Source organism: Streptomyces olivochromogenes (assembly GCF_001514115.1).
Lineage (GTDB): Bacteria > Actinomycetota > Actinomycetes > Streptomycetales > Streptomycetaceae > Streptomyces > Streptomyces olivochromogenes.
Genome location: NZ_KQ948453.1, coordinates 163,306 through 220,976 on the forward strand (window position 1 = coordinate 163,306; position 57,671 = coordinate 220,976).

The window sequence follows — 57,671 nt, forward strand, 5'->3', positions numbered from 1 at the left end:
GTGCCGTAGAGCTGTTCCTTCGTACCGCCGGTCTCCAGGCCCTCCAGGGGCCAGGGCAGCGCGCCCCGGTCGACCTTGCCCGAGGTGCGGGTCGGCAGGTCCGCGACCGGGGCGAGCAGCGGGACGAGGGCCGCGGGCAGTTCGGCGCGCAGCTTCTCGACGGCGGCGGCCTGGTCCCAGCCCTCCTGGGTGACGACATAGCCGACGAGCAGCTGGTTGCCGCTGCGGGCGGTCCGGACGGCGGCGGCGGCCCCCGCCACACCGGGGAGCGCCTGGAGCGCCGTGTCGACCTCGCCGAGCTCGATGCGGCGCCCGCCGAGCTTGATCTGCTCGTCGGCCCGCCCGAGGAAGATCAGCCCCTCCGGCTCGGCCTTGACGAGGTCACCACTGCGGTACGCCCGCGCCCAGCCGAGCGACTGAAGCGGCGCGTACTTCTCCGCGTCCTTCTCCGCGTCGAGATACCGGGCGAGACCGACCCCGCCGATCACCAGCTGGCCGGTGTCGCCCATGGCCACGGGCTCGCCGGCCTCGTCGACCACGGCCAGCTCCCAGCCGTTCAGCGGCAGCCCGATCCGGATCGGCTCCTCGCCGGTCATGAGGGAGGCACAGGCGACGACGGTCGCCTCGGTGGGCCCGTAGGTGTTCCACACCTCGCGGCCCTCGGTCACCAGCCGCTGGACCAGCTCGGGCGGGCAGGCCTCACCGCCGAAGATCAGCAGCCGTACGTCGGCCAGGGCCTCCGGCTCCCAGAGCGCGGCGAGCGTCGGCACGGTCGAGACGACGCTGATCTCCTGCTCGACCAGCCAGGGCCCCAGGTCGGCGCCGCTGCGCACCTGGGAGCGCGGCACGGGGACCAGGCAGGCGCCGTAGCGCCAGGCCAGCCACATCTCCTCGCAGGAGGCGTCGAAGGCGACGGACAGGCCCGCCATGACCCGGTCACCGGGCCCGATCGGGTCCTCGGTGAGGAACAGCTCCGCCTCGGCGTCGACGAACGCGGCGGCGCTGCGGTGACTGACGGCCACACCCTTGGGCTTGCCCGTGGACCCGGAGGTGAAGATGATCCAGGCGTCGTGCTCGACACGGGGGCGCGCGGCGGGCACCTCGGAGGTGCCGTTGACGGTCAGCCGGTGCCCGGCCCCGATGACGGCCCGCACCTCCGCCTCGCCGAAGACCAGCTCGGCCCGCTCGTCGGGGTCCTCGGCGTCCACCGGCACATAGGCAGCGCCCGCGGCCAGTACGGCGAGGATGGCGACGTACAGCTCGTTGGTGCCGGAGGGGACACGGACGCCGACCCGGTCGCCGAGGCCCACTCCGGCGTCGCTCAGCCGCCGCCGCTGGGCCTCGACCTCGACGGCCAGGGCGCGGTAGGTGAGGACCCGGTGGCCGTCGTCGAGGGCGGGCTCGTCGGGGTGGGCCCGGACGGTGGCGTCGAGGATGTCGACCAGCGTGCGCGGCGAGGCGGCGACGGAGGCGGAGAAGCGCGCCGGGTCGCCGAACTCCGCGCGCACCTCCTCGTCGAACAGCGCGAGTGCGGGGCCTTGCTCGAGGGCTGCCATCGGGTCCTCACGTGTTGTTCCCGGAGCGTCCGGGGAGCTGGTGGGCCCGCAGGTATGCCTGGGGATATTCCGGTCCAGCTCCAAACAAGCCTTGAATTTTAGTACGACGCTAGTCGCGTACCTGGTCATCAGCCATGCGGGGACTCCGTACGAGGGCTCCGGAACCACTGATTCCGGTGTGGTGACGGGGCTCTGACATGGGGGTATGTCATCCTGACGAGATCTGCCCCACATCTGTCCGTAACGCGGCGAACACGATGAGTTGAGGCCTGCGCTGCGCACAACGAGTGAGGGCCGCGACCTGATGGTCGCGGCCCTCACTCCTCTGTGTGTCCGAGGGGGGACTTGAACCCCCACGCCCGATAAAGGGCACTAGCACCTCAAGCTAGCGCGTCTGCCATTCCGCCACCCGGACAAGGTGTCTGTCGCGCGGGGTTTCCCTCGCGGCGACAGAGGAAACATTACCAGGCTTTCGAGGGCCCCCGGTCACACCCCGTCGCCGCGTGAACGGCGTGTGACGGGCCGGGTCCGGCCTTGGGGCGAGGAGGGGGTGGGGGAGAGGATGAGGGGGGACCACCAGCAGTGACAGTGGGAGGAAGCAGCGTGAGCGAGTCGAACACGGCCAGGAGCGTCTCTGGCGAGGACGAGGTCGTGGACCTCTGTCGCGAGCTGATCCAGATCGACACCAGCAACTACGGGGACCACTCCGGACCGGGTGAGCGCAAGGCCGCGGAGTACGTGGCCGAGAAGCTCGCCGAGGTCGGGCTCGAGCCGCAGATCTTCGAGTCGCACAAGGGGCGCGCGTCGACCGTGGCCCGTATCGAGGGCGAGGACCGCTCGCGCCCCGCGCTGCTCATCCACGGCCACACCGACGTCGTACCGGCCAACGCGGCGGACTGGACCCATCACCCCTTCTCCGGCGAGATCGCGGACGGGATGGTGTGGGGCCGCGGCGCGGTCGACATGAAGGACATGGACGCCATGACGCTGGCGGTCGTCCGGGACCGGCTGCGCAGCGGGCGCAAGCCGCCGCGTGACATCGTCCTCGCGTTCCTCGCCGACGAGGAGGCCGGCGGCACGTGGGGCGCGCGGCACCTCGTCGACAAGCACCCCGACCTCTTCGAGGGCGTGACCGAGGCGATCGGCGAGGTCGGCGGGTTCTCCTTCACGGTCAACGAGAAGCTGCGGCTGTACCTCGTCGAGACCGCCCAGAAGGGCATGCACTGGATGAAGCTCACCGTGGACGGCACCGCCGGGCACGGTTCGATGATCCACAAGGACAACGCGATCACCGAGCTGTCCGAGGCCGTCGGACGGCTCGGGCGGCACAAGTTCCCGGTCCGGGTGACGAAGACGCTGCGGCACTTCCTCGACGAGCTCGGCGACGCGCTGGGCACCGAGCTCGACCCGGAGAACATGGACGAGACGCTCGCCAAGCTCGGCGGCATCGCCAAGCTCATCGGCGCCTCCCTGCAGAACACCGCCAACCCGACCCAGCTCGGTGCCGGATACAAGGTCAACGTGATTCCGGGGCAGGCGACCGCGCACGTCGACGGGCGTTACCTGCCGGGGTACGAGGAGGAGTTCCTCACCGACCTGGACCGGATTCTGGGACCGAGGGTCAAGCGTGAGGACGTGCACGCGGACAAGGCGCTGGAGACCACCTTCGACGGGGCGCTGGTCGACGCCATGCAGACCGCGCTGTCCGCCGAGGACCCGATCGCGCGAGCCGTGCCCTACATGCTCTCGGCCGGCACCGACGCCAAGTCCTTCGCCGACCTCGGCATCCGCTGCTTCGGCTTCGCCCCGCTCAAGCTGCCGCCGGAGCTGGACTTCGCGGGCATGTTCCACGGGGTCGACGAGCGGGTGCCGGTGGATGCCCTGAAGTTCGGCGTCCGTGTGCTCGACCGCTTCATCGAGGCGTCATGACACGTTGACGCCCGCATTCGCCCGTACGTACGGAGATCACCCGGGACGGGTGAATGCGACCATAAGCTCGTAGCTCTAGTAGTCCCTCCTCGTTACAGGTGATGCGATCCGCTGCTTGGGATCGCATTGCCAACAAGGAGGAATAATGATCAAGAAGGTCGTCGCTGCTGCGGCTGCCACTGGTGGTCTGGTTCTCGCGGGTGCGGGCCTGGCCGTCGCCGACTCGGGTGCCCAGGGTGCCGCTGTGCACTCCCCGGGTGTCATCTCCGGCAACGTCATCCAGGTGCCCGTTCACGTCCCGGTGAACGTTTGCGGCAACACGGTCTCCGTGATCGGGCTGCTGAACCCCACCTTCGGCAACACCTGCATCAACAACTGACGTTGTGCCTCACCCCACGAGGGTCTGAGCCCGTCGGCCCCGGAGCGCGCGCCATGCGCTCCGGGGCCGACCGGCTTTCGGCGCACGCACAGGACGGATGCGTGCGCGTTCCGGAGGGTCCAAGCCAAGGACTAAGGCAGGGAATTCAGCTATGCGACAGGTCACCCGCAAGGGCCTGATGACCGTGGCGGCCGCGACCGGCGTACTCGCCGCGACCGGAGGCTACGCACACGCCGACTCGGGTGCGAGCGGCGCCAGTTCGGACTCGCCCGGCGTGCTGTCGGGCAACACGGTGCAGGCGCCGGTGCACGTGCCGGTCAACGTCTGCGGAAACACCGTGAACGTCGTCGGGTTGCTCAACCCGGCGATGGGCAACAAGTGCGTCAACCACGGCGGCGGTGGGTCGTCCGCCGGGGGGCACGGGGGAGGTTATGGAGGCGGCTACGGGGGTGGCGGCCATGATGGTGGCGGCTACGGGGGTGGCGGCTACGGCAGTGGCGGCCATGACGGTGGTGGCTACGGCGGTGGCGGCCATGACGGTGGCGGCTACGGCGGTGGTGGCTACGGCGGTGGCGGTTCGCACTGGGGCGGCTCCCACGCCGGTGGGCACGCGAGTGGCTCGCCGGGCGTCGGCTCCGGCAACCACGTCCAGGTGCCGATCGACGTGCCGGTCAACGTCTGCGGCAACAGCGTGAACGTCGTCGGGTTGCTCAACCCGGCGATGGGCAACGACTGCGCGAACGGACACGGCGGCCACACCCACTATCCGCCCGGCGGCGGTCACCCCGGTCACCCCGGTCAGCCCGGTCACCCGGGTCAGCCCGGTCACCCGGGTCAGCCCGGTCACCCCGGTCACCCGGGTCACCCCGGTCACCCCGGTCACCCGGGACACCCCGGTTACCCGGGGCAGCCTGGGAACCCCGGTCAGCCCGGGAACCCGGGTACGCCCGGGAACCCGGGTACGCCCGGGAACCCGGGTACGCCCGGGAACCCGGGTACGCCCGGGAACCCGGGTACGCCCGGGAACCCGGGTACGCCCGGGCACCCCGGAACCCCGGGCACGCCGCCCACCTCGTACCCCCACCACCCGGGGACGCAGAACGTCTCCCAGCCGCAGAGCGGCGCGGCGCAGCTCGCCCACACCGGCAGTGACCTGCCGATCGGCGCGGTGATCCCGGCGGCCGCGGGCGCGCTGCTGGCGGGCGCCGTGCTCTACCGCCGGGCGCGCTCAGGCGCGTAGTCGGCGGGACAGAGAAGTGTCCGGGCCTGGAACGGGGGCCGGGGCAGGTGTGATCGCTTCGCCACAGGCATCCCCTGTGGCGAAGCGACCGGAGCGGGCCCGCACGGGCGGGGCCCGCTCCGTTTCAGCCGCTTTCGCTCACCACGTGGCACGCACCTGGCGGATGATCCGCCGGCGCAGCCGCACCTTGCGGCTGCCGTCGGGGTGCAGGCTGAGGCGGTCCAACTCCCAGTGTCCGTACTCCGCATGGTCCGTCAGCAGGCGTGTCGTCTCCTTGCGGGACACCCCGCGCGGCACGTACACGTCGACAAATTCGTATTCCGGCATCGCATCTATTGTGCGGGCAGAGGCCCTGTACGGATAGCGTCTGCACTATGTCTGATGCTGTGCAGCCCACCACTGCCGAGGTACGCGCCGCCGCCGAGGCTGTCAAGACCGCACTCGACCGCCACCTGGCCGCGGTCGAGCGCAGGTCGGGCGATGACGACCCGGCCGTATACGAGGCGTTCAACGAGCTGGCCGCCGCGGCCGAGGAGTACGACGAGCTGCTCTACGACCGCTATGACGAGGTCACTCCCTTCGAGATCCCCGGCAGCGACGACACGCTGCCGCCGTACACGGGCCCCGAGGAGCCGAACGCGCTGAGCGTGCTGATCCGCCGGGACTACGCGGTGGTGGAGCCGCAGCGACTGCTGGCACAGGCCCAGCGGGTGGAGGCCGTGGAGGAGAACGGGGCCACCGCGGCCGCGGGCTTCGACGCGGCGTCCGGCACGGTGCACGGGGCGCTGGGCGTCCTGTTCGGCGAGTTCGAGCCGGACGAGATCGCCTCCCGGCACAAGGAGTTCGGCCTGGAGGAGGGCGACTCCACACTCTGGGTCACGGCCGCCGACGAACCGGCCGACCCCGGCGAGTGGCTGGAGACCCCCTTCGAGGCGATCGACCCGCAGCGCGTGGTCTGCCGCTTCGACGTCAGCGCGGTCTTCGACGACGAGTCGGACGACGACGAGCTGGAGGACGACCTCGCCCCGGACTCCGAACTGGACGAGGACGGGGATCTGGAGCCGCTGGACGCCGATCGCTGAGCACCGCGGCAAAGGGCTCCTGAGCATGCCGTCGCGGGAGCGCTGAGCACCGCGTCACAGGAAGGTGGCGGTCACCGGAAGCCCGGTGGCCGCCACCTTCCCGCGTACGGGAGCCCTGTCCCTGGGCGGCGGCTCAGCCCGCCGCCGGGACCTGTGCCTTGAGCAGGGCGGGCAGGCGCGTGGTGCGCGGCTTCTGCGGGACCTCGGCCACCGCCCGCTGCAGGGCCTGCTCCACCCCGTGGACCACGGACAGATGGCGCTCGGCCCGGCCGAAGGCCGTGTACACCCAGGGCCTGGTCAGGGCCGCCGCTGCGTCACCGGGGAGCACCACGACCGCGGCGGGCCAGCGCAGACCGACCGCCTGGTGCGCCGTGAGCGCCCAGCCGTGCCGTACGGACTGCTCCACCCGCTCCTTCGGTACGACGACGGGCAGACCCGAGCACTCCAGGTGCAGCCCGTCGGCATCGGCCTTCACCACGTGCCCCACCGTCGTACGACCCGGAGCGGGGGAGTGGGCGACACGGTCCCCGGGGTCGAAGCCCCCGAAGCGGCCGGGGCCCGGGTTCAGCCGCTCCTTGAGCGCGCTGTTGAGTGCGCGGGTGCCGACGGCGCCGCCGTGCCCCGGGGTGATCACCTGCGTCTGCTCGGCCGGGATGCCGATGGCGCGCGGCACCGAGTCCGCGACCAGCTGCACGGTCCGGTGCACCGCCTCGCCGGCGTCCCGCACGGGGACGATCACGACTTCCTTGCCGGGCGCCTCGACCTGGTTCAGCTCGCCGATGCCGACCCCGGAGACCAGCTCCCCGACGGGGCCGGGGTCCGGCGTCCGCGAGGCCACCTGCGGGCACACCCGAGCGGCGAGCAGATCGGCGAAGACCCGCCCCGGACCCGCCGACCACAGCACTCCAGGGTCCCCGCTCAGCACCAGCCGTGCGCCGTCCGGCAGCGACTCGGCGAGCATGGCCGCCGTCTCGACGTCCAGCTGCGGTGCGTCCAGGACGACCAGGAGGTCCAGGTCGAAGGCGCCGTCCGTGTCCCGGCCAGGGCCCTCGGCGCCGGAGAGGAGTCCCGCGACGGTGGCGACCCCGGTGACCGGCCCGTCCCCGGCGTCGCCCGAGGGGCCGTCCGGCAGGTCGTACCGCGCCATGCGGGCCGTGCAGTCGTCGCGGCCGCTCGGCGTGTGGGTGGCCGCCCAGCCGCGCAGGCCGAGACCGCGCGCGGCGTGCAGCAGTGCCGCCGTCTCGGCCTGGGACGCGTGCCCGCCGGTGTGCAGGACCAGGCCGTGGCCCGCGACCGCCCGGATCAGCTCCGCGGCGGAGCGGGTGGCCGACGCGGCGGCCTGCTCCCATCCGTCGGCGGAGCCGTCCGTCTTCGGCACGGAGTTCATGACCCGGGCGAGTCCGTCGGCGAGGCTCTCCTCGGCCAGCGCGTACCGCTCCAGGCCGATGAGGACGCGGACCGGACGCTCCTCGGACTCCTCGGCGCCCTCCTCCTGAGCCGGGGGCGCGGTGTCGAGGGCGTCCTGGAAGACCAGTGCGTCGCCCTCCGCGAGGGCGCTCTGCACGGCCGCGTCCGGATCCGGCACCGCGCGCTGGGCGAGCGCGGCGGTGAGCGCCGGGGCGTCGAGAGCGGTGTGCCCGGCGAGGGCCGCCTGCTCGAGGAGCCATACGGTGACCGCCCGGCCGCGCCGCTCGTCGTCCGGGCGGCACTCCGCGCCGAGCAGCGCGCGGGCGAACCCGTCGGCCTGCTCGGGCCGCACCCCGGCGACCCGCAGCAACTGCCAGGGGTCCTCGCGCAGCTGGTCGTCCGCGCCCTCGCCGAGTGCCGCGAGGGCCCCCGGTGCGAGGGCGTCGGGTGCGCCGCCCTCGCCCAGCACGGCGCGTACGGCGGCGGCGGCTTCCGGCGCGAGGGCCGCCGAGGTCTCGGCCGGGGCGGCCACCGGCTGCGGGCGCGGCACGGGCTCCGGGGCGACCGCCCTGCGCGGCGTCGGCTCGGGCTCACGGAAGGCGGTGGCCACAGGCTTCTCGCCGCTTTCCACGGCCCGCACCGCCGCGAGCAGATCGGCGGCCGTCCCGCTGAGCTTGGTCCCGGCCGCGATCGGCCCCTGCTTCTCGGCCTTCCGCCGCTCGATCCGCTCCCGCTCCAGCCGCTGCGCCGCCAGCTCGGCCGCTGCCTCGGACAGCTTGGCGGCGTCCGCCGCGCCTTCGGTCTCCGTGCCGCCCTCGACGGCGTCCGTGACCGCGGCCGCGTCTGTATCCGTGTCTGTGTCCGCGTCTGTATCCGTGTCCACGTCCTGCGGGTCGGCGGTCGCTCCCGCGCCCGGCGTCCCCGGCTCCACTTCCTCCGTGGTCTCGGGCTCCGTGCTCACAGCGTGCTCCAGTCGTGATCGGGATAGTGGTGCACCGGTGCCGACACGTCGTCGAGCGCCCGGCAGATCTCGTCAGGAAGACTAAGGGTCTCCACTGACAACGCGGCCGTGAGCTGCTGCGCGTTGCGCGCGCCGACGATCGGGGCGGCGACACCGGGCCGGTCGCGGATCCAGGCGAGGGCGACCTGCAACGGCGTGACCGCGAGGCCGTCCGCCGCCGTCGTCACCGCGTCCACGATGCCGCTCGCCGTGTCGTCCAGGTACGGCGCGACGAACGGCGCGAGGTGCTCCGAGCCGCCGCGGGAGTCCGACGGTGTGCCACCCCGGTACTTCCCGGTGAGCACACCCCGCCCGAGCGGTGAGGACGGCAGCAGACCCACGCCCAGGTCGAGCGCCGCGGGCAGCACCTCCCTCTCCACGCCGCGCTGGAGCAGGGAGTACTCCATCTGCGTACTCGCGATCCGTGTCCGTGTGCCGGGCGCCGCGAGCTGCCAGGTCGCCGCCTTGGCGAGCTGCCAGCCGCAGAAGTTGGACACCCCCGCGTACCGCGCGCGACCGCTGCTGACCGCGAGGTCGAGCGCCTGGAGGGTCTCCTCCAGCGGGGTGTCCGGGTCGAAGGCGTGGACGTGCCACAGATCCACGTAGTCCGTGCCGAGGCGCTGGAGCGAGGCGTCGAGCGCCGACAGGAGGTGCCCGCGCGAGCCGTCGAACCGCCGGTCCGGGTCGGGCACACTGCCCGCCTTCGTGGAAATGACCAGGTCGCGACGCGGCACGAGGCCTTCTATGAGTTGTCCGAGCAGGTACTCCGACTCCCCGTCCCCGTACACATCCGCGGTGTCGACGAGGTTCCCGCCCGCTTCCCAGAACACCTTCAACAGCTCCGCGGCGTCGTGCTCGTCGGTATCCCGCCCCCACGTGAGGGTGCCGAGTCCGATCCGGGACACACGAAGGCCGGTACGGCCGAGATGCCTCTGCTCCATGGACGCCGAGATTACTGGCCAGAACTCGCGTCGTGGGGGCCCTGTGGACAACATGGATGATCAGACCTGAACCCGTTCCTGTCACCGCGCCCACCAGCGCGCTAGGGTCGGCGGCACAAGGGACGTTACTGATCGGTAAGGGGATCGGCCATGCAGCTCGGGATCAACCTCGGCTACTGGGGCGGCGGAATGGACGCGGACAATCTCGCCGTCGCCCAGGAGGCCGACCGACTGGGATACGCGGTGTGCTGGGCCGCCGAGGCCTACGGCTCGGACGCGGCCACCGTGCTCACCTGGGTCGCCGCCAAGACCGAGCGCATCGACGTCGGCTCGGCGATCTTCCAGATCCCGGCCCGTCAGCCCGCGATGACCGCGATGACCGCCGCGACGCTCGACTCGCTCTCCGGCGGGCGCTTCCGCCTCGGCCTCGGCGTCTCCGGGCCGCAGGTCTCCGAGGGCTGGTACGGCGTCAAGTTCGACAAGCCGCTGGCCCGCACCCGCGAGTACGTCGAGATCGTACGCAAGGCGATGACCCGCGAGCGGCTGTCGTACGAGGGTGAGCACTGGACGCTGCCGCTGCCGGACGGTCCGGGCAAGCCGATCAAGCTGACGGTGCACCCGCAGCGCGAGCACATCCCGCTGTACATCGCCGCGATCGGCCCCAAGAACCTGGAGCAGACCGGCGAGATCGCCGACGGCGCCCTGCTGATCTTCCCCTCGGCCGAGCACCTCGAGGACACCGCGCTGCGCCATCTGCGCGCGGGTCGCGAGAAGGCCGGCAAGACCATGGAGGGCTTCGACGTCTGTCCGACGCTGCCGCTCGCCGTCGGCGCCGACAAGGACGTGACGGCGCTCGCCGACATGTTCCGCCCCTACACCGCGCTGTACGTCGGCGGCATGGGCAGCCGTAAGCAGAACTTCTACAACCAGCTGGCCCAGCGCATGGGGTACGAGAAGGAGGCCGCCGAGATCCAGGACAAGTACCTGTCCGGCGACAAGGAGGGCGCGGCCGCCGCCGTTCCGCACGCGCTGATCGACCAGACCACCCTGCTCGGCTCCGTGGACCGCATCGCCGACCGGATGAAGGCCTACGCGGCGGCGGGGGTCACCACGCTCACGCTGTCGCCGGCCGGCTTCACGCTGGAGGACCGGATCGCCTCGCTCCGCGCCGGTTCGGACGCGCTGGAGCGGGCCGGTCTGGCGTAGCGCGTCGCAACCCTTCCCCTGGAGGGACGGAAGAAGTTCTGCGGCCGTGGTGGGGGCTCGGGGGGTCTTCCCCGCCACGGCCGTCACGGGGAACAACGCGCGGGCGTGCCTTGGGTTACGCGCTGGGGCCCGCCCCGTCATCCTTCGTTCGGCGCATTTGTCCGACACATCGGTTGCCGGGCCCTCGGCGTCCCCTTTGACTCGTTTTCTGCGGACCCTGCAGAAAGGGTGTCATCGATGCTTTCGGCCAAGAGTCTGTTCCAGGAGATCCTCGACAACGACGAGTCGTTCCGGCTCTTCTGCTCCATCGCCGCCAGCGGGGAGTCGCAGGGTGGCTGGGAGAACGCGCGCATCGCCGCCCTCGTTCCGCCGAGCGCACGCGAACTCGCCCCGAAGATCACCCGGCACGGCGCCGACGAGGACAAGCACGGGCGGATCTTCAACGCCCTGATGAACAAGCGCGGCCTCACGCCGGTCGAGGTCCCGGCCGACACCGACTACACGATGCTCCTGGAACGGCACGGGATCGGCCTCGCCCACGACAAGCTGAGGAGCCGGCAGCCACTCACCGTGCGGGACATCGTCACCTACCTCGCCCACAGCAGGGTCACCGAGCAGCGTGCCTCCGAGCAGATGGAGCTGCTGGTCAGGCACTTCGCCGACCATCCCGACATCGGTCGTGCGATCCGGATGATCTCCGAGGACGAGGACCGGCACCTCGCCTACTGCCACGAGGAGCTGCTCCGCTTCGCGTCCGCCGGACACGACCACGCCATCCGGCGGACGCTGCGCGCGTGCGCGCTCGCCGAGATCCGCGTCTACCGGGACGTCAGTCTCGCCGTGATGGCCCGCATGGGAGGCATTCTCGGCTGGTCGAGGGCCAGGGCCGCGACGCTCGCCGCGGCCATCCACACCGTCTACGCCTACGAGCGCGTCGCGGGCTGGCGCCGCATGGTCTCCCTGAAGATGCCGGAACACCGCGACGCCCTGGGCGGCCCCGCGCCCCCCGCGCCGGAGGTGGTGTGAGCCGGGGTCGCGAACCCTGCGCACGTCGCCCACCCGGTCGCGCGCCGGTCACAGCCAGCCTCGCCGCTTGAAGAGGTGGTACAGCAGGAATTCCAGCGCCACCATCGCCAGGATCACCACCAGGTACGACCAGAGCCAGTGCAACTCGGGCATGTGGTCGAAGTTCATGCCGTAGATGCCGGCGATCATCGTGGGGACCGCGGCCATGGCCGCCCACGCCGAGATCTTCCGCATGTCGTCGTTCTGGCGCACGCTCATCTGCGCGAGATGCGCCGCGAGGACGTCCGAGACCAGCCGGTCCAGGCCCTCCACCGACTCGTTCACACGGGCCAGATGGTCGTTGACGTCGCGGAAGAAGGGCTGCGCCTTCTCGTTCACGAACGGCACCGCGGCGCCGGCGGCGCCCGAGCCCGAGAGCCGGGTCAGCGGAACGGTCAGTGGGACCGTGGCCCGCCGGAACTCCAGGATCTGCCGCTTGAACGTGTAGATCCTGGACGCGGTGTTCCGTGAACCGCCGCCGTTCGGCGAGAAGACCTCCGCCTCCAGCTCCTCCAGGTCCGTCTGGAGCTCGGTCGCCACCTCCAGGTAGTGGTCGACCGTGGCGTCGGCGATCGAGTAGAGCACCGCCGTCGGCCCGTGCCGCAGCATCTCGGGGTCCTGCTCCAGCCGGCGGCGCACCTGCGCGAGAGGCGAGCACTCGCCGTGCCGGACGGTCACCACGAAGGAGTCCCCGATGAACACCATCACCTCACCGGTGGTGACGACATCGCTCTCCGCCTCGTACGCGACCGGCTTCAGGACCACGAACAGCGAATCGTCGTACATCTCCAGCTTGGGCCGCTGATGCGCCTTGAGGGCGTCCTCGACCGCCAGCGGGTGCAGTCCGAACTCCTCGGTGACGAGGTCGAACTCCTGCTCCGTCGGCTCGTACAGCCCGATCCAGATGAACGCGTCGCCCTCGGCGCGTGCCAGGTCCAGGGCGTCGGAGAGGTCCTCGGGGCCCTCCGTCCGGCGCCCGAGACGGTAAATGGCGCAGTCGACGATCACGGAGCGTATTCTCCCGTCGCCCGGTCGCCACCGCACTCCGGCCGCCGTTGTCCACAGGCCCCTCCGGGTCCCCGAGCCACCCGTTTACGCTGGGCCGCATGCCCACCCTGATTCTCGTACGGCACGGACGTTCGACCGCCAACACCGCTGGGCTGCTCGCCGGCTGGACGCCCGGCGTCGCCCTCGACGAGCGCGGCGCCCAGCAGGCCGCGGCGCTGCCCGGGCGGCTCGCCGCGCTGCCGATCTCCGAAGTCGTCACCAGCCCCCTGCAGCGCTGCCAGGAGACCGTGCAGCCGCTGCTCGACGCCCGCCCCGAGCTGCGTGTGCACACCGACGAGCGGATCGGGGAGGCGCACTACGGCGACTGGTCCGGCCGCAAGCTCGCCGAGCTGAAGGACGAGCCGCTGATGGAGGTCGTACAGGCCCACCCGTCCGCGGCCGCGTTCCCCGGCGGAGAATCGATGCGGGCCATGCAGACGCGGGCGGCCGAAGCGGTGCGCGAGTGGAACGCGCGCGTGGAGCGCGACCACGGCGGCGACGCCGTCTACGTCATGTGCTCGCACGGCGACATCATCAAATCCCTTGTCGCGGACGCACTCGGACTTCATCTCGACCTCTTCCAGCGGATCTCTGTAGAACCGTGTTCCATCACCGCGATCCGTTACACACGACTGCGTCCCTTCCTCGTGCGTCTCGGGGACACCGGCGACCTCGCCTCCCTGGCGCCGCGCGAGGAGCCCCCCAGCGGGGACGCCCCGGTCGGGGGCGGTGCGGGCGCACCGTGATCGTCGGCCGCAGTAGGGTGAAGCGGTCGAAGCAGCGCAGTAGTTGTCAGCAAGTTGTCAGCAGCCGATGAGGGCCGAGGCAGTCAGCCGGTCCACATGCCGATTCCAATGGAGACAGGACGTGTCCCGTCAGGTGTTCCTCTACGACCCCCCGGACCGTTTCGTGGCCGGTACGGTCGGGTTGCCCGGGCGCCGTACCTTCTTCCTGCAGGCCTCCTCAGGCCCCAGGGTGACCAGCGTCGCCTTGGAGAAGACCCAGGTCGCCGCACTCGCCGAACGTATGGACGAGCTCCTTGACGAAGTCGTACGGCGCACCGGCGGCAGCGCGCCCGTCCCGGCCATGGTCCCCGCCGAGGTGTCCGACACCGCCCCTCTCGACACCCCGGTGGAGGAGGAGTTCCGGGTCGGCACGATGGCGCTGGCCTGGGACGGTGACGAACAGCGCATGATCGTCGAGGCACAGGCCCTCGTGGAGCTCGACGCCGACACCGACGAGGACCTCGCCGAGGCCGAGGAAAGGTTGCTCCAGGACGAGGAGAACGGCCCGCCGATGCTCCGCGTCCGGCTCACCGGCGCGCAGGCCAGGGCCTTCGCCAAGCGCGCTCTCGACGTCGTCAACGCGGGCCGGCCGCCCTGCCCGCTGTGCAGCCTCCCGCTCGACCCGGAAGGACACGTATGTCCGCGCCAGAACGGATACCGCCGCGGAGCGTGACCACGGCCGAGCTGCTCGCCCTGGGCGAGCTGAAGGTGCGCGGACGGATCCGTGAGGCCTCGAACGCGGTGCTGTACTGCTCCGTTTCGTTCGAGGGCAGGGACGCGTTCTGCGTCTACAAACCGATCGCCGGGGAGCGGCCCCTGTGGGACTTTCCCGACGGGACCCTCGCCCAGCGTGAGGTGGCCGCGTACGAGGTCTCCGAGGCCACGGGCTGGGGGCTGGTCCCCACCACCGTGCTGCGCGACGGGCCCTACGGCGAGGGCATGTGCCAGCTGTGGATCGAGGCCCTGCCGGAGGCCGACGGGGACGGGCTGCTGGCCCTGGTGGAGGCCGAGGAGCCCGCGGCGGGCTGGAAGGCGATCGGCTTCGCGGAGGTCGGCGAGGGAGAGACGGCGCTGCTCGTGCACGCCGACGACGTGCGGCTGCGGCGGCTCGCCGTGCTCGACGCCGTGATCAACAACGCCGACCGCAAGGGAGGGCATCTGCTGCCCGCCGGTGAGGGGCGGTTGTACGGCATCGACCACGGGGTCACCTTCAACGCCGAGAACAAGCTGCGCACGCTGCTGTGGGGGTGGGCGGGGGAGTCGCTGACGCCGGAGGCGGTCGAGGTCCTCACCTCCCTGCGGGACGGGCTGGCGCCGGGCGCGCCGCTCGCCACCCGGTTGGCCGAACTCATCACCATCGCCGAAATCGACGCCACACGCGTGCGTGTCGAGGCGATGCTCGCCTCGGGCAAACACCCGGAGCCGAGCGGAGAGTGGCCGGCGATCCCCTGGCCACCCGTGTAAACCCCCTCGACCGTCCAGGGCCCGGGCGCGCTCACCTCGCACCGACTACGCCAACCGGGTCCCACGGAACACGACTCCCCCGGGGACGAGTCCCGCCGCCCCAGCAGCAGACGGGCCCATCCCGGGTCGGTCCCGCCCCCGGGCGGGCCCACGTCCGGGCGGGGCCGCTTCCGGGCAGGCCCACTGCCGGACGGGGACGCTTCCGGGCAGGCCCACTCCCGGACGGGCCCACTCCCGGACGGGCCCACTCCCGAGCGGGCCCGTATCCGACGGGGCCACTCCCGGGCGGCCGGGCACATCCGTGCGGAGCCATATCCGGGCAGGCTCACTCCCGGGCGGTCCCATATCCGGCGGGGCCGCTCCCGGGCGGCCGGGCACATCCATGCGGAGCCATATCCGGGCAAGATCACTCCCGGGTCGGTCCCGCTCCCGGGCGGGCCCCTATCAGGCGGGGCCGCTCCCGGGCGGCGGGGCCATATCCGGGCAGGCCCGCTCCCGGACGGGCCTACATCCGGCGGGGCCGCTCCCGGGCGGGCGCGCACATCCGTGTGGGGCTACATCCGGACGGGTCCACGCCCGGGCGCGCAGCCGCCCGTGGCGGTGCCTTGCGCGGCGGTGCTGCCATCCCCCCGGTGCGTAGGTCTGTGAGGCCAAGCCTCGTGGTGGGCGCCCGGGGCCGGGGCCGGGTGCGGGCGGCGATGGCAGACGGGTGGCGTTCGGTCTGCCGTCCGTGACTTGCGACACTCACCGCCTCGTGCGTAGCCGGTCCTGGCGGCGTGCGGGCCCGGGGGCGGGGGGCGCGGACCCGGCGGCTCGCGCTCGCGCTCACGGCGCATGTGAGGGGGACGGACCGCCGTCCTCGGCGGTGCGCGCGTTGGGTTGTGCGGTCGTACGGGCGGCCGCACCCCCGTAGGACCGGATGACGCACACCATCGGGCGTCGCGCAAGAGGGCCTTCCGAGTCATCAGGGCTGGTCCGGTTCGTATACGGAAGTTCCGTCCGGTTAGGCTCATGACATGCATGCCTGGCCCGCTTCTGAGGTCCCCGCCCTGCCTGGTGAGGGCCGCGACCTCCGGATCCACGACACCGCGACCGGCGGCCTCGTCACACTCGACCCCGGTCCCGTCGCCCGTATCTACGTCTGCGGCATCACGCCGTACGACGCGACCCACATGGGTCACGCGGCGACCTACAACGCGTTCGACCTCGTTCAGCGCGTGTGGCTCGACACCAAGCGGCAGGTTCACTACGTCCAGAACGTGACCGACGTCGACGACCCGCTCCTGGAGCGGGCGGAGCGCGACGGCGTCGACTGGGTAGGACTCGCCGAGAAGGAGACCGCCCTCTTCCGTGAGGACATGACCGCCCTGCGGATGCTGCCGCCGCGGCACTACATAGGCGCCGTCGAGGCGATACCCGGCATCGTGCCGCTCGTCGAGCGGCTGCGGGACGCGGGCGCGGCGTACGAACTCGAAGGGGACGTCTACTTCTCCGTCGAGTCCGACCCCAACTTCGGCAAGGTGTCCAACCTGGACGCCGCCGCCATGCGCCTGCTCTCCGCCGAGCGGGGCGGCGACCCGGACCGTCCGGGCAAGAAGAACCCGCTCGATCCGATGCTCTGGATGACAGCGCGGGAGGGGGAGCCCAGCTGGGACGGGGGCTCGCTCGGCCCCGGCCGGCCCGGCTGGCACATCGAGTGCGTCGCCATCGCCCTCGACCACCTGGGGATGGGTTTCGACGTCCAGGGCGGCGGCTCCGACCTCGCCTTCCCGCACCACGAGATGGGCGCCTCGCACGCCCAGGTGCTCACCGGCGAGTTCCCGATGGCCAAGGCGTACGTGCACGCCGGCATGGTCGCCCTCGACGGCGAGAAGATGTCGAAGTCCAAGGGCAACCTCGTCTTCGTGTCGAAGCTCCGGCGCGACGGCGTCGACCCGGCCGCCATCCGCCTCGCCCTCCTCGCGCACCACTACCGCGCCGACTGGGAGTGGACGGACACCGTCCTCGCGGACGCGGTCGCCCGTCTGGAGAACTGGCGGGCGGCGGTGTCGCGTCCCGACGGGCCGTCCGCCGAGGCGCTGGTCGAGGAGATCCGCGAGGCCCTCGCGAGCGACCTGGACGCACCGGCCGCGCTCGCCGCGGTCGACCGCTGGGCGGCGCTCCAGCGCGAGACGGGCGGTACGGACGAGGGCGCCCCCGGCGTCGTCTCGCGTGCCGTGGACGCCCTCCTGGGCGTGGCCCTGTAGTTCCCTCTCGTACGTGCGGGGCGCCGGGCGGTCGTACCGCCCGGCGCCCCTTCTCTCTCAGTCTCTCTCAGACCCTCTCTCAGAGCGTCACTTGTTCACGATGACGGCTTGTACGGTGCTGCTGTTGGCGTCGTAGACGCCGATGACCTGCTGCCCGTAGGCGAAGGCCTGCTGGACCTCGTCGTGGGTGACCTGGTTGGGGTTCACCAGGGGGCGCCAGGCGTTGTCGATGAACAGGTAGAGGATCGACGGCTGGCCCGGGAGCGGGGTGACCACGTCCCAGAAGTGCTGGGCGATCCCGCTCGTCAGGACCTGCGCCTGTTGCTGCTGCTGCCCGCCGAGCTGCTGGAGCAGCTGCTGGAACGGCTGCTGCTGCCCCATCTGCTGGAGCTGCTGCTGCAGGTGCTGCGGAATCTGCTGCTGCGGGATCTGCGCTTGCGGGTTCTGGTGCTGCGGGTTCTGGTGCTGAGGGTTCTGGAGTTGCGGGTTCTGGAGTTGCGGGTTCTGCAGCAGGCCGAACGGCTGCTGCAACTGCTGTCCGAACGCCATGGGCTGCTGCTGTCCGAACTGCTGGGGCGGCGCCGTGCTCGGTCCCTGCTGCCCCTGCTGGATGCCTTGCTGGATGCCCTGCTGGTGTCCTTGCTGCTGACTCATCTGCGGGGTGGTGCTCATACGGGTGCCACCTTCCGTGAATCATCGAATCGTTGACTTGCGGCTACGCCCTCGGACACGTCAGCCCGTGACCACCAGGCCGACGATCTCGTCGTCCGAGAACCAGACACGTACGTCGGGCCGTCCGCCCGCGAAGGCGGAGTGCACCGCCTGACGGATCTCGGGTGAGGGGTTTTCGAGGTTGCGCCAGTCACCGGCCACGAACAGCCGGAGCCTGGGCGGGAGTTCGCGCGGGTACGGCAGCAGCTCGTCCCAGTACCGTTCGGCCTGGCCCGAGCCGACCGCCTCCGGCAGCAGACGGGTGACCGCCGCCTTGATGTCCGGCCGGTTGCCGATCCGCTGGGAGCCGGGCCGGCCCGGCGCGTCCTGCTGCGGGGAGCCGGTGGCCCGCAGCACCGCGCGGGCACGCTCCGGGGACATCGGTTCCTGGGCCGCCGCCTTGAGCATGCCCTGCAGCGCGGCCAGGGCGCCGACCACCACCGGGGAGGCGGAGGAGGTCCCGGAGAACGTGTCCGTGTACCAGCCGATCTCCTCGGCACCGCCCTGCAGGTCGCCGGGCCGGTCCCAGAAGCCGCCGGTGGTCGTGACCTCGCGCCCCCAGCCCTGCGCGTCCACCCGCGCCCCGTAGTTGGAGAAGGCGAGGCGGGAGCGGTCCGGGCCGTGGTCGCGGCCGTGTGTGCCGGGCGGCGGTGCGCCCGCGCCGACCAGCACCGCGCCCGAGGACGGGTTGGCGGGGTTGAAGGGGTTGCGCCACCACGCGGGGAACTCGGCGGGGCGCCGCTCGTACACCGCGTCGTCGAGCGACTCGGCGCCGTTGCCCGCGGCCGCCACGACGAGCACTCCCTTGGCGGTCGCGTACCGGATGGCCGCGAAGTTGTCCGGCCACCACTCGATCGCGATGTAACCCTGCTGGTCGTCGCGCTCCTCGAAGTCGAACCGCGGCCCCGGGGCGTGCAGTTCGACCAGGATGATGTCACCGGGGCCCAGCCGGTCGGCCGCGGCGTGGATCGCGGCCGCCGTGCCCATGCCCTGGAAGGACGCGGCCGCCGTCACCGCGTCCGGCGCGATGCCGGTGATCCCGCGTTCGTCGCGGTCGCCGCCGATCACCCCGATGACGGCGGTGCCGTGGTTGCGCCAGGCGAGGTCCGTCAGCGGGGTGCCGACGACCACGCCCGCGAGCTTCGCGGTCAGGTCCTCGTGGCCCAGCTGCCACGCCCCCTCCACATCGATCACCGTCACGCCCTGGCCCGTACCGCCCGGCCGTTGCCAGGCCCAGTGGGCGTCGATGCCCTCGGGCGCCGGCCGCAGATAGCCCTGGCGGCTGGTGAAGTCCGGGGTGATGGGCGCCCCTTCCTTCGTCCGCCGGCCGTCGTCCGCGCTCGCCGAGCCGTTCGTGCTCCGCCCGACCGACCCCACCGAGGCGGGGACGGCGCCGGGCTTCACGTACGCCGTGTCGATCCCCGGCAGCGCGGCGATCCGTGAACGCAGCTCCTGGGCGCGGCTCTCGACGCCGCGCACCCGGTAGAAGAGCGCGAGGTCGCTTCCGCCCCCGCCGTCCGCCACCTGGGACTGCCGCAGTCGTTCCTCGCTGCCGAACAGCGGCTCCAGGGCGAGCTGTTCGTCACTGAGGAACATGTTGAGGGCCGACACGTCCGAGCCCGCCGCCGAGCGGACGCCCTCGGCCCCGGCACGCAGCCGGGCCTCGGGGCGTGCGACGACGATCAGCTCCTGCTCGGCTCCCCGGTAGGTGAACCCCGCTCCGTCGGGTCCCGGCCCGGCCGTTCCCGGGCCCTGCGTCGGCTGTACCTGGTCGGTCATCGCGTACCGCTCCTCTCGGTTCGGTTCTGCGGGTGCTGCCGTGTCCCTCCCCCGGGCCGCGCCTTCGGGGCACAACCTGGCACGCCCACGGCGACTCGTCCACCCCGGCGTAGCCAACTCGGTTTGAAAACAAGTTGAATTGGGAAACCTGTGCAATCCGTCCTGAAACAGATGTCACGCAGCAAACCGGCCAAAGGCTGCGGAGTCGGGGGTCATGTGGTGGGGTGGCAGGGACAGTTGATCGCTGGACCGGTCAACTCCCGGTCCTGCCCGGAAGGACGCACCGTGACATCCACGCACCGTTCGTTCCCAGACCGTCTCAGCCGCCGACGACTGCTCACCGTCGGCGCCGCGGCCGCCGGCGCCGCGCTCGCCGGGTCCTCGGCCGACCAGGCCTGGGCAGCGGGGAAGTCGTTACCCACCGTCATCCATCTGCCGAACGGCATCCGTCCGGAGGGCATCACCATCGGGGGCGGCCCGTACGCCTACCTCGGATCCATCGCCGACGGTTCGGTCTACCGCGCCGATCTGCGCACCGGACAGGGCCGGACCATCGCGCCGGGGCCGGGCACGGCGGCGGCCGGGCTCAAACTCGACGGCAGGGGACGGCTGTTCATCGCCACGGTCGGCACGGGCGCCCGTGTGGTGGACGCCCGTACCGGCGCCGAACTCGCGTCGTACGTCCTCACCACGGAGTCCGAGACCTTCGTCAACGACGTGGTCCTGACCCCCCGCGCGGTCTGGTTCACGGACTCCTACCAACCCACGCTGTACGCGCTGCCGCTCGGCCCGGGCGGCGCGCTGCCGGACGCGGCCGACGTCCTGCGGCTCCCCCTGAGCGGCGACTGGAGCCAGGTGCCCGGCGCCACGATCAACGCCAACGGGATCACGCGGACCCCGGACGGTGGGGCCCTGCTCGTCGTGCAGACCGGGGCCGGCGGACTGCACCGGGTCGACCCGAGGACCGGAGTCACCCGGCTCGTCGACCTCGGCGACGCGGCACCGCTCGTCAACGGTGACGGGCTGCTGCTCACCGGCCGGACGCTGTACGCGGTGCAGAACATGCAGAACGCGATCGACGTCTTCCGGCTCTCGCCCGACGGGCGCAGCGGAGTCTTCCAGCGCCGCCTCACCGACCCGGACCTCGACGTGCCGACCACCGTGGCCGCGTACGGGGACCGCCTGTACCTGCCCAACGCCCGGTTCACGACCACGCCGACGCCGGACACCCCGTACGACGTGATCGCCGTCGAACGCTGACGCGAGGAGACCGCGGGGTGCTGAACGCGGAGGGGCGGTGCGCCAGGTGCGCACCGCCCCTTCCGTCATCCCGGCTTCCGCCCGCCCGGCCCGATGCGTCCGCGCGGTCCGCCCGGCCCGCTCAGTCTTCCGAGGAGTCCTCGTCCTCGGTGCCGGTCTCCGGCCGCGGGGACTTCGGAGGCTTCGGACGACCGCCGGGGTTGTCCCGCAGATACGAGGAGCTGTCGCTGCCGTCGGCCGTGGCGTGTCCGCCGGGGGCCGGGCCCGCCGGACCGCCGCCGTCCCGCCGCCTCAGATAGCGCTCGAACTCACGTGCGATCGCCTCGCCCGACGCCTCCGGCAGCTCCGCGGTGTCCCGGGCCTCCTCCAGCGTCTGCACGTACTCGGCGACCTCGCTGTCCTCGGCGGCCAGCTGGTCCACCCCCAGCTGCCAGGCACGCGCGTCCTCGGGCAGCTCGCCCAGCGGGATCCGCAGGTCGATCAGGTCCTCCAGGCGGTTGAGGAGGGCCAGCGTCGCCTTCGGGTTCGGCGGCTGCGACACATAGTGCGGTACTGCCGCCCACAGCGACACCGCCGGTACGCCCGCGTGCGTGCACGCCTCCTGAAGGATGCCGACGATGCCCGTGGGGCCCTCGTACTTGGTCTCCTCCAGATCCATCGTGCGGGCCAGGTCCGGATCAGAGGTGACCCCGCTCACCGGCACCGGACGTGTGTGCGGGGTGTCACCGAGCAGTGCGCCCAGGATCACCACCAGCTCCACACCCAGCTCGTGCGCGAAGCCGAGCAGCTCGTTGCAGAACGAGCGCCACCGCATCGACGGCTCGATCCCCCGGACCAGCACGAGGTCGCGTGGCTTCTCGCCGCCGACCCGGACCACCGACAGGCGCGTGGTCGGCCAGGTGATCTTGCGGACCCCGCCGTCCAGCCACACCGTGGGGCGGTTCACCTGGAAGTCGTAGTAGTCCTCGGCGTCCAGTGCCGCGAAGACCTCGCCCTTCCACTCCTTGTCGAGATGCGCGACCGCGGTGGAGGCGGCGTCGCCGGCATCGTTCCAGCCCTCGAACGCGGCCACCATGACCGGGTCGATCAGCTCGGGAACCCCCTCGAGCTCGATCACCCAGCGCCTCCTTCCGACGTGCCCCTTACGTACGCCCCAACCTTACGGCGTGCCAAGGGGGCCTCCGCAGCCCCCTTGCACGGGGGAGTGAACGGATCACTGCCCCACCGAGGGGCCGGAAACACGCGTGATCGCCACCATGAACCACCCCCCGAGTCATCCGAGCTGTCCCTACAGGGTGCTGCGCAGCCACTGCTCCACGCTCGCGATGTGCACCGTCGCCCACGAGCGGGCCGCCTCCGCGTCGCGGTCCCGCAGGGCGGACAGGATCGCCCGGTGCTCGTGCAGGGTGCGGCTGACCGCGTCCTCCTGGGTGAGGCCGCGCCAGATCCGGGCCCGGGTGGTGGGCCCCGAGAGGCCGTCCAGCAGCGAACACAGGACCGAGTTACCGGAGCTCTGCACGATGCCCCGGTGGAACTCCAGGTCGCAGGCGACGAGTTCCTCCACCGAGGGGGCGGCGCCCAGCGCGTCCAGCTGGGAGGTCAGGGCGTGCAGTTGCTGCTCGCTGATCCGCGATGCGGCCATCGCCGTCGCGGCGGGCTCCAGGATGCGGCGTACGGCGAGGAACTCGAGCACCGTGTCGTCCCGGTGGAAGTCGACGACGAAGCTGAGCGCCTCCAGGAGGAGCTGGGGGTCCAGGCTGGTGACGTACGTGCCGTCGCCCTGCCGTACGTCCAGGATGCGGATCAGCGAGAGCGCGCGCACCGCCTCCCGCAGGGAGTTCCGGGACAGACCGAGGTCGGCGGCGAGCTCGCTCTCCTTGGGAAGCCGGTCGCCGGGGCGCAGCGTGCCGGAGACGATCATGCCCTTGATCTTCTCGATCGCCTCATCGGTGACTGCCATGGCCGACCTCCCTGTCACTCCGGATGTCGCTGAGTCATCCGATGTCTTCGGCCATTATGTGGGGTCACCAGGTCGAACGGACACACAATCCACGGGCGGATCAGGCGAGAGCCTCCAGATCGGCGAGGGCGGCGGCCTCGTCGAGCGTCGTGAGCACGCGGTCCCGCATCAGGATCCTGCCGTCGACGACGGTGTCCCTCACGTCCGCCGAGTGCGCGGCGTAGGCGAGCGTGGACCACGGGTTGTGCACCGGCCGCACATGGGGCGCGTTCAGGTCGAGCACGATCAGGTCGGCGCGCTTGCCCGGCTCCAGGGAGCCGAGGTGGTCGCCGAGGCCCAGCGCACGGGCCCCCTCGAGGGTCGCCATCCGGACCGCCTGTTCGGCGCCCACCGCCGTGGGATCGCCGGCCGCCTTGTGGACCAGGGCCGCCTGCCGCACCGCCCCCAGTACGTCCAGCGTGTTCGAGCTGACCGCTCCGTCCGTGCCGAGCCCGACCGTCACACCCGCGCTCAGCAGGCGCGGCACCGGAGCGATGCCGCAGCCGAGTTTCAGGTTGGAGACCGGACAGTGCGCGACGGAGGTGCCGGTGCGGGCCAGGGCCGCGATCTCGGGACCCGTCAGATCCACGGCGTGCGCGATCAGCAGATCGGGTCCGAGCAGCCCGAGCGAGTCGAGCAGTTCCACGGGCCGCCTGCCGTGACGGACCTCGACGGTGGCGACCTCGGTCGTGTTCTCCGCCGCGTGGATGTGCAGCAGCGCGCCGAACTCCCGTGCCAGCGCGGCGATGTCGGTGAGCTGATCGGGCGAGAGTGTGTAGGTCGAGTGCGCGAAGAGGACGGGACGGGTGCCGGGCCGGGCCGTCGCGCGATCGGCCAGGTCGCGGCGGGCCCACGCCATCCGGTCCTCGTACGCGATGCCGTCCGCCGGGTCCGGTTCGTCCATGAAGGTCGGCCCGGTGTGCAGCCGCCAGCCCGCCTCCCGGGCGACCCGCTCGGCCGCCTCGTGGAACCAGTACATGTCGAGTGCCGAAGTGACCCCCGCCCGTACGCTCTCGGCGATCGCGGCCCGCACCCCCGCGGCGATGTTCTTCGGCGACAACAACTCGGCTTCCCAGCGCAGCACCCGCTCCAGGAAGCCCTGGAGCGTGACGTCGTCGGCGCGGCCGCGCAGCAGCGTCATCGCCAGGTGCGTGTGGGTGTTGACGAGGCCGGGCAGGACGAGACAGCCCGTCGCGTCCAGGGTCTCGGCGGCCTCGTACCGCGAGCGCAGCTCCTCGGCGGGGCCGACTTCACGGATCTCGCCGTCGCGGACCACGACCGCGCCGGAGCGTACGAAGGTGCCCGCCTCGTCGACGGTGAGGACGTCCCCGCCGTGGACCAGCAGGTCGGCGTACTCGCTCATGCGGCGCCCGCCCTCTCTTGCGCCAGCAGACGCAGTGCTTCCAGCGCGACCACCGCACCACGCTCCACGCCCACCGCGACGACGTCGCGGTGCGGGTTGTAGCCGCCGGTGTTCTCCTCGTCGACCAGTTCGTCCGCGTTCGCGCCGTCGATCACGAGCACGCCGCCCGCGACGAGACCGCGCAGCGACGCGGTGACCAGCAGCGCGGACAGCTCCATCTCGATCGCCGCGAGGCCCGCGTTGTCGTAGGCGGTCAGCGGAATCAGGCCGGGCTGGAAGGCCGCCCGGGTCCACACCAGACCCCGGTGGTGAGGTGCGTCCGCGGCGCGGGCCGCGCGCTGGAGCGCGAACACCGCTTCGGGGGACGAGACCGCCGGGTACTCCGGCGGCAGCAACTGCTGGGTCACCCCGTCGTCCCGTACGGCCCCCTCCGCGATGACGAGATCGCCGTCCCCGATGCCCGGGCGCATCGCCCCCGCCGTACCGAACCGCAGGAAGGTCGTGACGCCCGCGTCGGCCAGCTCCTGGAAGAGCAGGATCGCGCCGGGCGCGCCGACTCCGTGCGAGGCGACGGTGACCGGCAGCCCCTTCCAACTTCCGCTGAACACACGGTACTCACGGTGGTAGGAGATCTCTTCGGCGCCGTCGAGCAGGGCGGCGACGGCCGCGGCGCGCGCCGGGTCGCCGACGACCACGGCGGACGGCGGCAGACCGGTGCGGGGTATCCGGGTGATGGGCAGCAGGTCCTGAGTCATGAGACGGCTCCAGCGGGGGTGGTGCGGCGACGGCGGCGGGCCGTCGTGAGGAAGAGGGCGCCGAGCGTGACGACGTACGGCGCGGCGTCGGTGGCCTGCTGAGGCAGGCCGAGGCCCTGCAGACGGAAGCCGGCGGCCTCGGCGAGGCCGAAGAGCAGCGCGGCGAGCAGGACGCCGAGGGGCAGGGCACGGCCGAGCATGACCGCCACGACGGCGATCCAGCCGCGCCCCGCCGTCATGTTCTCGGAGAACAACGTGACGTTGCCGAGGGCGAGTTGGGCCCCTGCGAGCCCGCACAGAACACCCGAGACGAGGACGGCCGCGTACTGGTACTTGGCTGGACTGACACCGAGGGTCGCCGCGGCCTGCGGTGCCTCGCCGACCCCGCGCAGGCGCAGTCCCCACACGTGCCGCGAGAGCACCAGCGTGGCCACCGCGACCGCGGCCCACGCCAGATAGGCGAGCGGCGAGAAGCCACCGACCAACGGCAGCCCGGCCAGTGACGGATCGTCGAAGGTGCCCTGCACACCGAAGACCGTACGCAGCAGGAAGCTGGTCAGGCCGACAGCGAGGAGGTTCATGGCGATGCCCAGCACCACCGCGTCCCCGCGCAGGGTCACCGCGCCGACGGCGAGGATCAGTGAGTACGCGGCGGCGGCGAGCGCGGCCGCGAGGACGCCGAGCCAGGGGCTGCCGGTGAACCAGCTCGTGGTCACGGCCGTGAAGCAGCCCATCAGCATCATGCCTTCGAGGCCGATGTTGAAGACGCCCGCCCGTTCGCAGAGCGCGCCGCCGAGCGCGGCCAGCAGGATGGGGGTGAGCGCGCGCAATGCCGACATGAGGAGATCGGAGTCGAAGAACATCAGACAGCAGCCTTCTTCCGGAGCCGGCCGCGCGGGAAGCGCAGCCGGGCCGCCAGGAACACGATGACGATGGCCTGCAGCACCTGCGTCAGTTCGCGCGGCACCTCGGTCGTGCGCTCCATCGAGAGCCCGCCGACCTGGAGCACGGCGAAGAAGAACGACGCCAGCACCGTGCCCAGCGGGGCCGCGCCCGCCAGCAGCGCGGCGGTCAGGCCCGTCCAGGTGTAGCCGGGGGCGGTGAGAGCGCCGTCGAGGAAGCGGTACGGGAAGCTCAGTACGCCGATCGCGCCGACCAGCCCGGCCAGCGCGCCCGAGGTGGCCATCAGCCGCAGCGTCAGCCCCCCGCGCTCGACGCCCGCGTACGCGGCGAAACGGGAGTTGAGCCCGGTCATCCGGATCTCGTAGCCGATCGCCGTGCGCCGGTCGGTGAACCAGTACGTGGCCGCCGCCAGCGCGACCAGCAGCAGCCCGACCGTCACGGTCGACGAGCCGAAGGCCGGCAGTGCGACCCCGTCCGGCAGTTGCCGTGTCTGCGGGAGGCTGGAGCCGGGTTCCTTGAGCGGATAGCGGGCCAGGTAGGAGGCGAGCGACGACGCCGGATAGCTGAGCAGCAGGCTGCTCACCAGGAGCGGAACCCCGAAGTGGTTCTCGCACAGGGCGGCCAGGGCGGCATACCCGGCGCCCGCCGCCATGCCCGCGAGGAGCGCGAGGAGGACGGTGAGTGGTGCGGGCAGCGGCGTGTACAGCCCGGTGACGGCCGCGGCCATCCCGCCCAGCACCAGTTGGCCGTCCCCGCCGAGGTTGATGAGCCCGGCGCGCAGCGGGATCGCCAGTGCCAGGGCCAGGCCGAGGACGCTGGTGACGGTGGTCAAGGTCGATCCGATGCCGTCGGCGCCGAGCGAGCCGCTCAGGACGGCGCCGTACGCGGTGAAGGGATCGGCGCCGGTGCCCACGAGGAAGAGCGCGCCGATGAGCACGCCGGCGAGGACGGAGAAGGTGACGGGGGAGCGGAGGGCTCCCGCTATTCGGTTCATGTCAGTCTCCGACCTCCACCGGAGCCGCGCCGCCGGCCATGGCCAGCCCCAGCGTCCGTTCGTCCGCCCCGTCCTTCGGGTACGTCGCCGTCACGCGGCCCTCGTACATCACCAGCACCCGGTCCGCGAGCCCGCGGATCTCGCTGAGCTCGGCCGAGACCAGCAGGACGGCGTGGCCCGCGTCGCGGTAGGCGATCAGCTCGTCGTGGATGTTCTGGATGGCGCCGATGTCGACCCCGCGCGTCGGCTGCTCCACCAGCAACAGCGGTGCCTCGTGGGCCAGTTCGCGGCCGATCAGCAGCTTCTGGAGGTTGCCGCCGGACAGCGCGGAAGCGGGCACCTCGGGCGTGGCCGCCTTGACGCCGAAGCGTTCGACGAGCCGCCGCGCGTGGGCGCGTACGGCCGCGGGCGGCAAGAGCCCGTGGGACGAGAGGGACCTACGGTGGTGGCCCATCGCGAGGTTGTCCGCGACGGAGGCGGCGGGCGCCGTGCCCACCGCGTGCCGGTCCTCGGGTACGTAGGCGAGGCCTCGCGCCCGCCGTTCGGTCGCGGAGGCGTGCGTGATGTCCCGGCCCCGCAGGGTGACCCGCCCGGCCGTGACCCGCCGCAGCCCGGCCAGCGCCTCGATCAGCTCGCTCTGGCCGTTGCCCGCGACGCCGGCGATGCCGACGATCTCGCCCGCGCGGACGGTGAGCCCGACCTCGCGCACCGCGTCCGTGGTGAGATCCTCCACGTCCAGCACCACGTCGCCCGGGGTGCCCGGGGCGTGTACGCGGTCCAGCTCGACCGCGCGGCCCGTCATCGCGGCGGCGATCTCGTCGGCGGTGGTCTCGGCGGTGCGCAGCCGGGCGACGACGCGTCCGTCGCGCAGCACCGTGACGTTGTCGCTGCCTTCGAGGACCTCACGCAGCTTGTGCGTGACAAGGATCACCGTGCGGCCCTGTGCGGTCAGCGACTTGAGCACCGTGAACAGGGCGTCGGCCTCCGCGGGGGTGAGCACGGCGGTCGGCTCGTCGAGGATGAGCGTACGGGCGCCGCGGTGCAACAGCTTCAGGATCTCCACGCGCTGGCGCAGCCCGACCGGCAGGTCGCCGACCCGGGCGTCCGGATCGACGGCGAGGCCGTGCTCCGCGGCGAGTTCGCGCACCCGGCGCCTGGCCGCCGCCCGGTCGACCAGACCGAAGCGGCGCGGCTCGGCCGCGAAGACGACGTTCTCGGCGACCGTCAGCGAGTCGAACAGCTTGAAGCTCTGGTGGACCATGCCGAGCCCGGCGGCCATGGCGGCACCGGGGTCCGCGAAGGTCACCGTACGACCGTCGATCCGTATCTCACCGGCATCCGGCCGCTCCATGCCGTAGAGGACCGACATGAGCGTGGACTTGCCCGCGCCGTTCTCGCCCATCAGCGCGTGGATCTCGCCGCGCCGGACGGTCAGGTCGACGGCGTCGTTGGCGAGCGTGCCGGGGAACCGCTTGGTGATTCCCCGGAGTTCGACGGCGACCTCGGCGTCAGCTCGCTGCGGGGTCATCGACCTTCAGCTCCCCGGCGACGATCTGGTCGCGCAGCGCCTTGACCTTCGTCAGGACGTCCTTGTGCTGGGCGATGACGCACTTGGAGGAGTCGACGCCGGCCTCGAGACCGGTCAGGCTGATGCCACCCTCCTTCAGGCCGTACGACACGGTCGTGCCCGCCTTGCCGCCGAGGACCTGGTCGATGCCCTTCTCCACGGCGACGTCCGTGCGCTTGATCACATTGTCGACGACCGTGCCGGGCGAGGAGACGCACTGGTTGACGTCGACGCCGTAGGCGAACGCGCCCTTGGCCTTCGCGGCCTCGAAGACGCCGTAGTTGCCGGCCGCGGCCGCCGCCATGATCTGGTCGGTGCCCTTGGACAGGAGGGAGTTCGCCTGCTCCTTCGCGCGCGCCGAGTCGTCGAACGGGGACTGGCCGCCGACGAAGCGCGTCGAGGTGGACGTCTTGGCGGCCACCTTCCTGGCACCGGCCGCGAACGGGTCGCTGTAGCGCCGGAACTGGGGTGTGTCGAGGACGTCCACCGCGCCGACCTTGCCGCTCTTGCTGAGCAGCCCGGCCTCGGCGCCCGCGAGGTACACACCCTCGTGCTCGCGGAAGACCGCGCAACCGACGTTCTTGAACGTCTTCGTCGTGCACGCGTCGATCATCAGGAACTGCTGGTCGGCGTGGGCCTTGGCCTGCTGCGCGACCAGGTCGGCGAACTCGAAGCCGACCAGCACGATGACGTCGGGCTTGGCCTCCACCGCGGCCTGCACGTTCTGCTGCTGCGAGGCGGTGTCGGAGGACTCGTAGACCTTCTGCGTCCCGTCGTGCGCCTTGGCCGCGGCCTTCACCCCGTCGACCGCGAGCTTCAGGAACTCGTTCTGCCCGACGGCGTCGGGCGTGACCAGGGTGAAGGACTTGCCGCTGCTCTTGGCGCCTTCGGAGGAACTGTCCTTGGCGGCCGCGTTGCAGGCGGTGGCGAGGAGCGCGGTGCCCGCCGCGAGGGCGGCGAACTGGAGGGGGCGGCGACTTCTGCGGGACACGGGGGACATGGGGACGACCTTCCAGTGGGTGCGGCGGGGCACGCTGGGGCGGCAGCGCGAAGAGGGTGGAGCGGTGAGGGGGGACCTCGGGGTGAACGGCGGGAGCTGAACTGCGGTCAGCTACGACAGCCGTCGGCGGCGCACCGGCCGAAGTCGAGGAAGCGGCGCATCGTGAGCAGCACACGTCCTCCTTCACGTCGGCCTGGGGGCTGCGGGTGCTGGAGAGTAACACCGGTTTCAGGACACGCGTCCGGTTGTCTCGAACTGTGGTTCGCCGAGGTCATGTACGGTGTCGCGCATCTTCGGAACATCAGGAGTGCCCGTTATGCCCCAGGAACTGCGCGCCGTCGACTGGACCGGAAACAGCCTCGCGCTCATCGACCAGACGGCCCTGCCGCACCGCACCGAGACCCGCGAGATCCGTGACGTGGACGGGCTGGTGGACGCCATCCAGCGGCTCGTCGTGCGCGGCGCGCCGGCGATCGGGGCGGCGGGGGCGTACGGGGTGGCGCTCGCGCTGTTGCAGGGCGGCCGCGAGGGCTGGTCGGCCGAGGAGACGCGGGCGGCTGTGGCCCGCGTCCGTGCGGCGCGCCCGACCGCGGTGAACCTCATGGTGTGCGTCGACCGGGTGATGGCCCGCTTCGACGAGGGACTGGACGCGGTGCTCGCGGAGGCCGCGGCCGTCCAGCGCGAGGACGTCGAGGCGAACCGGGCGATGGGGGCGTACGGCGCGGACTGGCTGCTCAAGAAGGTCGGGGTGGACCGGCCGCTGCGGGTGCTCACGCACTGCAACACCGGTGCGCTCGCCACCGCCGGCTGGGGCACGGCGCTCGGCGTCATCCGTGAACTGCACGCGCGTGGCCTGGTCGAGGTCGTGTACGCCGACGAGACGCGTCCCCTCCTCCAGGGCTCCCGCCTCACCGCCTGGGAACTCGTCCAGGAGGGCATACCGCACTACGTCCAGGCCGACGGTGCCGCCGCGGGAACGATTCTGAGGGGCGAGGTCGACGCGGCGATCGTCGGCGCGGACCGCATCGCCGCCAACGGCGACACGGCCAACAAGGTGGGCACGGTCGGGGTCGCCCTCGCCTGCGCGGACGCCGGAATCCCGTTCCTGGTGGCCGCCCCCACCACGACGGTCGACCTGGCCACGGCCACGGGTGCCGACATCCACATCGAACTCCGCGGCGAGGACGAGGTGCTGGAGTGGTCGGGCGTACGAACGGCGCCGGCGGAGTCCCGAGGCCACAACCCGGCCTTCGACGTCACCCCGGGCCGCCTGGTGACGGGCCTGGTGACCGAACGCGGGGTGCTGGAGATATCGGCGGGCGAACTCCCGGCCCACCACCTGCGCTAGCCGCCGGGCGGGGGCGGACTCACACGGTGCTTCATCCCGGGTGAGTCCACCCGCCGCGGTGACTCAGCGGCCCGTCAGTTCCAACTCCAGCAGCCACTCCACCACTTCGGTGTGATGGCGGGCCCGGCGCGGGTCCGCACCCCAGACGTACAGCCCGTGGCCTGCCACGACGACCGCCGGCATGCGGGGGTCGCGGGCCGCTTCCAGGTGGTCGCCCAGGACCTTCATGTCCTGGCTGTTGGCGATGACGGGGAGGGTGACCTCGACGTCGTGGGCGGGCAGGCCGACGCCCTTGAGCATCTCCAGGTCCCGGAACACGATGCCCCCGGGCTCCCGGCGCCCCATGGCCACGGACGCGACCGTGTGGACGTGGACGACGGCCCCCGCACCCGTGAGCGCGGCCACGCGCGCGTGCAGCTCGGCCTCCGCCGACGGCTTCCCGCCCGCGACCGCCGCACCCGAACCGTCCACCAGCACCACGTCGTCGGGCGTGAGTTCGCCCTTGTCGTGCCCGCTCGCGGTGACGGCGAGCCGCAGCGGATCCCGGCTCAGGACGACGGACAGGTTGCCGGACGTGCCGCGCATCCAGCCGAAGGAGGCGAAGCGGGCCGACTCGGCGGCCAGGACCGCGCCCGCCTCCTTGAGGTCGAGGGCCGGCGTCTCGGCGGTCATGTGGTGCTCCTCGCGATGGTGATCTCGTCGAACGTCCCCGCCTGCGGGTGATCGCCGACGCCCTGCTCGTAGTACGGCTCCCCGGGGCGGCGTACCCCCACGGTCCGCCATCCGGCCGCCCGCGCCGCGTCCAGCTCGCCCGGCCGGTCGGAGAGGAACAGCAGCCGGTCGGGCGCGGTGCCCAGCGCCGCCGCGATGGTCCCGTACGACGTCGGCTCCTGCTTGGGCCCCGCGTTCTCCGTGTCGTACAACCCCTCGACGAGCGGCAGCAGATCGCCCTCGGGGCTGGACCGGAACCACGCCCGCTGCGCCGCCACGGACCCCGAGGAGTACACGTGCAGCCGTACGCCCGTCGCGTGCCAGGCGCGCAGCGCCGGGACGACGTCCTCGTAGAAGTGCGAGACGAGGTCGCCGCGCGCGAATCCCTCGGACCAGATGATGCCCTGGAGCGTCTTGAGCGGGGTGGCCTTGCGGTCCTCGTCGAGCCAGTCGTTCAGGGCCTTCTCGACGCGGGCGGCGTCCGCGTCGGGCTCCGCGATCAGCTCCCGCACCTGCGCGGTCGCCCGCGCCACCGCCGGATCACCGCTCCGCTCCGAGAGCAGTGCTCCGAATCGAGAGCGGGAGTACGGGTACAGCACGTCCACGACGAACCCCGTGGCGCTCGTGGTGCCCTCGATGTCGAGCACCACGGCGTCCACGTCGAACCGGAGCGTCACGCCGTGGCCCGGTCCCGCTGGTACCCCGCGTCGATCGTGTCGAAGTCCGGGAAGCGGTCCGCGATCCGGTCACCGGTGAAGTTCCCGACCCAGCCGTCCTCCTCGTGGAAGAACCGGATCGCGGTGAACGACGGCGACGTACCCATGTCGAACCAGTGCGTCGTACCGCGCGGCACGCCCAGCAGGTCGCCCTTCTCGCACAGCACGGCGTGCACCTCGCCGCCGACGTGGAGATAGAAGATCCCGGATCCCGAGACGAAGAAGCGCACCTCGTCATCGTCGTCGTGCGTGTGCTCCTGGAGGAACTTCGCGCGCGCGGCCTTCGCCTTGGCGGGGTACTCGGGGTCGTCGCTCGGGTGCAGCCCGAGGACGTCGACCGTCGTGAAGCCCTCCTGCGCGTTCAGCTTCTCGATCTCGGCACCGTACGCGGCGAACACCGTGTCGCTGTCCGCGTCCGCGGGCACGTCCTCGCGGACCGGCCACTGCTCGTAGCGCACACCGATCGGCGCGAGCGCGGCGGCGATCTCGGCCGGGTCGGAGGTACGGCGCACCAGCGTCTCGGGTCCGGACTCGGGCCACGTCGTCAGCAGGGTCATGGGAGAAACTCCAAGGGGTGGATGGGGTGTCCGGATACCGAGACTGACATCGGTGCCCGGCCAGGAGATGAGGATGAGGAGGGCGGCGTGCAGGAGGCGGGAGAGCCGGTGGTCAGCCGCGACATGCCGCGCCGCTGCAGCGATGTGTCGCTGTCGCGCATGGTGTCGTCATCGGAAGCCTCACTGTCCAACGTCGTCCGGCGATGGTAACTCCCGCCCGGTGATCGGCCGAGTGTGACGAAGTGGTTGTTCCACATACTGAGAATCGGCGTCCAAAACTTTGACGGCTGGCTGGAAACGTTCACATGATCTGCCTATGAAGACGCTGCTGCTCGTGCGGCGGCTGTACGTGGACTTGCTCCGGTCGACCACAGCCCGCTGTCGCTGACCTCCCCCGGAGCGCTCAACCACGCCCCGCCCTCGGTGCGTTCCCCGTGAACCCGAGGCGCCCCGCCCGTGTACGAGACGTATGCCGCCCTGGCTTGTTTCCTCTCCGGCGCTCCGGACCGGCACTCCCTCTTCGCCCCGCTCACTTCTGCTTGTCCAGCCCTGGAGCCGTCATGTCCCGTACCGCCCGCACCCGCGTCCCCCTCGCCGCGCTGTCGCTCGCCTCCGTCTCCGCGCTCTTCCTCGCGGGCTGCTCCCAGTCCTCCAACGCCTCGCAGAGCACCGGTGACCAGGCCGCCTCGGCCGCCGCCGCGACCGGCAAGAAGCCCGCGCCGTTCAGCAAGGGCGACGTGAAGGTGGCCCTGGTCCGGCAGAGCGGCGCCGGCGACTACTTCGAGCAGTGGGGCAACGGCGCCAAGGCGCAGGCCAAGGCCCTCGGCATCGACCTGACCGTGTACGACGCCCAGGCCGACAACGCCAAGCAGGCCACCGACCTGTCCTCGGCCATCAACTCCGGCGCACAGGCCATCATCGTCGACCACGGCTTCCCGGCCACGATCCAGCCCGAGATCGACCAGGCGGTGAAGAAGGGCATCAAGGTCGTCGTCTACGACGTCGAGACCACCAACAAGAGCGTCGTCAGCACCAAGCAGGACGACGCGAGCATGGCGCAGGCCGTGCTCGACGTCATGGCGAAGGACCTCGGCAAGAACGCCAAGGTCGGTTACGTCAACGTCGCCGGGTACGCCGCCCTGGACAAGCGCGACAGTGTCTGGAAGAAGACCGCCGACGCCAACGGCTGGAAGCAGGCGTTCAAGGTCGGCAAGGTCACCGACTCCACCGCCACCGACAACGTTCCCCTGGTGTCCGCCGCGCTCACCCAGAACTCCGACGTGACCGGCGTCTTCGCCCCCTACGACGAGCTCGCCAAGGGGACCGTCCTCGCTGTCCAGAACAAGAAGCTCCAGGGCAAGGTGAAGGTCTTCGGCGCGGACGTCTCCAACGCCGACATCCAGAACATGACCGCCAAGGACAGCCCGTGGGTCGCCACGGCGGGCACCGACCCGTCCGCGGTCGGCGCCGCGGTCGTCCGTACGGCCGCCCTGGAACTGGCCGGTCAGCTGAACACCACCTCGGTCGAGTTCCCGGCCGTCGCCATCACCCAGGACTTCCTGAAGCAGAACAAGATCGAGAACATGGACCAGCTGCGCACGGCGCTGCCCGCGCTGAACCTCTCCAAGGTCAGCACCGCGGACTGGATTGCCAATGTCGCCCACTGACGCTCCGGTGGAGAGCGCGGCGGTCGCCCTGCGCGACGTCAGCATGGCCTTCGGGGGCAAGACGGTGCTCGCCTCCGTCTCCCTGGACATCGCGCCGGGCAGCGTCGTCGCGCTGCTCGGCGCGAACGGCGCGGGCAAGTCCACGCTCATCAAGATCCTGTCCGGCGTGCACACGGAGCACGGCGGTCAGGTGAGCGTGAACGGCGTGCCCGCCGCGCTCCACTCCCCGCTCGCCGCTCGCCAGTTGGGCATCCAGACGGTGCACCAGCGCATCGGCGAGGGCATCGTTCCCGGCCTCTCGGTCGCCGAGAACCTGGTCTTCGAGGAGCTGGCGCAGGCGCGCGGCAACCCGTTCCGGGGCGGGCGCCGGCTGCTGGCCCGGGCCCGTGAGATCCAGTCGGCCCTCGACCTCGGCTGGAGCGACGCCGTGCTCAGGCGCGACGTCACCGAACTCGGCATCTCCGACCGCCAGTTGCTGATCCTGGCCCGGGCCCTGGCGACCCGGCCCCGCCTCCTCGTCCTCGACGAACCGACCTCGGCGCTCTCCGCCGCCGAGGCGGAGCGCCTGTTCGCGCTCGTCGAGCGGATGCGGTCGGAGGGCATCGCGGTGCTCTACGTCTCCCACCGCCTCGGCGAGATCGACGCACTCGCCGACCGCCTGGTCGTCCTGCGGGACGGCCGTCTCACCGAGGACCAGGTCAAGCCCTTCGACTGGGACAGCGCCCTGCGCGCCATGCTCGCCCAGGCCCAGGAGACGACCACCGCCCGGCCGCGGCGCACAGGCGAGCAAGGCGAGGTCGTCCTCTCCCTGCGCGGCGTTCCGCTCCTGGCGGGTCACCCGCCCCAGGACCTCGACCTGCGCACCGGCGAAGTCACCGGCGTCGTCGGGCTGCTGGGCGCGGGCAAGACAGAACTGGCCCGCGGCCTCTTCGGCGCCGAACCCTTCACCGGGGGAGCGGTCGAACTGGACGGGAAGCCCTACGAGCCGCGCCGCCCGGCCGACGCCATCCGCGGCGGCATCCACCTGGTCCCGGAGGACCGGCACACGGACGCGCTGGTCCCCGGCTGGTCGGTGGCCCAGAACATCTCCCTGCCCTTCCTCAGGTCGCTCTCCACGGTGGGACTCGTGAGCCGCTCCAAGGAGGACGCGCTCGGCCGCGCCACCATCGAACAGCTCGGCGTCGTCGCCCGGGACGAACACAGCCCCGTCGAGGAGCTGTCGGGCGGCAATCAGCAGAAGGTCGTCGTCGGCCGCTGGCTCGCCGAGAACCCCCGCGTCCTCATCCTGGACGAGCCGTTCCGAGGAGTGGACATCGGCGCCCGCCGCGACATCGGCCGCCGCGCCCGCGCCCTGGCCGCCGAAGGGGCAGCCGTCCTCGTCCTGTCGGCCGACGTCGACGAGGTCCTCGAGATCGCCGACCGGGTCGTCGTCCTGGCCGCGGGCGAGATCCGCCTCGACGCGTACGGGGAAGACGCGGAGCGCGACCGCGTGATCCAGACCATCTCGGCGTCCGTCTGATGCCCGGCACACCAGGAAGCACGCCATGACCACCACCCAGAGCACCTCCGTGCCGACGGCGGCCCCGTCCGCAGCCGCCGTCGGCCACCGGATCCAGAACGCCGTCATCAAGTACGGCTTCATCTTCGTCACCGTCACGCTCTTCGCGTACTTCGCGATCAGCGAGCCGTCCTTCCGCGACTCGGCGACGCTCCTCGACACCCTCCGGTACGTCTCCGTCGCCGCCATCCTCGGCCTCGGCGTCACGCTCACCATGGCCGTCGGCGGAATGGACATGTCGGTCGGCGCCGTCGCCGGCCTCGGCGTCACGGTCGCCGCGAAGACGATGGTCACCTACAACCAGGTCGGCACGGTCGCGATCCTCGCGGTCGTCGCGGCCGGCGCACTGGCCGGGCTGCTGAACGCCCTGCTGATCGTCGTCCTCAAGATCCCCGACATGCTCGCCACGCTCGGCACCATGTTCGTGATCCAGGGCACCAAACTCATCCTGGTCGACGGCCAGTCCATCACCCCCGGCATGACCCAGTCCGACGGCACCACCGCGCCCGGCAGGTTCACCGAGGGTTTCCTGCGCATCGACCGCGGCACCTTCCTCGGCATACCCGGCTCGGTGCTGATCTTCGGCGCGCTGACCGTCGTCGCCTGGGTGTTCCTGGCCCGCACCCGCTGGGGGCGCGTGCTGTACGCGATCGGCGCCAACCCCGAGGCCTCGCGGCTGGCCGGCATCCGCGTCGGCGCGTACCGGGCGCTCGCCTACGTCCTCTCCGGCGTCCTCGCCTCCATCGGCGGCCTGATCCTGGCCTCCCGCATCGGCCAGGGCGATGTCTCCGCCGGCACCTCCCAGCTGCTCGAAGCCGTCGCCGTCGCCCTCGTCGGCACCTCCGTCCTCGGCCGGGGCCGCCCCAACGTGTGGGGCACGGCCCTCGGCGCCGTCCTGATCGGGATCATCACCACGGGTCTGACCATCGAGGGACTGCCGTACTACACGCAGGACGTCGTCGAGGGCGCGGTCCTCATCCTCGCCCTGGTCTTCAGCTTCACCCTGTCCAAGCGCCGCACCGCATAAGGGAGTTACGAGTCGATGGGCTACCGCATCCTGGAGACCGAGGACATCGCCGGCTATCTGCGTGAGCGCGGCCACTGGGGCACCGACGAGCCGGAGGTCCGCGAGGTCTCCGACGGCAACATGAACCGCGTCTTCCTCGTCACCGCCACCGACCGCACCCGGGGCCTCGCCGTCAAGCAGGCCCTGCCCTGGGTGCGGGTCGCGGGCCCCTCCTGGCCGATGAGCCCCGAGCGCGCCGACGCCGAGGCCCGCGCCTACGAGCAGGTCGCCAAGGTCGCCCCGGACAAGATCCCGGCGATCCACGGCTACGACTCCGACAACTACGCCCTCGTCATGGAGGACATGTCCGACCTGGAGGTGCTGCGCACGATCCTCAACGAGGGCGGCACCTACGGCCCGGACACCTCCCGCCGCATCGGCGAGTTCGTCGCCCAGCTCTCCTTCGCCACCAGCGACTTCGGTATGCCCTCGGCCGAACGCAAGGCGCTGATCGCGGCCTCCGTCAGCCCCGAGCTGTGCAAGATCACCGAGGACGTCGTGCTCAGCGAGCCGTACCTCGAGCACGAGCACAACCACTGGCACCCCGGCCTCGACGACCTCGCCGTCGCCTTCCGCTCCGACCCGCGACTGCGCACCGAGGTCGCCGAACTGCGCCACCTCTTCATGACCGGCGCGCAGGCCCTGCTCCACGGCGACCTGCACACCGGCAGCATCATGGTCGGCACGCGCGAGGGCGCCCCGGTGGTACGGGTCTTCGACCCCGAGTTCTCCTTCGTCGGCCCGATCGGCTTCGACCTCGGCCTGTACTGGGCGAACACGCTCGTCTCCGCGGCCCGCGCGGACGCGCTCGGCGTCGAGGGCGACCACGGCGACCAACTCAGGCTCTCCTGGGACGCGTTCAGGGCCGAGTTCCGCCGCCTGTGGCCGACCCGTGTCGACACCTTCTTCGACGACGCCTTCCTCGACCGCTTCCTGGACCGCGTCTGGACGGAGTCCCTGGGCTTCGCCGGCGCGGAGATCGTCCGCCGCATCATCGGCTTCGCCCACCTCACCGACCTCACCACCCTGCCGGACCCGGTACCCGCCTCCCGGCGCGCGCTTCTCCTCGGGCGTGAACTGATCGTGCGCCGCGCGGAGTTGACGTCACCCGAGGACGTCGAGGCACTCCTGCGCTGACGGGCCGTCGACCGACCGTTCGACGCCGGCGAGCCGCCGTCGCAGCCGCCGGCGCCGGAACTCGAACGGCTGCCGCCGGCCAGCGGGCAGGCCGGCTCCCGCACCGCCTCGGCGAGCGCGTCGGCGGCCCGGCGGCGTACGTCGACGGCCGGCCGCGTTGTCGCGCAGCGCGTCCCCGAAGACCGCGCGCCGCCGCATCCGCAGGGCGCGCGCGAGGCATTCGGGGGGAGGGGGGCTGACGGGTGCTCGGCCATGGCGGCGCACGCAGAAGGGCGGCTCCCCCCGTGGGAGCCGCCCCTCAAGCCGATCGGATCATCCGCTCAGGATCTGATCACTTCTGGGTCACTTCTTGTCGAGCAGGTCCTGCACCTTGCCGCGGATCTCGTCCGTGGCGAGCCCGCGGATCGTCAGCGTCGTACGGCGGCGCAGCACGTCGTCCGTCGTCTCGGCCCACTCGTGGTCGCGGGCCCACACGACCTGTGCCCAGATCTCCGGGGCGTCCGGGTGGACGCGCTCGCCGAGCTCCGGGTTCTCGTTCGCCAGGCGCGCGATGTCGAACGCCAGCGAACCGTAGTGCGTCGCCAGGTGCTTGGCGGTGTCGGCGCCCATACGGGGGCCGGGCGCCGGGCCGTCGACGAGCAGCCGGTGGGCGACCGCGCGCGGGTTGGCGACACCCGGCAGCGGCATCTTCTTCGGCAGCTCGGAGATCGGCTCGAAGTCGTCGCCCAGCGGGCGGCCCGGCAGCGACTCCAGCTTCTTCATGACCGTACGGCCGATGTGCCGGAACGTGGTCCACTTGCCGCCCGCGACGGACAGCATCCCGCCGCGGCCCTCCGTGACGACCGTCTCGCGCTTGGCCTTCGAGGTGTCGCCGGGGCCGCCGGGCAGCACCCGCAGACCGGCGAAGGAGTACGTGATCAGATCACGGGAGAGCTGCTGGTCGCGGATGGAGAACGCGGCCTCGTCCAGGATCTGGGCTATGTCCTTCTCGTTGACCGCGACGTCCGCCGGGTCGCCCTCGTACTCCTCGTCGGTCGTACCGAGCAGCAGCATGTCCTCCCAGGGGAGGGCGAAGGTGATGCGGTACTTGTCGATGGGGGTGGCGAGCGCGGCCTTCCAGGGGGAGGTGCGCTTGAGGACCAGGTGCGCGCCCTTGGACAGGCGGATGGACGGCGCCGCGTTCGGGTCCTCCATCCTGCGCAGGTGGTCGACCCAGGGACCGGTGGCGTTGAGGACGAGGTGCGCGTTGACGCCGAACTCCGCGCCGTTCGTACCGTCCTTGAGGTCCGCGCCCGTGACCCGGCCCTTGGTGAAGCGCAGGCCGGTCACCTCCGCGTGGTTGAGCACGACCGCGCCCGCCTCGACGGCCGCGCGGACCGTCATCAGCGCCATGCGCGCGTCGTTCATCTGGTCGTCGCCGTACACGGCCACGGCCTTGAGGTTCTCGGTGCGCAGCTCCGGCACGTCCTGCTGCGCCTTGGCCGGCGAGAGCAGGTGGCCGACGCCGTCACCGAACGCCGACAGCGCGGAGTAGGCGAAGACGCCCGCCCCGAGCTTCGCCGCGCCGTGCGGCCCGCCCTTGTACACGGGGAGGTAGAACGTGAGCGGGTTCGCGAGGTGGGGGGCCACCTGGCGGGAGACCGCACGGCGCTCGAAGTGGTTCTCCGCCACCAGCTTCACCGCGCCGGTCTGCAGGTAGCGCAGACCGCCGTGGAGCAGCTTGGAGGAGGCGGAGGAGGTGGCGCCGGCGAAGTCGCCGGCGTCGACCAGAGCCACCCGCAGACCGGACTGCGCGGCGTGCCAGGCGGTGGAGATGCCCAGGATGCCGCCGCCGATCACGAGAAGGTCGTACGTCGCCTTGGAGAGCTGCTCCCGGGTCTCGGCGCGGCTCGGGTTGGAGCCGGAGGCCGGGTGCGTACCGAGGGCAGGCACGGTCTGCAGGGTGGACTGACTGGTCATTGCGGGTTCTTACTCCTCGTCAGTTCTCGTCCTCGAGCCAGCCCATGGTCCGGTCGACGGCCTTGAGCCAGCTCTTGTACTCACGGTCGCGGGTCTCCGCGTCCATGTTGGGGGTCCATTCCGCGGCCCGGCGCCAGTTGGCGCGCAGGTCCTCGGTGTTGGTCCAGAAGCCGACGGCGAGACCGGCGGCGTAGGCGGCGCCGAGGCAGGTGGTCTCGGCGACCATCGGGCGCACCACGGGGGCGTCCAGGACGTCGGCCAGGGTCTGCATCAGCAGGTTGTTGGAGGTCATGCCGCCGTCGACCTTGAGGGCCGTGAGCTCGACGCCGGAGTCCTTCGTCATGGCGTCGCTGACGTCACGGGTCTGCCAGGCCGTGGCCTCCAGGACGGCGCGCGCGATGTGCGCCTTGGTGACGTACCGGGTCAGACCGGCGATCACACCGCGGGCGTCGGGGCGCCAGTACGGGGCGAACAGACCGGAGAAGGCCGGCACGAAGTAGGCACCGCCGTTGTCCTCGACCGAGGACGCGAGGGTCTCGATCTCGGCGGCGGACTTGATCAGGCCCATCTGGTCGCGCATCCACTGCACCAGCGAACCGGTGACGGCGATCGAGCCCTCGAGGGCGTAGACCGGAGCCTGGTCGCCGATGCGGTAGCCGACCGTGGTGAGCAGGCCCGAGTACGAGTTGATGATCTTGTCGCCGGTGTTCATCAGCATGAACGTGCCGGTGCCGTACGTGGACTTGGCCTCGCCCTCGGAGAAGCAGGTCTGGCCGAACAGGGCCGCCTGCTGGTCGCCGAGCGCGGAGGCGACCGGGATGCCGCCGAGCAGCTCGCCGAGCGGGCCGCCGGTGACCTCGCCGTAGACCTCGGCGGAGGAGCGGATCTCCGGCAGCATCGCCAGCGGGACGCCGATGGACTCGGCGATCTTCTCGTCCCACGCCAGGGTGTGCAGGTTCATCAGCATGGTGCGGGAGGCGTTGGTGACGTCGGTGACGTGGTGACCGCCGTTCACACCGCCCGTCAGGTTCCAGATGACCCAGGAGTCCATGGTGCCGAAGAGGATGTCCCCGGCCTCGGCGCGCTCGCGCAGGCCCTCGACGTTGTCGAGCAGCCAGCGGGCCTTGGGGCCGGCGAAGTAGGACGCGAGCGGCAGGCCGGTCTCGCGGCGGAAGCGGTCCTGGCCGACGTTGCGGCCGAGCTCCTTGCAGAGCGCGTCGGTGCGGGTGTCCTGCCAGACGATGGCGTTGTGGACGGGCTCACCGGTGTTCTTGTCCCACAGCACGGTGGTCTCGCGCTGGTTGGTGATGCCGATGGCCTTGATGTCGTCGCGGGTGATGCCCGCCTTCTCGATGGCGCCGGACACGACTTCCTGGACGTTGGTCCAGATCTCGGCGGCGTTGTGCTCGACCCAGCCCGGCTTCGGGAAGATCTGCTCGTGCTCCTTCTGGTCGACGGAGACGATGCGTCCGTCGCGGTCGAAGACGATGCAGCGGCTGGACGTGGTGCCCTGGTCGATCGCGGCGATGAAGGGGCCGGCGGTGTGTGCGTCGGTCACGGTGTGCTCCTGAAGGTTCCGTATGAAAGAGGCTGGCTCACGGCGTACTGCTCACGGCCTGACGGCGTATTGCTTACGGCTCGGAAAACCTTGCGGTTCAAGGAGGGCCCGAGGCCCGAAGGCCTCGGGTCTTTAAGCAAAGGCGACGTTGTAAAGGCCTGCAGCGATCGCGCCGCCGATCAGCGGACCGACGACCGGAACCCAGGCGTAGCTCCAGTCGGAGCCGCCCTTGTTCGGCAGGGGGAGCAGCGCGTGCACGATGCGCGGGCCGAGGTCACGGGCCGGGTTGATCGCGTAGCCGGTGGGTCCACCGAGGGAGAGGCCGATGGAGACAACCACCAGCGCGGTGATCAGGGCGCCCAGGGGGCCGAGGCCGTTGCCCTTGTCGTTGAGACCCTGCGTGAGGACCGCGAGCACCAGCACGACGGTGGCGATGATCTCGGTGGCGAGGTTCTGCGCCGCGTTGCGGATCTCGGGGCCGGTGGAGAAGATACCGAGGACGGGGCCCGCGCCCTTCTCCTCCGCCTCGACGGCCTTGGAACCAGCGGCCTGCGCGTCCGAAGCCCCCACGATGTCGGGGTCGGTCAGGTGCGCGTGGAACTGTCCGTAGTACACGACCCAGACCAGCGTGGCGCCGATCATCGCGCCGAGCAGCTGGCCGCCCCAGTACACCGGCAGGTTGTTCCAGCCGCCGTCCTTGATGGTCAGCGCCAGCGTCACGGCCGGGTTCAGGTGTGCGCCGGACAGCGGCGCGGAGGTGTAGACCGCCGTGAGGACCGCGAAGCCCCACCCGAAGGCGATGGCGAGCCAGCCGGCGTTTCTGGCCTTGGAGGCCTTCAGCGTGACGGCGGCGCAGACGCCACCGCCGAGCAGGATGAGTATGGCGGTACCTATGGTCTCGCCGATGAAGATGTCGGAGCTGGACACCCGCGACTCCTTTGTCCTTCGTCCAGGGGAAGGCGAACCCCGGGTCCCTCCGGTGGTTCGCGCCCTCGGGGGTGAGGGCGATGCCGGCCCATGGCACTGTCACACTCTAACTCGTATTGCCGGTAGGTGTTCGACAATGCCGACCGATGGACGGGAGTCTTGCCCTGGGGTTACCAGCTCGTCAAGAGTTCCGTTATCGAAAACACGATCGTTATTGATCGCCGCGGGTTATCGATCTTGAGAGGCTCGGATAGCCGACGCGGGCATGCCAAACAGGCCGGTACGTCGGACACGTACCGGCCTGTTGTCGTACGGGGGTCAGATCGTCCTTCGGGAGGTCAGAACCGCCCGGCTCCCAGGTCCCGGGAGACCGCGCGGGCGCAGTCCCGAACCGCCGCGATCAGCTCGGGGCGCAGCTCGCCGTCCCGGCAGATGCGCTCCACGGCTCCCGTGATGCCCACCGCGCCCACCGGCATCCGCCGCCGGTTGTGGATGGGCGCCGCGACCGAGGCGACACCCGTCCAGGTCTCCTCGACGTCGTCGGCGTACCCGCGCGCGCGGGTCAGGTCGAGGACCCCCTCGAACTGCTCCGGTTCGACCGTCGTGCGGGCCGTGAACGTCTTCCGCTCGGCTTCCAGGACCTCGCTGTGCGCCACCGGGTCGTAGGCCGACAGGACCTTGCCCAGGGCCGTGGAGTGCAGCGGCTGCATGGCCCCGACCTCCAGCACCTGACGGCTGTCGTCGGGCCGGAACACGTGGTGCACGATCAGTACGCCATGTTGGTGCAGCACGCCCAGGTAGACGCTCTCGCCGCTGGAGCGGGCCAGGTCGTCGGTCCACACCAGCGCCCGCGCGCGCAGCTCGTGCACGTCGAGATAGGTGGTGCCGAGCCGCAGCAGCTCGGCGCCCAGCTGGTAACGCCCCGAGACGCTGTCCTGTTCGACGAAGCCCTCCTGCTGGAGGGTGCGCAGTATGCCGTGGGCCGTGCCCTTGGCCAGGCCCAGCGAGGAGGCGATGTCGGACAGGCCGAGCTGCCGCTCGCCGCCCGCGAGGAGCCGCAGCATCGCCGCCGCCCGTTCGAGCGACTGGATGTTCCGTGCCATCGCCGTGCTGCCTCCGTCCCCTTCGGCCGACAGCGGCGCCTCCGCTACCGCCGTTCGGCAATGTCGAACACTACCGTTCGTTGCCGAGCTCCCGCTAATGGGTCGTCGCAACATGTTCGGTCTGTCTTAACACCCCGGACGCACCCGCCACCCCCGTCCGCCCCGTGGACGGCCCCTGACCCCGTGACGGTGCTCGGGCTACCCTGACGGCGTGCGCCTTCCATGGGAAGCGCAAAGCCGACAGCCGTCGCACTTCAGGGAGCACCTTCATGGCTTCGTTGCCGAACCCGTCCCTTTCGTCCGAGCTTGCCGAGAACCGGACCCGTATCGCCGCCCTCCGTGGGGCGCTCGCCGAGCGTGTCGTGGTGGCCGACGGCGCGATGGGCACGATGCTGCAGGCGCAGGATCCGACGCTGGAGGACTTCGAGAACCTCGAGGGCTGCAACGAGATTCTGAACATCACCCGCCCCGACATCGTCCGTTCCGTCCACGAGGCCTACTTCGCGGTGGGCGTGGACTGTGTGGAGACGAACACCTTCGGCGCCAACCACTCGGCCATGGCCGAGTACGAGATCTCCGACCGCGTGTACGAGCTGTCCGAGGCGGGCGCCCGCATCGCCCGCGAGGTGGCCGACGAGTTCGCCGGCCGCGACGGACGCCAGCGGTGGGTGCTGGGCTCCATCGGCCCCGGTACGAAGCTGCCGACCCTCGGCCACATCGGCTTCCACGCGCTGCGCGACGGCTTCCAGGCGAACGCCGAGGGCCTGATCGCCGGCGGCGCGGACGCACTGATCGTCGAGACCACCCAGGACCTCCTGCAGACCAAGTCGTCCATCCTCGGCGCCCGCCGGGCCCTGGACGCGCTCGGGGCCGACCTGCCGCTGCTGGTCTCCCTCGCCTTCGAGACGACCGGCACGATGCTGCTGGGCTCGGAGATCGGCGCCGCGCTGACCGCGCTGGAGCCGCTGGGCATCGACATGATCGGCCTGAACTGCTCCACCGGCCCCGCCGAGATGAGCGAGCACCTGCGCTACCTCGCCCGCCACTCCCGCATCCCGCTGCTGTGCATGCCGAACGCCGGGCTGCCCATCCTCACCAAGGACGGGGCGTACTTCCCACTGACCCCGCCCGAGATGGCGGACGCGCAGGAGACCTTCGTCCAGCAGTACGGCCTGTCCCTGGTCGGAGGCTGCTGCGGCAGCACCCCCGAGCACCTGCGCCAGGTCGTCGAGCGCGTGCGCGGGATGGCACCGACGCAGCGGCACCCCCAGCCGGAGCCGGGCGCCGCCTCCCTCTACCAGACCGTCCCGTTCCGCCAGGACACCGCGTACATGGCGATCGGCGAGCGCACCAACGCCAACGGCTCGAAGAAGTTCCGCGAGGCCATGCTGGAGGCCCGCTGGGACGACTGTGTGGAGATGGCCCGCGACCAGATCCGCGAGGGCGCCCACATGCTGGACCTGTGCGTCGACTACGTCGGCCGGGACGGCGTCGCGGACATGCGGGAGCTCGCCGGACGATTCGCCACCGCCTCCACGCTGCCCATCGTCCTGGACTCCACCGAGGTCGACGTCCTGCGCGCCGGCCTGGAGAAGCTCGGCGGCCGGGCCGTCATCAACTCCGTCAACTACGAGGACGGCGACGGCCCCGAGTCCCGCTTCGCCAAGGTCACCCGGCTGGCGCAGGAGCACGGCGCCGCGCTGATCGCGCTGACCATCGACGAGGAGGGCCAGGCCCGTACCGTCGAGACCAAGGTCGCCATCGCCGAACGGCTCATCGAGGACCTGACGACGAACTGGGGCATCCACGAGTCGGACATCCTCATCGACGCCCTGACCTTCACCATCTGCACCGGCCAGGAGGAGTCCCGAAAGGACGGCATCGCCACCATCGAGGCGATCCGCGAGCTCAAGCGCCGTCGCCCCGACGTGCAGACCACGCTGGGCCTCTCGAACATCTCCTTCGGTCTCAACCCGGCCGCCCGCATCCTGCTCAACTCGGTCTTCCTCGACGAGTGCGTCAAGGCGGGCCTGGACTCGGCGATCGTGCACGCGTCGAAGATCCTGCCGATCGCCCGCTTCACCGAGGAAGAGGTCCAGACAGCCCTGGACCTGATCCACGACCGCCGCGCCGAGGGCTACGACCCCCTCCAGAAGCTGATGGCGCTGTTCGAGGGCGCCACTACCAAGTCGCTGAAGGCGGGCAAGGCCGAGGAACTGGCCGCGCTGCCCCTGGACGAGCGACTCAAGCGGCGCATCATCGACGGCGAGAAGAACGGCCTCGAGGCCGACCTCGCCGAGGCCCTCCAGACCCGCCCCGCCCTCGACATCGTCAACGAGACGCTGCTCGACGGCATGAAGGTGGTCGGCGAGCTGTTCGGCTCCGGCCAGATGCAGTTGCCGTTCGTGCTCCAGTCCGCCGAGGTCATGAAGTCCGCGGTCGCCTACCTCGAACCGCACATGGAGAAGTCGGACGCCGAGGGCAAGGGCACCATCGTGCTGGCGACCGTGCGCGGCGACGTGCACGACATCGGCAAGAACCTCGTCGACATCATCCTGTCCAACAACGGCTACAACGTCGTCAACCTCGGCATCAAGCAGCCGGTCTCCGCGATCCTGGACGCGGCCGAGGAACACCGGGCCGACGTCATCGGCATGTCGGGCCTGCTGGTCAAGTCCACGGTGATCATGAAGGAGAACCTGGAGGAGCTCAACCAGCGCGGGCTGTCCGCCGACTACCCGGTCATCCTCGGCGGCGCCGCCCTGACGAGGGCGTACGTCGAGCAGGACCTGTACGAGATCTACGAGGGCGAAGTCCGCTACGCCCGGGACGCGTTCGAGGGCCTGCGCCTGATGGACGCGCTCATCGGGGTCAAGCGGGGCGTGCCGGGGGCCGTACTGCCGGAGCTCAAGCAGCGCCGGGTGCGGGCCACCGCCCCGACGGTCGTCGAGGAGCGCCCGGAGGAGGGCCACGTGCGCTCGGACGTCGCCGTCGACAACCCGGTGCCCACCCCGCCCTTCTGGGGCACCCGTGTCATCAAGGGCATCCAGCTCAAGGAGTACGCCTCCTGGCTGGACGAGGGCGCGCTGTTCAAGGGCCAGTGGGGCCTGAAGCAGGCCCGTGCGGGCGACGGGCCGACGTACGAGGAACTCGTCGAGACCGAGGGCCGCCCCCGGCTGCGCGGACTGCTGGACAAGCTCCAGACCGACAACCTGCTCGAAGCGGCCGTCGTCTACGGCTACTTCCCCTGTGTGTCCAAGGACGACGACCTGATCATCCTGGACGAACAGGGCAACGAGCGCACCCGCTTCACCTTCCCGCGCCAGCGCCGCGGACGGCGGCTGTGCCTGGCCGACTTCTTCCGGCCCGAGGAGTCCGGTGAGCGGGACGTCGTCGGCCTCCAGGTCGTCACGGTCGGCTCCCGCATCGGCGAGGAGACGGCCAAGCTCTTCGAGGCGAACTCCTACCGCGACTACCTCGAACTGCACGGCCTGTCCGTGCAGCTGGCCGAGGCCCTCGCCGAGTACTGGCACGCCCGCGTCCGCTCCGAGCTCGGCTTCGCCGGTGAGGACCCCTCGGCCATCGAGGACATGTTCGACCTCAAGTACCGCGGTGCCCGTTTCTCCCTCGGCTACGGCGCCTGCCCCGACCTGGAGGACCGCGCCAAGATCGCCCGACTCCTGGAGCCCGAGCGCATCGGCGTCCACCTCTCGGAGGAGTTCCAGCTGCACCCCGAGCAGTCCACGGACGCGATCGTGATCCACCACCCGGAGGCGAAGTACTTCAACGCGAGGTGACTCGGCGCGAGGCGCGTCGGAGGGCCCTCACAACCAACAGGCGTTTCACCTGACGCCGTCGTACACTGGACGGTCCACAGCAGGCCGGTTCCCCCTGAGGGAACCGGCCTTCTCGTCCCTCAAGGAGGTGCGCCAGGATGACCACTACGGTTCCCGCGCTCGGTACCCGTACGGCCGAAGGCTCAGCGCTGCAGGCCGTGCTCCTGGACATGGACGGCACCCTGGTGGACACCGAGGGGTTCTGGTGGGACGTCGAGGTCGAGATCTTCCGGACGCTCGGGCACACCCTCGACGACTCCTGGCGCCATGTGGTGGTCGGCGGACCCATGACCCGCAGCGCGGGTTTCCTGATCGAGGCCACCGGGGCCGACATCACGCTCGGCGAGCTCACGGTGCTGCTCAACGACGGTTTCGAGGACCGTATCGATCGGGCGCTGCCGCTGATGCCGGGGGCGGCCAGACTCCTCGCGGAGCTCGCCGCGCACGAGATCCCCACCGCCCTGGTCTCCGCCTCGCACCGGCGCATCATCGACCGTGTTCTGGCCTCCCTGGGCCCCCAGTACTTCGCGCTGACCGTCGCGGGCGACGAGGTGGAGCGGACCAAGCCCTTCCCCGACCCGTATCTGCTGGCGGCGTCCGGACTCGGCGCCGAACCGGCCCGGTGCGCCGTCATCGAGGACACCGCCACGGGCGTCGCCGCCGCGGAGGCCGCGGGCTGCCACGTGGTCGCCGTCCCCTCCGTCGCGCCGATCGCCCCCGCCGTCCGGCGCACGGTCGTGACCTCACTGGAAGAGGTCGACCTGCCATTTCTCCGTGGTCTGATGACGGAAATGCGCTAGGCGTTCACCCAGCGTGCATAACCGAATGTGCCGATAACCCCTGCGTATCCGCAGGTAAGGGCCCCGGACCTGGGGCGGGAAATTGATTCCGGGGCCGGATGGCCGAATTCCGGTACTCTCCCACGGAGTTGACAGTGTGAGGTTCGTCACCTGACAGGGGGTCGACATTCGGCCCGCCGTGTGCCGTAACCCCCCTTTCGGGGGTGGTCGGCGTGCCCTTGTGTCCCGATTGGTGGAACGCTGCACTAATCCTTCCGCTGTCGGGTTATCGGTGCGTCCACGCCCGGTTTCGCAGCGTGATGGGAACTCAACTCCGGTCTCTGCGGGCCGTCCTGGTGGTGCGGACTAATGTCATCGCGAGAACCTCGCCATAACCCCGGTGACTCGCCCGCACCACCCCTGCATGGCGGGTACACGGACACGACAGCTCTGGAGAAACTCGAGCATGAACCGCAAGACTTTGGTGCTGCCGGCCGTTGTCGGCTTGCTCGCCCCGGTGCTCGCCGCGTGTGGCGGTTCCGACAGCGGGGGAAGCGGCGGCGACGCGATCGTCGTGGGCACCACGGACCGGTTCACCGCATCGAAGGATGCCCCGGCTCCTCTCGACCCGGCGTACGCGTACGACGTCGGCACCTGGAACATCCTGCGCCAGACCGTGCAGACGCTGATGGTCCAGCCCCGCGGTGACGGCGACCCCCAGCCCGAGGCGGCCGAGAGCTGCGGATTCACCGACTCCGGCAACGAGCGCTACGCCTGCACGCTGCGCGACGGACTGAAGTTCGCGAGCGGTGACCCGATCACCGCCAAGGACGTGAAGTTCTCCATCGACCGCGCGCTGTCGCTCAAGGCCGACAGCGGTGTGTTCGCGCTGCTGTCCACCGTCGACACCGTGGAGACGCAGGGCGACCGTCAGGTGATCTTCCACCTGAAGACCGCGGACGCCACCTTCCCGTTCAAGCTGTCGACCCCGGTCGCCGGCATCGTGAACCCGAAGGACTACGAGAAGGACAAGCTGCGCGACGGCTTCTCCGTCGACGGCTCCGGCCCGTACACCCTCCAGGCCGACGTCAAGAACGACGAGGCCGTCAAGGTCACCTTCACCAAGAACCCGAACTACAAGGGTCTGCTGAAGCCGAAGAACGACAAGGTCGAGATGCGCTCCTTCGAGAGCGCCGACACCATGGGCGCCGCGCTCGAAAAGGGCGACATCGACCTCATGACCCGCGCGATGACGCCGGAGCAGATCAACAAGCTCGGCGCCGCCGGTGCGACCGGCAAGATCGACCTGGTCGAGATGCCCGGCCTCGAGATCCGCTACCTCGGCTTCAACACCAACGACCCGTCGGTGAAGAGCAAGGCCGTCCGCCAGGCCATGGCCGAGGTGATCAACCGCGGCGAGCTCGTCTCCAAGGTGTACGGCTCCCAGGCCGAGCCGCTGTTCTCGATGGTCCCGGCCACCATCACGGGTCACTCCAACTCGTTCTTCAACAAGTACGGCGACCCGAGCGTCTCCAAGGCCACCTCGACGCTGAACAAGGCCAGCATCACCACCCCGGTGAAGCTCACCCTGCACTACACGACCGACCACTACGGCTCGGCCACCGCGAAGGAGTTCGAGGTGCTGAAGCAGCAGCTCAACTCCAGCGGCCTGTTCAATGTCGAGATCAAGGGCGAGCCCTGGACGACGTTCCGCCCGGCCGAGAAGAAGAACGAGTACCAGGTCTACGGCATGGGATGGTTCCCCGACTTCCCGGACGCCGACAACTACCTGGCGCCGTTCCTCGACAAGGACAACACCCTCGGCTCCCCGTACGTGAACTCGACGATCCGCGGCACGCTGATCCCGGAGTCCCGCCGCGAGGCCGACCGTCTCACCGCGTCGAAGAGCCTCACCGAGATCCAGGACAGGGTGGCCGACGACGTACCGCTCCTGCCGCTGTGGCAGGGCAAGCAGTACATCGCCGCGCGGGACGACATCACGGGTACCGAGTGGGCGCTCAACTCGTCCTCCACGCTCCAGCTGTGGGAGCTCGGCCGCGGCGTGGGCGGCTGACCGGTCCTTCTCAGGGCGCCGGGTCCCGTGGGCCCGGCGCCCGACCGCACGACCCGGCGCCCGCTCCATGCGGCGCTCCAGAGAAACAATGACAAGGCACCTCCTCGTGAACATGCGCAACCAGTGGCCAGTCCTGTCCGTCGCGACGGGGCTGGCCGCCGGTCTGCTCGCCGGCTGCGGCTCGCAGACGAGCGACACCGGCAGCACCGGCTCCTCCCTGGTGATGGGGATGTCCGACGACGTCCTGGCCACCGACCCGGCTTCCGGCTACGACCCGGGATCCTGGCTGTTGTTCAACAACGTCTTCCAGTCGTTGCTGAGCTTCCCCAACGGCGGTACGGAGCCGGTTCCCGAGGCGGCCAAGGAGTGCGCGTTCTCTGACGCCACGACCAAGGTCTACAAGTGCACGCTCCAGGACGGCCTGAAGTTCAGCAACGGTGACGCCCTCACCTCCGAGGACGTCAAGTTCTCCTTCGACCGCATTCTGAAGATCGACGACGCCTCCGGTCCGGCCGTCATGTTCCCCATGCTCGACACGGTCCAGACCCCGGACGCGAAGACCGTCGTCTTCAGGCTGAAGTACGCCGACGCCACCTTCCCCAGCAAGATCGCCTCCGGCGCCGGCTCGATCGTGGACCACCGGCAGTACGCGGACAACGGGCTGCGCAGGGACAACCAGGCGGTCGGCTCGGGCCCGTACAAGCTGGACTCCTTCGGCAAGGACCAGGCCGTCTTCTCGGTCAACGACAGCTACAAGGGCACCGCCAAGGTGAAGAACTCCGGCATCACGCTGAAGTTCTTCCACGGCGACCAGACCGCCCTGAAGAAGGCGCTGCTGAACCACCAGGTCGACATCGCCTACCGAGGTCTCGCCGCCGACGACATCGCGGACATCAGCAACGACACCTCCACCGGCAGGGGCGTCAACGTCGTCGAGGGCACCAGCGCCGAGGTCCAGCACATGGTCTTCAACCTGGACGACCCGGTCGCCGGCAAGCTCGGCGTGCGCAAGGCCATCGCCTATCTGCTCGACCGCGAGGCCCTGGTCAACCAGGTCTACGAGGACACCGCGACGCCGCTGTACTCGATCGTCCCGGCCGGTGTCGCCGGCCACAACACGGCCTTCTTCGACCGCTACGGAGCCCGCCCCTCGAGGACGAAGGCCGCCGCCGCGCTCCGGGCCGAGGGCATCACCGGCAAGGTCAGGCTCACCCTCTGGTCGACCCCCTCGCGCTACGGCCCCGCCACCGACCAGGAGTTCAGGGCGATCGCCCAGCAGCTCAACGCCAGCGGGCTGTTCGACGCGACCGTGAAGTCCGTCGCGTACGACCAGTACGAGAAGGACATCGCCAAGGGCAAGTACGGTGTGTACGTGAAGGGCTGGGTGCCCGACTACCCGGACCCCGACAACTTCACGGCCCCCTTCTTCGGCAAGGGCAACGTGCTGAGCAACCACTACACGAACAGCACGATCACCGGGCGGCTCATCCCGAAGACGGCCGCCCAGAGCAACCGCTCCTCGACCGACATCGAGTACGGCAAGATCCAGGACATCGTGGCCGAGGACCTCCCGGTCCTCCCGATCTGGCAGGCCAAGCAGTACGCGATCGTGCGGGACAACGTCTACGGCCTCGAGAACTGCCTCGACGCCTCGACGGTGTTCCGCTTCTGGGAGATCAGCAAGGACTGACTCCACCACCGCCGGTACCAACGCCGAGGGCGCCCTCTTCGTGGAAGGGGGCGCCCTCGGTCGTGCTCCTGGGACCCTCTGTCGAGCTTCGGGGATCCTTGGCCGTGCTCCGGGGATCCCTGGGGCCGAGCTCCTGGGGGAGTGGACGGCGTATCGGGGGTTACTGCTGTGCGCCCGGGCGCACCAACCCGCTCTCGTACGCGTACACCGCGGCCTGCACCCGGTCGCGCAGCCCCAACTTGGTGAGCACGTGGCCCACATGGGTCTTGACGGTGGTCTCGCTGACGAACAGGTCGGCGGCGATCTCCGCGTTCGACAGGCCGCGCGCCACCAGCTTCAGCACCTCGACCTCCCGGTCGGTCAGGGTGTGCAGGGTGTCGGGCACCGGCTCGTCGCCGGACGGCAGATGACCCGCGTACTTGTCGAGAAGCCGACGGGTGATGCTCGGCGCGAGCATCGCCTCGCCCGAGGCGACCACCCGGATCGCCTGCACCAGCTCATTGGCCGGCGCGTCCTTGAGGAGGAAGCCGCTGGCCCCGGCGCGCAGCGCCTCCACCACGTACTCGTCGAGGTCGAAGGTCGTCAGGACGAGCACCTTGGCCGGCCCGTCCCGCCCCGGCCCGGTGATCTGCCGGGTCGCCTCCACCCCGTCCATCCTCGGCATACGGATGTCCATCAGAACCACATCGGGCTGCAGCGCACGTACCTGATCCAGTGCCTGCAGACCGTCACCGGCCTCGCCGACGACCGCGATGTCCTGCTCCGCCTCCAGAATCATCCGGAAGCCGGTACGCAGCAGCGGCTGGTCGTCGACCAGTAGGACGCGGATGGCCACGCAAGTCTCCTTGGGTCTGTCCGGCGGACCAGGCCGGAGCTGAAAAACGTGCCGGGCAGACGGGAATTTGACGACAGGACCTAGTCCCGCCCCATTCTGCCCTGCTCGGTGACGCCGGAGTCCGGCGCCCTGACCGGCAGCGGGTAGGGCGGGGGAGTACCGCCGAATTCCGGACAGACCGCCTGGTGGTCGCACCAGCCGCAGAGCTTGGTGGGCCTCGGTCGCCAGTCGCCCGTCTCGGTGGCCTGCTGGATCGCCTCCCAGAGGGCGAGCAGTTTGCGCTCGACCCGCTCCAGGTCCTCGATCATCGGGTCGTACGTCACCACGTCGCCGCTGCCGAGGTAGACGAGCTGGAGCCGGCGCGGGACCACCTGCTTCAGCCGCCACACCACCAGGGCGTAGAACTTCATCTGGAACAGCGCGCCCTCGGCGTACTCCGGCCGCGGCGCCTTGCCCGTCTTGTAGTCGACGATCCGGACCTCGCCCGTCGGGGCCACGTCGACGCGGTCGATGATGCCGCGCAGCTTCAGCCCGGAGTCGAGCCGGGCCTCGACGGACAGCTCACGCTCGGCGGGCTCCAGCCGCGTCGGGTCCTCGAGACTGAACCAGCGCTCCACCAGCTGCTCGGCCTCGCCGAGCCAGCGCGTCAACCGCTCGCCCTCTGGATCGTCGGCGAACAGTTCCACGACCTCCGGCCGCGTCTCGCGCAGCCGGTCCCACTGCCCCGGAATGAGTGACTTGGCGCGCGGAGCCGTCCGCTCCGCCGCCGGGGCGTCGAAAAGGCGCTCCAGCACCGCGTGGACCAGCGTGCCGCGGGTGGCCGCCTCGCTCGGCTTCTCCGGAAGTCTGTCGATCACCCGGAACCGGTAGAGCAACGGGCACTGCATGAAGTCGCCTGCCCGTGAGGGCGACAGCGAGCTCGGAGGCGTGGCCGGGCGGGCCGCGGGAACCGCCGACGCGTCCGTCGCTTCGGCCACGGCGGCTTCGGCCGTGACGGCTTCGGTCGGCTCGGGCGGCACGGCGCCACCGGTGCTGGTTTCCATGTCCACAGACCTTACGGCCCGCCACTGACAGTGAGTACACGGTCGGGGCTTGTGCGCGCTAGTGCGACGGAGCGGAAAACAGAGGGGGTGCCGGGGCGGAACGCGTCGCGACGGACGCATACCATCGACCCAGACCCTCCTGCTTCGCATGATCGGGAGCGGGAGACGCTTCGAACGAGGGGACATCGTGGACGAGAGCGGCGGGAGCGGGCAGCCGCGGTCCGGCACCGACGAAGCGACCGAGCGCCACGGGGAGCAGCGGGCCTCCTCGGCCCCGGCCGCGGACGCCACGCGCCCCGGACCGGAGCGCCCCGAACACCCCACCGGACCGACACCACCCACGGCCCCGGACACCTCCGAGGCCGCCCCGTCCCCCGACCGATCCCACGACCCCATCGACGCCGCCCGCGGGGCCGAGACGCACAGCGACCCTTCGAGCGGGGCCGAGGACGGGGTCGAGGTGCCCGCCGGCTCCGGTCCCTCGGACGAGGCCGACGCACTCCACGGGTCCTCGACCGAGGCCGACGCACTCCATGGGGCTACGGACGGGACCGGCAGCAAGCCCACGGGCGAGCCCGGAACCGAGTCGTCCGCCCAGGACGCGCACCGCGGCCCCTCCGCCGGAGCCCACCCGCACCCCGAGCCCGAACACCCCCGGACCCTCGCCCACTCCGGAACCGGTACCGGTACCGGTACCGGTACCGGTACCGGCAAGGCGCAGCCCCCGCGACGCGGCCGGGAACCCGGTGGCGGGCTGCTGATGGGGCGGCCGTTCGGCGTGCCCGTGTACGTGGCGCCCAGCTGGTTCCTCGTGGCCGCGCTGATCACCTGGGTGTTCGGCGGCCAGCTCGACCGCGTGCTGCCCGAACTCGGCGCCCTGCGCTACCTCGTGTCCCTCTTCTTCGCGGTCGCCTTCTACGCCTCCGTGCTCGTCCACGAGCTGGCCCACACGGTCGCCGCCCTGCGCTTCAAGCTGCCGGTGCGCCGGATCCAGCTGCAGTTCTTCGGCGGCGTCTCGGAGATCGAGAAGGAGGCCGAGACCCCGGGCCGGGAATTCGTCCTGTCCTTCGTCGGACCACTGCTCTCCCTCGTCCTCTCGGGCCTCTTCTACCTCGCCATGCTGGCCGTCGAGCCCGGCACGGTCCCCGGCGTGCTGCTGGCCGGCCTGATGATCTCCAACCTCATCGTGGCCGCCTTCAACCTGCTCCCCGGCCTGCCCCTGGACGGCGGCCGCATGCTCCGCGCCGTCGTCTGGAAGATCACCGGCAGGCCGATGAGCGGCACGATCGCCGCCGCCTGGGTCGGCCGAGCCCTCGCCGTCTCCGTACTGATCGGGCTGCCCCTGCTCACCCAGTCCGGATCGCTCGGCTCCACCCAGGACAACATCGGCGGCATGGACACGGTCACCGACGCCCTGCTCGCCGCGATCCTCGCCGCGATCATCTGGACCGGCGCCGGCAACAGCCTCCGCATGGCCCGTCTGCGCGAACACCTGCCCGAGCTGCGCGCCCGCTCACTCACCCGGCGCGCGGTCCCCGTCGAGACCAGCACCCCGCTCTCGGAGGCACTGCGCCGTGCCAACGAAGCCGGCGCCCGCGCCCTGGTCGTCGTCGACGCCGACGGCGAACCGCTCTCCCTCGTCCGCGAGGCCGCCATCGTCGGCGTACCGGAGCACCGCCGCCCCTGGGTCGCCGTCAGCGGCCTCGCCCAGGACCTCACCGACGGCATGCGCGTCTCCGCGGAGCTCGCGGGCGAGGCCCTCCTGGACACCCTCCGTGCCACCCCGGCGACCGAGTACCTGGTGGTGGAGGACTCGGGCGAGATCTACGGAGTCCTCTCCGCGGCAGACGTCGAGCGAGCCTTCGTCAAGGCCATGGCCCGCCCGTCCTGAGCGCGGCCCGAGCGTGGTCGGCGCCCCGCGCAGGGACCGGTAGGCTGGTCACATGTCCGAACCGACCGGTGCCGCCCGCAGGCGCGGGCCCTTCAAGGTCGGGGACCAGGTTCAGCTGACCGACCCCAAGGGCCGCCACTACACGTTCACGCTCGAGGCCGGGAAGAACTTCCACACCCACAAGGGTTCCTTCCCCCACGACGAGCTGATCGGCGCTCCCGAGGGCAGCGTTGTCCGCACCACGGGGAACGTCGCCTATCTCGCGCTGCGCCCCCTGCTCCCCGACTACGTCCTGTCCATGCCCCGCGGCGCCGCCGTGGTCTACCCCAAGGACGCGGGGCAGATCCTGGCCTTCGCCGACATCTTCCCCGGCGCGCGCGTCGTGGAAGCGGGCGTGGGCTCCGGCTCGCTCAGCAGCTTCCTGCTGCGCGCCATCGGTGACCAGGGCATGCTCCACTCCTACGAGCGCCGCGAGGACTTCGCGGAGATCGCCCAGCAGAACGTGGAGCGCTACTTCGGCGGCCCGCACCCCGCCTGGCAGCTCACCGTCGGCGACCTCCAGGACAACCTGTCCGACACCGATGTCGACCGCGTCATCCTCGACATGCTCGCCCCCTGGGAGTGCCTGGAGGCCGTCTCCAAGGCGCTGGTCCCCGGCGGCATCCTGTGCTGCTACGTCGCCACCACCACCCAGCTCGCGCGGACCGTCGAGTCCATCCGCGAGATCGGTTCCTTCAACGAGCCGACCGCGTGGGAGTCGATGATCCGCAACTGGCACGTGGAGGGCCTGGCGGTCCGTCCGGACCATCGAATGATCGGCCACACCGGCTTCCTGCTCACCGCCCGCCGCCTCGCGGACGGCGTCGAGCCGCCCATGCGCCGCCGCCGCCCCGCCAAGGGCGCCTACGGCGAGGACTACACCGGACCGAACGCCGACGGCGGCTCAGGCCGCTGACCCGACCGGCGCGCACGCCGTCGACGTACCCAACGCACCACACCCGTGGCCGAGTTCCCGGAAGCACTCCGGAGCTCGGCCGCGGTGCGTTCCCGCGCGCGGGCCGCGGAACAGGTGGGCAACTCCGCCGCAAGCCCTTTCCGTTGACGCGCCGCGATGACACGCCGCCAGAAGTCCGGACCCCGCCGTTCCACCCCACTGTGACGTGTGGCACCATGCTGGCCACCCCACCCCCACCGTCACGGCCCTCCCAGGAGACGCTCCTAGTGCAGCAATCCGTCGTCCCTGAACTGGCACACACCCACACCCGCCCCATCCACTGGCTCGCCACGGCCACCGCCCTGGCCGGAGTCGTCGCCCTCTCCTCGGTCCTCCAGCCCGGCTCCGCGACGGCGGCCCAGCCCGGCCCCGAGGCCAAGTCCGCCCCGGCCGCGACGGCGCCCCCGGACCCCGCGGGCGTCACGTTCCCGATCGAGTGCGGGCCCGTCAAGGTCCTCGTGCAGAAGAAGGCGTCCGGAGACCTCGACGGCGACGGCAGCCCGGAGACGGTGGCCGTGGTCCGCTGCGACGCGGGCATAGGCAC

47 protein-coding genes and 1 tRNA gene (2 of these 48 only partly in view) are annotated in these 57,671 nt (G+C 71.1%); 23 read left to right on the forward strand and 25 right to left on the reverse strand.

Features of this window, described 5'->3' with window-relative positions; translation table 11 throughout:
- Together AQJ27_RS10340 and AQJ27_RS10345 are read right to left on the reverse strand one after the other, a co-directional pair.
- On the reverse strand, nt 1-1,556 hold the start of the coding sequence (locus tag AQJ27_RS10340; protein WP_067365198.1) for a Pls/PosA family non-ribosomal peptide synthetase. The gene continues 2,320 nt to the left of window position 1, outside the view; only the first 1,556 of its 3,876 coding nucleotides appear in the window; the start codon lies at nt 1,554-1,556; its stop codon lies beyond the left edge, outside the window.
- Between the two features lie 330 nt (nt 1,557-1,886).
- Nucleotides 1,887-1,971: transfer RNA gene (locus AQJ27_RS10345), tRNA-Leu, on the reverse strand.
- A gap of 188 nt (nt 1,972-2,159) precedes the next feature.
- Between AQJ27_RS10345 and AQJ27_RS10350 the strand changes: the two genes are divergently transcribed.
- The 3 genes from AQJ27_RS10350 to AQJ27_RS10360 all read left to right on the forward strand — a co-directional run bounded on the left by AQJ27_RS10350 (nt 2,160) and on the right by AQJ27_RS10360 (nt 5,104).
- Entirely contained in the window at nt 2,160-3,485 is a 1,326-nt protein-coding gene (locus tag AQJ27_RS10350; protein WP_067365200.1) for a M20/M25/M40 family metallo-hydrolase, read from the forward strand.
- Between the two features lie 145 nt (nt 3,486-3,630).
- On the forward strand, nt 3,631-3,864 hold the full coding sequence (gene chpH / locus AQJ27_RS10355; RefSeq protein WP_067365204.1) for a chaplin ChpH: 234 nt from the start codon (nt 3,631-3,633) through the stop codon (nt 3,862-3,864).
- Between the two features lie 151 nt (nt 3,865-4,015).
- Nucleotides 4,016-5,104, forward strand: coding sequence for a chaplin family protein (locus tag AQJ27_RS10360; RefSeq protein ID WP_067365209.1), 1,089 nt, complete (start codon nt 4,016-4,018; stop codon nt 5,102-5,104).
- A 138-nt stretch (nt 5,105-5,242) separates the two neighbouring features.
- Here the strand turns inward: AQJ27_RS10360 and AQJ27_RS10365 are convergent, their stop codons facing one another.
- A complete protein-coding gene (locus AQJ27_RS10365; protein ID WP_054231126.1) occupies nt 5,243-5,431 on the reverse strand; it encodes a DUF5703 family protein in 189 nt (62 codons plus the stop codon).
- A 47-nt stretch (nt 5,432-5,478) separates the two neighbouring features.
- On the opposite strand from AQJ27_RS10365, the gene AQJ27_RS10370 reads away from it, so the two are divergent.
- Nucleotides 5,479-6,186, forward strand: a complete 708-nt coding sequence (locus AQJ27_RS10370) for a hypothetical protein (protein WP_067365213.1) — start codon at nt 5,479-5,481, stop codon at nt 6,184-6,186.
- Between the two features lie 133 nt (nt 6,187-6,319).
- On the opposite strand, the gene AQJ27_RS10375 is transcribed toward AQJ27_RS10370, so the two are convergent.
- Both AQJ27_RS10375 and AQJ27_RS10380 read right to left on the reverse strand, forming a co-directional pair.
- Nucleotides 6,320-8,554, reverse strand: a complete 2,235-nt coding sequence (locus AQJ27_RS10375) for a helix-hairpin-helix domain-containing protein (protein WP_067365216.1) — start codon at nt 8,552-8,554, stop codon at nt 6,320-6,322.
- On the reverse strand, nt 8,551-9,534 hold the full coding sequence (locus tag AQJ27_RS10380; protein ID WP_067365219.1) for an aldo/keto reductase: 984 nt from the start codon (nt 9,532-9,534) through the stop codon (nt 8,551-8,553). The genes AQJ27_RS10375 and AQJ27_RS10380 overlap by 4 nt, the downstream gene beginning before the upstream one ends.
- Before the next feature lie 150 nt (nt 9,535-9,684).
- On the opposite strand from AQJ27_RS10380, the gene AQJ27_RS10385 reads away from it, so the two are divergent.
- Nucleotides 9,685-10,740, forward strand: a complete 1,056-nt coding sequence (locus AQJ27_RS10385) for an LLM class F420-dependent oxidoreductase (RefSeq protein ID WP_067365222.1) — start codon at nt 9,685-9,687, stop codon at nt 10,738-10,740.
- Nucleotides 10,741-10,977: 237 nt separating this feature from the next.
- A complete protein-coding gene (locus AQJ27_RS10390; protein ID WP_067365226.1) occupies nt 10,978-11,766 on the forward strand; it encodes a ferritin family protein in 789 nt (262 codons plus the stop codon).
- 48 nt (nt 11,767-11,814) lie between these two features.
- Here the strand turns inward: AQJ27_RS10390 and corA are convergent, their stop codons facing one another.
- The gene (gene corA, locus AQJ27_RS10395; protein ID WP_067365231.1) at nt 11,815-12,813 is read right to left on the reverse strand and encodes a magnesium/cobalt transporter CorA; all 999 of its coding nucleotides are present in this window, start codon (nt 12,811-12,813) and stop codon (nt 11,815-11,817) included.
- A 98-nt stretch (nt 12,814-12,911) separates the two neighbouring features.
- Here corA and AQJ27_RS10400 point away from each other — a divergent pair, with 98 nt between their 5' ends.
- From AQJ27_RS10400 to mshC, 4 genes are all read left to right on the forward strand, one after another.
- Entirely contained in the window at nt 12,912-13,598 is a 687-nt protein-coding gene (locus AQJ27_RS10400) for a histidine phosphatase family protein (RefSeq protein WP_067365234.1), read from the forward strand.
- A 121-nt stretch (nt 13,599-13,719) separates the two neighbouring features.
- Nucleotides 13,720-14,310: a DUF3090 domain-containing protein gene (locus tag AQJ27_RS10405; protein WP_067365237.1), complete on the forward strand. Its 591-nt coding sequence runs from the start codon at nt 13,720-13,722 to the stop codon at nt 14,308-14,310.
- Nucleotides 14,274-15,101: an SCO1664 family protein gene (locus AQJ27_RS10410; protein ID WP_079064899.1), complete on the forward strand. Its 828-nt coding sequence runs from the start codon at nt 14,274-14,276 to the stop codon at nt 15,099-15,101. The genes AQJ27_RS10405 and AQJ27_RS10410 overlap by 37 nt, the downstream gene beginning before the upstream one ends.
- A gap of 1,016 nt (nt 15,102-16,117) precedes the next feature.
- Nucleotides 16,118-17,347 (forward strand): cysteine--1-D-myo-inosityl 2-amino-2-deoxy-alpha-D-glucopyranoside ligase, encoded by a 1,230-nt coding sequence (gene mshC, locus AQJ27_RS10415; RefSeq protein WP_067365245.1) that lies wholly within the window; start codon nt 16,118-16,120, stop codon nt 17,345-17,347.
- A gap of 87 nt (nt 17,348-17,434) precedes the next feature.
- On the opposite strand, the gene AQJ27_RS10420 is transcribed toward mshC, so the two are convergent.
- Nucleotides 17,435-18,019, reverse strand: a complete 585-nt coding sequence (locus tag AQJ27_RS10420; protein WP_067365248.1) for a hypothetical protein — start codon at nt 18,017-18,019, stop codon at nt 17,435-17,437.
- Nucleotides 18,020-18,079: 60 nt separating this feature from the next.
- Nucleotides 18,080-19,837 (reverse strand): S8 family peptidase, encoded by a 1,758-nt coding sequence (locus AQJ27_RS10425; protein WP_067365252.1) that lies wholly within the window; start codon nt 19,835-19,837, stop codon nt 18,080-18,082.
- 285 nt (nt 19,838-20,122) lie between these two features.
- On the opposite strand from AQJ27_RS10425, the gene AQJ27_RS10430 reads away from it, so the two are divergent.
- A complete protein-coding gene (locus AQJ27_RS10430; protein ID WP_067365255.1) occupies nt 20,123-21,097 on the forward strand; it encodes an SMP-30/gluconolactonase/LRE family protein in 975 nt (324 codons plus the stop codon).
- Nucleotides 21,098-21,218: 121 nt separating this feature from the next.
- Here AQJ27_RS10430 and AQJ27_RS10435 read toward each other — a convergent pair whose 3' ends face one another.
- From AQJ27_RS10435 to AQJ27_RS10470, 8 genes are all read right to left on the reverse strand, one after another.
- On the reverse strand, nt 21,219-22,214 hold the full coding sequence (locus AQJ27_RS10435; protein ID WP_067365259.1) for a PAC2 family protein: 996 nt from the start codon (nt 22,212-22,214) through the stop codon (nt 21,219-21,221).
- A 171-nt stretch (nt 22,215-22,385) separates the two neighbouring features.
- The gene (locus AQJ27_RS10440) at nt 22,386-23,057 is read right to left on the reverse strand and encodes a FadR/GntR family transcriptional regulator (protein WP_054231141.1); all 672 of its coding nucleotides are present in this window, start codon (nt 23,055-23,057) and stop codon (nt 22,386-22,388) included.
- A gap of 100 nt (nt 23,058-23,157) precedes the next feature.
- The gene (locus AQJ27_RS10445) at nt 23,158-24,459 is read right to left on the reverse strand and encodes an amidohydrolase (protein ID WP_067365262.1); all 1,302 of its coding nucleotides are present in this window, start codon (nt 24,457-24,459) and stop codon (nt 23,158-23,160) included.
- Nucleotides 24,456-25,214: a nucleoside phosphorylase gene (locus AQJ27_RS10450; RefSeq protein ID WP_067365265.1), complete on the reverse strand. Its 759-nt coding sequence runs from the start codon at nt 25,212-25,214 to the stop codon at nt 24,456-24,458. The genes AQJ27_RS10445 and AQJ27_RS10450 overlap by 4 nt, the downstream gene beginning before the upstream one ends.
- Entirely contained in the window at nt 25,211-26,077 is an 867-nt protein-coding gene (locus AQJ27_RS10455) for an ABC transporter permease (RefSeq protein WP_067365268.1), read from the reverse strand. The genes AQJ27_RS10450 and AQJ27_RS10455 overlap by 4 nt, the downstream gene beginning before the upstream one ends.
- The gene (locus AQJ27_RS10460) at nt 26,077-27,111 is read right to left on the reverse strand and encodes an ABC transporter permease (RefSeq protein ID WP_067365272.1); all 1,035 of its coding nucleotides are present in this window, start codon (nt 27,109-27,111) and stop codon (nt 26,077-26,079) included. The genes AQJ27_RS10455 and AQJ27_RS10460 overlap by 1 nt, the downstream gene beginning before the upstream one ends.
- Nucleotide 27,112: 1 nt before the next feature.
- Nucleotides 27,113-28,639 carry an ABC transporter ATP-binding protein gene (locus AQJ27_RS10465; protein WP_067365275.1) on the reverse strand — a complete coding sequence of 509 codons (1,527 nt, stop codon included), beginning with the start codon at nt 28,637-28,639 and terminating at the stop codon, nt 27,113-27,115.
- A complete protein-coding gene (locus tag AQJ27_RS10470; protein WP_067366386.1) occupies nt 28,620-29,669 on the reverse strand; it encodes a BMP family ABC transporter substrate-binding protein in 1,050 nt (349 codons plus the stop codon). Before AQJ27_RS10470 ends, AQJ27_RS10465 begins: the two co-directional genes overlap by 20 nt.
- A 325-nt stretch (nt 29,670-29,994) precedes the next feature.
- Between AQJ27_RS10470 and mtnA the strand changes: the two genes are divergently transcribed.
- Entirely contained in the window at nt 29,995-31,026 is a 1,032-nt protein-coding gene (gene mtnA / locus AQJ27_RS10475) for an S-methyl-5-thioribose-1-phosphate isomerase (RefSeq protein ID WP_067365278.1), read from the forward strand.
- Between the two features lie 63 nt (nt 31,027-31,089).
- Here the strand turns inward: mtnA and mtnB are convergent, their stop codons facing one another.
- The 3 genes from mtnB to AQJ27_RS10490 are packed head-to-tail and all read right to left on the reverse strand — an operon-like array spanning nt 31,090 to nt 33,010.
- Nucleotides 31,090-31,698, reverse strand: a complete 609-nt coding sequence (mtnB, locus tag AQJ27_RS10480; RefSeq protein WP_067365283.1) for a methylthioribulose 1-phosphate dehydratase — start codon at nt 31,696-31,698, stop codon at nt 31,090-31,092.
- Nucleotides 31,695-32,414: an acireductone synthase gene (mtnC, locus tag AQJ27_RS10485; protein ID WP_067365286.1), complete on the reverse strand. Its 720-nt coding sequence runs from the start codon at nt 32,412-32,414 to the stop codon at nt 31,695-31,697. Before mtnC ends, mtnB begins: the two co-directional genes overlap by 4 nt.
- On the reverse strand, nt 32,411-33,010 hold the full coding sequence (locus AQJ27_RS10490; RefSeq protein WP_067365289.1) for a 1,2-dihydroxy-3-keto-5-methylthiopentene dioxygenase: 600 nt from the start codon (nt 33,008-33,010) through the stop codon (nt 32,411-32,413). Before AQJ27_RS10490 ends, mtnC begins: the two co-directional genes overlap by 4 nt.
- A 560-nt stretch (nt 33,011-33,570) precedes the next feature.
- Between AQJ27_RS10490 and AQJ27_RS10495 the strand changes: the two genes are divergently transcribed.
- The 4 genes from AQJ27_RS10495 to mtnK are packed head-to-tail and all read left to right on the forward strand — an operon-like array spanning nt 33,571 to nt 38,438.
- Nucleotides 33,571-34,677, forward strand: a complete 1,107-nt coding sequence (locus AQJ27_RS10495; RefSeq protein WP_067365292.1) for a substrate-binding domain-containing protein — start codon at nt 33,571-33,573, stop codon at nt 34,675-34,677.
- Complete coding sequence (locus AQJ27_RS10500; RefSeq protein WP_067365296.1) at nt 34,664-36,196, forward strand: sugar ABC transporter ATP-binding protein; 1,533 nt, start codon at nt 34,664-34,666, stop codon at nt 36,194-36,196. Before AQJ27_RS10495 ends, AQJ27_RS10500 begins: the two co-directional genes overlap by 14 nt.
- A 25-nt stretch (nt 36,197-36,221) precedes the next feature.
- Nucleotides 36,222-37,262, forward strand: coding sequence for an ABC transporter permease (locus tag AQJ27_RS10505; protein WP_067365299.1), 1,041 nt, complete (start codon nt 36,222-36,224; stop codon nt 37,260-37,262).
- Between the two features lie 15 nt (nt 37,263-37,277).
- Entirely contained in the window at nt 37,278-38,438 is a 1,161-nt protein-coding gene (gene mtnK / locus AQJ27_RS10510; protein WP_067365302.1) for an S-methyl-5-thioribose kinase, read from the forward strand.
- Nucleotides 38,439-38,780: 342 nt separating this feature from the next.
- On the opposite strand, the gene AQJ27_RS10515 is transcribed toward mtnK, so the two are convergent.
- The 4 genes from AQJ27_RS10515 to AQJ27_RS10530 form a co-directional block, all read right to left on the reverse strand.
- Nucleotides 38,781-40,397 carry a glycerol-3-phosphate dehydrogenase/oxidase gene (locus AQJ27_RS10515; protein ID WP_067365305.1) on the reverse strand — a complete coding sequence of 539 codons (1,617 nt, stop codon included), beginning with the start codon at nt 40,395-40,397 and terminating at the stop codon, nt 38,781-38,783.
- Between the two features lie 19 nt (nt 40,398-40,416).
- Complete coding sequence (glpK, locus tag AQJ27_RS10520; protein ID WP_067365308.1) at nt 40,417-41,955, reverse strand: glycerol kinase GlpK; 1,539 nt, start codon at nt 41,953-41,955, stop codon at nt 40,417-40,419.
- A 132-nt stretch (nt 41,956-42,087) separates the two neighbouring features.
- Nucleotides 42,088-42,882 carry an MIP/aquaporin family protein gene (locus AQJ27_RS10525; protein ID WP_067365311.1) on the reverse strand — a complete coding sequence of 265 codons (795 nt, stop codon included), beginning with the start codon at nt 42,880-42,882 and terminating at the stop codon, nt 42,088-42,090.
- A gap of 338 nt (nt 42,883-43,220) precedes the next feature.
- Nucleotides 43,221-43,985, reverse strand: coding sequence for an IclR family transcriptional regulator (locus tag AQJ27_RS10530; RefSeq protein WP_067365314.1), 765 nt, complete (start codon nt 43,983-43,985; stop codon nt 43,221-43,223).
- A 269-nt stretch (nt 43,986-44,254) separates the two neighbouring features.
- Here AQJ27_RS10530 and metH point away from each other — a divergent pair, with 269 nt between their 5' ends.
- The 4 genes from metH (at nt 44,255) to AQJ27_RS10550 (ending at nt 52,364) form a co-directional block, all read left to right on the forward strand.
- Nucleotides 44,255-47,782 carry a methionine synthase gene (gene metH / locus AQJ27_RS10535; RefSeq protein WP_067365317.1) on the forward strand — a complete coding sequence of 1,176 codons (3,528 nt, stop codon included), beginning with the start codon at nt 44,255-44,257 and terminating at the stop codon, nt 47,780-47,782.
- 137 nt (nt 47,783-47,919) lie between these two features.
- On the forward strand, nt 47,920-48,621 hold the full coding sequence (locus tag AQJ27_RS10540) for an HAD family hydrolase (protein ID WP_067365320.1): 702 nt from the start codon (nt 47,920-47,922) through the stop codon (nt 48,619-48,621).
- Between the two features lie 445 nt (nt 48,622-49,066).
- A complete protein-coding gene (locus tag AQJ27_RS10545; protein WP_067365324.1) occupies nt 49,067-50,674 on the forward strand; it encodes an ABC transporter substrate-binding protein in 1,608 nt (535 codons plus the stop codon).
- 106 nt (nt 50,675-50,780) lie between these two features.
- A complete protein-coding gene (locus tag AQJ27_RS10550; protein ID WP_067365327.1) occupies nt 50,781-52,364 on the forward strand; it encodes an ABC transporter substrate-binding protein in 1,584 nt (527 codons plus the stop codon).
- Between the two features lie 160 nt (nt 52,365-52,524).
- On the opposite strand, the gene AQJ27_RS10555 is transcribed toward AQJ27_RS10550, so the two are convergent.
- Together AQJ27_RS10555 and AQJ27_RS10560 are read right to left on the reverse strand one after the other, a co-directional pair.
- Nucleotides 52,525-53,199, reverse strand: a complete 675-nt coding sequence (locus AQJ27_RS10555; RefSeq protein WP_067365330.1) for a response regulator — start codon at nt 53,197-53,199, stop codon at nt 52,525-52,527.
- A gap of 80 nt (nt 53,200-53,279) precedes the next feature.
- A complete protein-coding gene (locus AQJ27_RS10560) occupies nt 53,280-54,242 on the reverse strand; it encodes a RecB family exonuclease (protein WP_079064900.1) in 963 nt (320 codons plus the stop codon).
- 187 nt (nt 54,243-54,429) lie between these two features.
- Between AQJ27_RS10560 and AQJ27_RS10565 the strand changes: the two genes are divergently transcribed.
- From AQJ27_RS10565 to AQJ27_RS10575, 3 genes are all read left to right on the forward strand, one after another.
- A complete protein-coding gene (locus AQJ27_RS10565) occupies nt 54,430-56,133 on the forward strand; it encodes a site-2 protease family protein (RefSeq protein WP_067366392.1) in 1,704 nt (567 codons plus the stop codon).
- 52 nt (nt 56,134-56,185) lie between these two features.
- Complete coding sequence (locus AQJ27_RS10570) at nt 56,186-57,088, forward strand: tRNA (adenine-N1)-methyltransferase (protein ID WP_067365333.1); 903 nt, start codon at nt 56,186-56,188, stop codon at nt 57,086-57,088.
- A gap of 266 nt (nt 57,089-57,354) precedes the next feature.
- Nucleotides 57,355-57,671 carry the 5' portion of a hypothetical protein gene (locus AQJ27_RS10575; RefSeq protein WP_067365336.1) on the forward strand. The gene runs 262 nt beyond the window's last position, so the window shows 317 of its 579 coding nt (coding positions 1-317); it begins with the start codon at nt 57,355-57,357; its stop codon lies off the right edge, out of view.

Coding starts and splice junctions, on each gene's coding strand:
- chpH (WP_067365204.1), top strand. CDS start 3,631: ATGATCAAGAAGGTCGTCGCTGCTGCGGCTGCCACTGGTGGTCTGGTT.
- AQJ27_RS10360 (WP_067365209.1), top strand. CDS start 4,016: ATGCGACAGGTCACCCGCAAGGGCCTGATGACCGTGGCGGCCGCGACC.
- AQJ27_RS10365 (WP_054231126.1), bottom strand. CDS start 5,431: ATGCCGGAATACGAATTTGTCGACGTGTACGTGCCGCGCGGGGTGTCC.
- AQJ27_RS10370 (WP_067365213.1), top strand. CDS start 5,479: ATGTCTGATGCTGTGCAGCCCACCACTGCCGAGGTACGCGCCGCCGCC.
- AQJ27_RS10380 (WP_067365219.1), bottom strand. CDS start 9,534: ATGGAGCAGAGGCATCTCGGCCGTACCGGCCTTCGTGTGTCCCGGATC.
- AQJ27_RS10385 (WP_067365222.1), top strand. CDS start 9,685: ATGCAGCTCGGGATCAACCTCGGCTACTGGGGCGGCGGAATGGACGCG.
- AQJ27_RS10390 (WP_067365226.1), top strand. CDS start 10,978: ATGCTTTCGGCCAAGAGTCTGTTCCAGGAGATCCTCGACAACGACGAG.
- AQJ27_RS10400 (WP_067365234.1), top strand. CDS start 12,912: ATGCCCACCCTGATTCTCGTACGGCACGGACGTTCGACCGCCAACACC.
- AQJ27_RS10410 (WP_079064899.1), top strand. CDS start 14,274: ATGTCCGCGCCAGAACGGATACCGCCGCGGAGCGTGACCACGGCCGAG.
- mshC (WP_067365245.1), top strand. CDS start 16,118: ATGCATGCCTGGCCCGCTTCTGAGGTCCCCGCCCTGCCTGGTGAGGGC.
- AQJ27_RS10420 (WP_067365248.1), bottom strand. CDS start 18,019: ATGAGCACCACCCCGCAGATGAGTCAGCAGCAAGGACACCAGCAGGGC.
- AQJ27_RS10425 (WP_067365252.1), bottom strand. CDS start 19,837: ATGACCGACCAGGTACAGCCGACGCAGGGCCCGGGAACGGCCGGGCCG.
- AQJ27_RS10440 (WP_054231141.1), bottom strand. CDS start 23,057: ATGGCAGTCACCGATGAGGCGATCGAGAAGATCAAGGGCATGATCGTC.
- AQJ27_RS10445 (WP_067365262.1), bottom strand. CDS start 24,459: ATGAGCGAGTACGCCGACCTGCTGGTCCACGGCGGGGACGTCCTCACC.
- AQJ27_RS10450 (WP_067365265.1), bottom strand. CDS start 25,214: ATGACTCAGGACCTGCTGCCCATCACCCGGATACCCCGCACCGGTCTG.
- AQJ27_RS10455 (WP_067365268.1), bottom strand. CDS start 26,077: ATGTTCTTCGACTCCGATCTCCTCATGTCGGCATTGCGCGCGCTCACC.
- AQJ27_RS10460 (WP_067365272.1), bottom strand. CDS start 27,111: ATGAACCGAATAGCGGGAGCCCTCCGCTCCCCCGTCACCTTCTCCGTC.
- AQJ27_RS10465 (WP_067365275.1), bottom strand. CDS start 28,639: ATGACCCCGCAGCGAGCTGACGCCGAGGTCGCCGTCGAACTCCGGGGA.
- mtnA (WP_067365278.1), top strand. CDS start 29,995: ATGCCCCAGGAACTGCGCGCCGTCGACTGGACCGGAAACAGCCTCGCG.
- mtnB (WP_067365283.1), bottom strand. CDS start 31,698: ATGACCGCCGAGACGCCGGCCCTCGACCTCAAGGAGGCGGGCGCGGTC.
- AQJ27_RS10490 (WP_067365289.1), bottom strand. CDS start 33,010: ATGACCCTGCTGACGACGTGGCCCGAGTCCGGACCCGAGACGCTGGTG.
- AQJ27_RS10495 (WP_067365292.1), top strand. CDS start 33,571: ATGTCCCGTACCGCCCGCACCCGCGTCCCCCTCGCCGCGCTGTCGCTC.
- AQJ27_RS10500 (WP_067365296.1), top strand. CDS start 34,664: ATGTCGCCCACTGACGCTCCGGTGGAGAGCGCGGCGGTCGCCCTGCGC.
- AQJ27_RS10505 (WP_067365299.1), top strand. CDS start 36,222: ATGACCACCACCCAGAGCACCTCCGTGCCGACGGCGGCCCCGTCCGCA.
- mtnK (WP_067365302.1), top strand. CDS start 37,278: ATGGGCTACCGCATCCTGGAGACCGAGGACATCGCCGGCTATCTGCGT.
- AQJ27_RS10515 (WP_067365305.1), bottom strand. CDS start 40,397: ATGACCAGTCAGTCCACCCTGCAGACCGTGCCTGCCCTCGGTACGCAC.
- AQJ27_RS10530 (WP_067365314.1), bottom strand. CDS start 43,985: ATGGCACGGAACATCCAGTCGCTCGAACGGGCGGCGGCGATGCTGCGG.
- metH (WP_067365317.1), top strand. CDS start 44,255: ATGGCTTCGTTGCCGAACCCGTCCCTTTCGTCCGAGCTTGCCGAGAAC.
- AQJ27_RS10540 (WP_067365320.1), top strand. CDS start 47,920: ATGACCACTACGGTTCCCGCGCTCGGTACCCGTACGGCCGAAGGCTCA.
- AQJ27_RS10545 (WP_067365324.1), top strand. CDS start 49,067: ATGAACCGCAAGACTTTGGTGCTGCCGGCCGTTGTCGGCTTGCTCGCC.
- AQJ27_RS10560 (WP_079064900.1), bottom strand. CDS start 54,242: ATGGAAACCAGCACCGGTGGCGCCGTGCCGCCCGAGCCGACCGAAGCC.
- AQJ27_RS10570 (WP_067365333.1), top strand. CDS start 56,186: ATGTCCGAACCGACCGGTGCCGCCCGCAGGCGCGGGCCCTTCAAGGTC.